This is a genomic window from Martinezella dioscoreae, assembly GCF_009176305.1.
GTDB classification, from domain to species: domain Bacteria; phylum Pseudomonadota; class Alphaproteobacteria; order Rhizobiales; family Rhizobiaceae; genus Rhizobium; species Rhizobium dioscoreae.
Genome location: NZ_BLAJ01000020.1, coordinates 1 through 41,960 on the forward strand (window position 1 = coordinate 1; position 41,960 = coordinate 41,960).

At 57.3% G+C, this 41,960-nt stretch carries 47 protein-coding genes and 2 pseudogenes; 25 read left to right on the forward strand and 24 right to left on the reverse strand.

From position 1 onward, the window contains the following. A partial coding sequence (locus GDN47_RS32250; RefSeq protein WP_210386781.1) for a hypothetical protein occupies window positions 1-228 on the reverse strand: 228 nt, incomplete at its 3' end. Window positions 229-502: 274 nt separating this feature from the next. On the opposite strand from GDN47_RS32250, the gene GDN47_RS30415 reads away from it, so the two are divergent. After that, window positions 503-823 carry an MFS transporter gene (locus GDN47_RS30415; RefSeq protein ID WP_152094895.1) on the forward strand — a complete coding sequence of 107 codons (321 nt, stop codon included), beginning with the start codon at window positions 503-505 and terminating at the stop codon, window positions 821-823. Window positions 824-980: 157 nt separating this feature from the next. Here the strand turns inward: GDN47_RS30415 and GDN47_RS30420 are convergent, their stop codons facing one another. After that, entirely contained in the window at window positions 981-1,724 is a 744-nt protein-coding gene (locus GDN47_RS30420; protein ID WP_113396011.1) for a FadR/GntR family transcriptional regulator, read from the reverse strand. Window positions 1,725-2,041: 317 nt separating this feature from the next. Between GDN47_RS30420 and GDN47_RS30425 the strand changes: the two genes are divergently transcribed. The 5 genes from GDN47_RS30425 to GDN47_RS30445 all read left to right on the forward strand — a co-directional run bounded on the left by GDN47_RS30425 (window position 2,042) and on the right by GDN47_RS30445 (window position 7,185). Next, window positions 2,042-3,145 (forward strand): sugar ABC transporter substrate-binding protein, encoded by a 1,104-nt coding sequence (locus GDN47_RS30425; protein ID WP_113396010.1) that lies wholly within the window; start codon window positions 2,042-2,044, stop codon window positions 3,143-3,145. A gap of 107 nt (window positions 3,146-3,252) precedes the next feature. Then, window positions 3,253-4,320, forward strand: coding sequence for an ABC transporter permease (locus GDN47_RS30430; RefSeq protein ID WP_113396060.1), 1,068 nt, complete (start codon window positions 3,253-3,255; stop codon window positions 4,318-4,320). A 10-nt stretch (window positions 4,321-4,330) separates the two neighbouring features. Beyond that, window positions 4,331-5,872, forward strand: coding sequence for a sugar ABC transporter ATP-binding protein (locus GDN47_RS30435; RefSeq protein ID WP_152094896.1), 1,542 nt, complete (start codon window positions 4,331-4,333; stop codon window positions 5,870-5,872). Then, on the forward strand, window positions 5,869-6,657 hold the full coding sequence (gene attM, locus GDN47_RS30440) for an AttM family quorum-quenching N-acyl homoserine lactonase (RefSeq protein ID WP_152094897.1): 789 nt from the start codon (window positions 5,869-5,871) through the stop codon (window positions 6,655-6,657). The genes GDN47_RS30435 and attM overlap by 4 nt, the downstream gene beginning before the upstream one ends. A gap of 150 nt (window positions 6,658-6,807) precedes the next feature. Then, window positions 6,808-7,185, forward strand: a complete 378-nt coding sequence (locus GDN47_RS30445) for a YybH family protein (protein WP_113395196.1) — start codon at window positions 6,808-6,810, stop codon at window positions 7,183-7,185. A gap of 295 nt (window positions 7,186-7,480) precedes the next feature. Here the strand turns inward: GDN47_RS30445 and GDN47_RS30450 are convergent, their stop codons facing one another. Further along, window positions 7,481-8,287, reverse strand: a complete 807-nt coding sequence (locus GDN47_RS30450) for an AraC family transcriptional regulator (RefSeq protein ID WP_145324646.1) — start codon at window positions 8,285-8,287, stop codon at window positions 7,481-7,483. A 98-nt stretch (window positions 8,288-8,385) separates the two neighbouring features. Here GDN47_RS30450 and GDN47_RS30455 point away from each other — a divergent pair, with 98 nt between their 5' ends. Continuing rightward, window positions 8,386-9,297, forward strand: a complete 912-nt coding sequence (locus GDN47_RS30455) for a DMT family transporter (protein ID WP_152094898.1) — start codon at window positions 8,386-8,388, stop codon at window positions 9,295-9,297. Between the two features lie 352 nt (window positions 9,298-9,649). On the opposite strand, the gene GDN47_RS30460 is transcribed toward GDN47_RS30455, so the two are convergent. After that, window positions 9,650-10,510: a LysR family transcriptional regulator gene (locus tag GDN47_RS30460; protein WP_152094899.1), complete on the reverse strand. Its 861-nt coding sequence runs from the start codon at window positions 10,508-10,510 to the stop codon at window positions 9,650-9,652. A gap of 138 nt (window positions 10,511-10,648) precedes the next feature. Here GDN47_RS30460 and GDN47_RS30465 point away from each other — a divergent pair, with 138 nt between their 5' ends. From GDN47_RS30465 to GDN47_RS30485, 5 genes are all read left to right on the forward strand, one after another. Beyond that, the gene (locus tag GDN47_RS30465) at window positions 10,649-11,401 is read left to right on the forward strand and encodes an alpha/beta fold hydrolase (protein WP_145324652.1); all 753 of its coding nucleotides are present in this window, start codon (window positions 10,649-10,651) and stop codon (window positions 11,399-11,401) included. 182 nt (window positions 11,402-11,583) lie between these two features. Further along, window positions 11,584-12,486 carry an NAD(P)-dependent oxidoreductase gene (locus GDN47_RS30470; RefSeq protein ID WP_145634926.1) on the forward strand — a complete coding sequence of 301 codons (903 nt, stop codon included), beginning with the start codon at window positions 11,584-11,586 and terminating at the stop codon, window positions 12,484-12,486. Beyond that, on the forward strand, window positions 12,483-13,307 hold the full coding sequence (locus GDN47_RS30475; protein ID WP_152094900.1) for an oxidoreductase: 825 nt from the start codon (window positions 12,483-12,485) through the stop codon (window positions 13,305-13,307). Before GDN47_RS30470 ends, GDN47_RS30475 begins: the two co-directional genes overlap by 4 nt. Before the next feature lie 50 nt (window positions 13,308-13,357). Then, window positions 13,358-14,206 (forward strand): alpha/beta fold hydrolase, encoded by an 849-nt coding sequence (locus GDN47_RS30480; RefSeq protein ID WP_145324658.1) that lies wholly within the window; start codon window positions 13,358-13,360, stop codon window positions 14,204-14,206. A gap of 98 nt (window positions 14,207-14,304) precedes the next feature. Beyond that, window positions 14,305-14,835: a VOC family protein gene (locus GDN47_RS30485; RefSeq protein WP_145324660.1), complete on the forward strand. Its 531-nt coding sequence runs from the start codon at window positions 14,305-14,307 to the stop codon at window positions 14,833-14,835. 322 nt (window positions 14,836-15,157) lie between these two features. Here GDN47_RS30485 and GDN47_RS30495 read toward each other — a convergent pair whose 3' ends face one another. Beyond that, a complete protein-coding gene (locus GDN47_RS30495) occupies window positions 15,158-16,189 on the reverse strand; it encodes a LacI family DNA-binding transcriptional regulator (RefSeq protein ID WP_145635258.1) in 1,032 nt (343 codons plus the stop codon). Window positions 16,190-16,353: 164 nt separating this feature from the next. On the opposite strand from GDN47_RS30495, the pseudogene GDN47_RS32510 reads away from it, so the two are divergent. The 4 genes and pseudogenes from GDN47_RS32510 to GDN47_RS30510 form a co-directional block, all read left to right on the forward strand. Continuing rightward, window positions 16,354-16,596, forward strand: a pseudogene (locus GDN47_RS32510) (dihydrodipicolinate synthase family protein); the annotation flags it as partial. Next, window positions 16,588-17,100, forward strand: a complete 513-nt coding sequence (locus GDN47_RS30500; RefSeq protein WP_368518894.1) for an urease accessory protein UreH domain-containing protein — start codon at window positions 16,588-16,590, stop codon at window positions 17,098-17,100. The pseudogene GDN47_RS32510 and the gene GDN47_RS30500, both read left to right, overlap by 9 nt. A gap of 542 nt (window positions 17,101-17,642) precedes the next feature. After that, a complete protein-coding gene (locus tag GDN47_RS30505) occupies window positions 17,643-17,897 on the forward strand; it encodes a type II toxin-antitoxin system Phd/YefM family antitoxin (protein WP_113352359.1) in 255 nt (84 codons plus the stop codon). Next, the gene (locus GDN47_RS30510; protein ID WP_113352360.1) at window positions 17,894-18,316 is read left to right on the forward strand and encodes a type II toxin-antitoxin system VapC family toxin; all 423 of its coding nucleotides are present in this window, start codon (window positions 17,894-17,896) and stop codon (window positions 18,314-18,316) included. The genes GDN47_RS30505 and GDN47_RS30510 overlap by 4 nt, the downstream gene beginning before the upstream one ends. Before the next feature lie 393 nt (window positions 18,317-18,709). On the opposite strand, the gene GDN47_RS30515 is transcribed toward GDN47_RS30510, so the two are convergent. Continuing rightward, window positions 18,710-19,093: a hypothetical protein gene (locus tag GDN47_RS30515; RefSeq protein ID WP_113401381.1), complete on the reverse strand. Its 384-nt coding sequence runs from the start codon at window positions 19,091-19,093 to the stop codon at window positions 18,710-18,712. After that, on the reverse strand, window positions 19,077-19,547 hold the full coding sequence (locus GDN47_RS32180) for a hypothetical protein (protein ID WP_162750767.1): 471 nt from the start codon (window positions 19,545-19,547) through the stop codon (window positions 19,077-19,079). Before GDN47_RS32180 ends, GDN47_RS30515 begins: the two co-directional genes overlap by 17 nt. 104 nt (window positions 19,548-19,651) lie before the next feature. On the opposite strand from GDN47_RS32180, the gene GDN47_RS30525 reads away from it, so the two are divergent. The 3 genes from GDN47_RS30525 to GDN47_RS30535 all read left to right on the forward strand — a co-directional run bounded on the left by GDN47_RS30525 (window position 19,652) and on the right by GDN47_RS30535 (window position 23,793). After that, window positions 19,652-21,484, forward strand: a complete 1,833-nt coding sequence (locus GDN47_RS30525; protein WP_152094901.1) for a bifunctional diguanylate cyclase/phosphodiesterase — start codon at window positions 19,652-19,654, stop codon at window positions 21,482-21,484. Window positions 21,485-21,552: 68 nt separating this feature from the next. Further along, a complete protein-coding gene (locus GDN47_RS30530; RefSeq protein WP_113355660.1) occupies window positions 21,553-22,509 on the forward strand; it encodes an HD-GYP domain-containing protein in 957 nt (318 codons plus the stop codon). A 507-nt stretch (window positions 22,510-23,016) separates the two neighbouring features. After that, a complete protein-coding gene (locus tag GDN47_RS30535) occupies window positions 23,017-23,793 on the forward strand; it encodes an SDR family oxidoreductase (RefSeq protein WP_113395190.1) in 777 nt (258 codons plus the stop codon). Between the two features lie 341 nt (window positions 23,794-24,134). On the opposite strand, the gene GDN47_RS32855 is transcribed toward GDN47_RS30535, so the two are convergent. Beyond that, a complete protein-coding gene (locus GDN47_RS32855) occupies window positions 24,135-24,449 on the reverse strand; it encodes a hypothetical protein (RefSeq protein WP_443096542.1) in 315 nt (104 codons plus the stop codon). A gap of 440 nt (window positions 24,450-24,889) precedes the next feature. Between GDN47_RS32855 and GDN47_RS30540 the strand changes: the two genes are divergently transcribed. Next, the gene (locus tag GDN47_RS30540) at window positions 24,890-25,156 is read left to right on the forward strand and encodes a type II toxin-antitoxin system ParD family antitoxin (RefSeq protein WP_113421323.1); all 267 of its coding nucleotides are present in this window, start codon (window positions 24,890-24,892) and stop codon (window positions 25,154-25,156) included. 12 nt (window positions 25,157-25,168) lie between these two features. After that, complete coding sequence (locus GDN47_RS30545; protein ID WP_152094902.1) at window positions 25,169-25,474, forward strand: type II toxin-antitoxin system RelE/ParE family toxin; 306 nt, start codon at window positions 25,169-25,171, stop codon at window positions 25,472-25,474. Between the two features lie 345 nt (window positions 25,475-25,819). Here GDN47_RS30545 and pqqE read toward each other — a convergent pair whose 3' ends face one another. The 13 genes and pseudogenes from pqqE to GDN47_RS30610 form a co-directional block, all read right to left on the reverse strand. Further along, entirely contained in the window at window positions 25,820-26,968 is a 1,149-nt protein-coding gene (gene pqqE / locus GDN47_RS30550; protein ID WP_152094903.1) for a pyrroloquinoline quinone biosynthesis protein PqqE, read from the reverse strand. Next, on the reverse strand, window positions 26,965-27,261 hold the full coding sequence (pqqD, locus tag GDN47_RS30555; RefSeq protein ID WP_113355819.1) for a pyrroloquinoline quinone biosynthesis peptide chaperone PqqD: 297 nt from the start codon (window positions 27,259-27,261) through the stop codon (window positions 26,965-26,967). Before pqqD ends, pqqE begins: the two co-directional genes overlap by 4 nt. Further along, window positions 27,258-28,043, reverse strand: coding sequence for a pyrroloquinoline-quinone synthase PqqC (pqqC, locus tag GDN47_RS30560; protein WP_152094904.1), 786 nt, complete (start codon window positions 28,041-28,043; stop codon window positions 27,258-27,260). Before pqqC ends, pqqD begins: the two co-directional genes overlap by 4 nt. Further along, a complete protein-coding gene (gene pqqB / locus GDN47_RS30565) occupies window positions 28,027-28,932 on the reverse strand; it encodes a pyrroloquinoline quinone biosynthesis protein PqqB (protein ID WP_173002606.1) in 906 nt (301 codons plus the stop codon). Before pqqB ends, pqqC begins: the two co-directional genes overlap by 17 nt. Before the next feature lie 32 nt (window positions 28,933-28,964). Beyond that, the gene (gene pqqA / locus GDN47_RS30570) at window positions 28,965-29,060 is read right to left on the reverse strand and encodes a pyrroloquinoline quinone precursor peptide PqqA (protein WP_069614208.1); all 96 of its coding nucleotides are present in this window, start codon (window positions 29,058-29,060) and stop codon (window positions 28,965-28,967) included. Window positions 29,061-29,771: 711 nt separating this feature from the next. After that, the gene (locus tag GDN47_RS30580; RefSeq protein WP_113355816.1) at window positions 29,772-30,068 is read right to left on the reverse strand and encodes a type II toxin-antitoxin system RelE/ParE family toxin; all 297 of its coding nucleotides are present in this window, start codon (window positions 30,066-30,068) and stop codon (window positions 29,772-29,774) included. A 5-nt stretch (window positions 30,069-30,073) separates the two neighbouring features. Beyond that, window positions 30,074-30,331, reverse strand: coding sequence for a type II toxin-antitoxin system ParD family antitoxin (locus GDN47_RS30585; RefSeq protein ID WP_113355815.1), 258 nt, complete (start codon window positions 30,329-30,331; stop codon window positions 30,074-30,076). Between the two features lie 779 nt (window positions 30,332-31,110). Next, window positions 31,111-31,470 (reverse strand): SPW repeat domain-containing protein, encoded by a 360-nt coding sequence (locus tag GDN47_RS30590; RefSeq protein ID WP_113355813.1) that lies wholly within the window; start codon window positions 31,468-31,470, stop codon window positions 31,111-31,113. A gap of 157 nt (window positions 31,471-31,627) precedes the next feature. Next, the gene (gene adhP / locus GDN47_RS30595) at window positions 31,628-32,701 is read right to left on the reverse strand and encodes an alcohol dehydrogenase AdhP (RefSeq protein ID WP_233788803.1); all 1,074 of its coding nucleotides are present in this window, start codon (window positions 32,699-32,701) and stop codon (window positions 31,628-31,630) included. A 96-nt stretch (window positions 32,702-32,797) separates the two neighbouring features. Then, window positions 32,798-33,313, reverse strand: a complete 516-nt coding sequence (locus GDN47_RS30600) for a GNAT family N-acetyltransferase (RefSeq protein WP_069614833.1) — start codon at window positions 33,311-33,313, stop codon at window positions 32,798-32,800. Between the two features lie 323 nt (window positions 33,314-33,636). Then, a pseudogene (locus tag GDN47_RS30605) lies at window positions 33,637-33,834 on the reverse strand (phosphoketolase family protein); the annotation flags it as partial. A 6-nt stretch (window positions 33,835-33,840) separates the two neighbouring features. After that, window positions 33,841-33,981: a hypothetical protein gene (locus GDN47_RS32185; RefSeq protein ID WP_156090759.1), complete on the reverse strand. Its 141-nt coding sequence runs from the start codon at window positions 33,979-33,981 to the stop codon at window positions 33,841-33,843. Between the two features lie 66 nt (window positions 33,982-34,047). Beyond that, window positions 34,048-35,232 carry an acetate/propionate family kinase gene (locus tag GDN47_RS30610; RefSeq protein ID WP_113355811.1) on the reverse strand — a complete coding sequence of 395 codons (1,185 nt, stop codon included), beginning with the start codon at window positions 35,230-35,232 and terminating at the stop codon, window positions 34,048-34,050. 274 nt (window positions 35,233-35,506) lie between these two features. Between GDN47_RS30610 and GDN47_RS30615 the strand changes: the two genes are divergently transcribed. Then, on the forward strand, window positions 35,507-36,340 hold the full coding sequence (locus GDN47_RS30615; protein ID WP_113391330.1) for a universal stress protein: 834 nt from the start codon (window positions 35,507-35,509) through the stop codon (window positions 36,338-36,340). 66 nt (window positions 36,341-36,406) lie between these two features. Continuing rightward, window positions 36,407-36,847 (forward strand): hypothetical protein, encoded by a 441-nt coding sequence (locus tag GDN47_RS30620; RefSeq protein WP_113355809.1) that lies wholly within the window; start codon window positions 36,407-36,409, stop codon window positions 36,845-36,847. A gap of 25 nt (window positions 36,848-36,872) precedes the next feature. On the opposite strand, the gene GDN47_RS30625 is transcribed toward GDN47_RS30620, so the two are convergent. Continuing rightward, complete coding sequence (locus GDN47_RS30625; RefSeq protein ID WP_152094906.1) at window positions 36,873-37,598, reverse strand: response regulator; 726 nt, start codon at window positions 37,596-37,598, stop codon at window positions 36,873-36,875. Between the two features lie 142 nt (window positions 37,599-37,740). Here GDN47_RS30625 and GDN47_RS30630 point away from each other — a divergent pair, with 142 nt between their 5' ends. Together GDN47_RS30630 and GDN47_RS30635 are read left to right on the forward strand one after the other, a co-directional pair. Continuing rightward, a complete protein-coding gene (locus GDN47_RS30630; RefSeq protein WP_113355807.1) occupies window positions 37,741-38,499 on the forward strand; it encodes a Crp/Fnr family transcriptional regulator in 759 nt (252 codons plus the stop codon). Between the two features lie 21 nt (window positions 38,500-38,520). Beyond that, window positions 38,521-40,440 (forward strand): hybrid sensor histidine kinase/response regulator, encoded by a 1,920-nt coding sequence (locus GDN47_RS30635; RefSeq protein ID WP_113391331.1) that lies wholly within the window; start codon window positions 38,521-38,523, stop codon window positions 40,438-40,440. A gap of 9 nt (window positions 40,441-40,449) precedes the next feature. On the opposite strand, the gene hemN is transcribed toward GDN47_RS30635, so the two are convergent. Then, entirely contained in the window at window positions 40,450-41,796 is a 1,347-nt protein-coding gene (hemN, locus tag GDN47_RS30640; protein ID WP_113355805.1) for an oxygen-independent coproporphyrinogen III oxidase, read from the reverse strand. 79 nt (window positions 41,797-41,875) lie between these two features. After that, window positions 41,876-41,960, reverse strand: an 85-nt coding sequence (gene cydX, locus GDN47_RS32660; RefSeq protein WP_152094907.1) for a cytochrome bd-I oxidase subunit CydX, incomplete at its 5' end; no start/stop codon positions are given.

Genomic DNA, 41,960 nt, shown 5'->3' on the forward strand with positions numbered 1-41,960 from the left:
ATAGGAACCTGGCTGGCCTCTCGCTTCGCTCCATCCTCGCCTAGGTACGAACGGCGCGACATCGACATCGCCGGACAGCTCGTCGCCGCCATCGCGCTCGCGTGCTTCACGGGCGCACTTACTCACGCCGGAGATCTTGGATGGAGCAATCTGTGGGTCGGCGGAGCTCTGCTTGCGGGTATCCTTCTCTTTATCGTCTTTCTGTGCATCGAAAGGGTGACGAAACATCCCATGACGCCGCTGACCTTATTTCGAAGCCGGGCCTTCTCCACGGCGATATGGGTCGGCGCTGTTGTCAACTTCGCCTTCTACGGATTGGTCTTCGTCTTCAGCCTGTTCTTTCAAATCGTGCAAGGCAGGTCTGCCTTCGAGACGGGACTTGCCTTCGCGCCGATGACGGCCATCATTATGGTGGTCAACATCGTGGCCGGTCGATTGATCGGAGCTAGAGGCTCCCGTCTGATCATGCTTGCAGGCCTTCGCAAGCAGGGGATACGCCGCAATGCTGTCGATCCACGCGGCTACACCGTTTTCGACAATCATCCCTGTCTTTCTCATCGCCGGAGGGGGCATTCCTCTGATCGTTCCCTCGGTCATGACGACGGCGATCTCGGAATCCGAGACCGGACGCGCCGGTATCGGAGCGGGCGTCCTCAATTCCGCCCGTCAGATCGGCGGTGCTATCGGTGTTGCGCTCTTCGGCTCAATTATCGGGGCGGTCGGCTCGACCGCCTTCGTCGAGGGCATGCATATTTCGATCGGGCTGGCCGTCGCAACCTTTCTCGCTTCGGCTGCGGCCGTATTTGTGTTCATACGATCATGAGCAGCGACATCTCGGAGGATTTCCGGGATGAAAAGCCTTTACTGCGCGAGTCTCAGCAATACTGCCAGAGAGCCGGCTGCTAGCAAAGGCGGTGATAGTCACCATACCATTGTAGCCGCCGCTTCGGGCAGCTGCAATGTCGGCCGATTCCTTGCCTTTAGCGGGTGCTTTCTCTTGATGGATGTTCCGTATCTACCCCTTTGAGGAGCAAGGTCAGCCGGGTGGCGGCGCCGCGCAGGTGGTTCTCTGCGGCAAGCCGCGCGCCCTGCGCATCGGCATTGGCAATTGCATTGTAGATGGCGATGTGTTCGCCTTGCACCTGCTCGAGCAAGGAGTTGCGCAGGGTGCTGGCACGGGCTTTGCGGATGAAATTTCGGACATGGGTTTCGAGGAAGTCCGACATCTCCCGAAAGTACGGATTGCCGCATGCATCGACGATCTCCCGGTGAAACGCCAGATCCTCCTCAATGCCGGCTGCACCGTTGTCGAATGCCATCTGGATGGCGTTCAGCCGACGCTCGATCTCTCGAAGCTGCTTTTCGGTACGCCGCTCTGCTGCCAGCGCCGTTGCAGCGGATTCAACCGCCATCAGCAACTCGATAACATTCTGGACATCCAGCGAATCCGTCAGATCGACGCCTGCCAACCGGAACGCAACCTCCTTCGTCTCGATGACAAAGGCTCCGAGCCCTTGACGCGTTGCGACCAGACCATCGCGCTTGAGCGTGCCGATCGCCTCACGCACAATGGGCCGGCTCACGCCGTATTTCTCCGAAAGAACACGCTCCGTCGGAAGCTTGTCGCCCTTTGCGTAAGTTCCGGACGTAATGTCGGCACGGATACGGCCGGCTACCGAATCCACAAGCGAAGGGCCGCGTGTTACCCTGTGATCTAGTACCATGCGCACCTCCGAGCGTTTTCCCCGACTCTGCCATCCGGAGTGGTTTTAACAGGCTTTGCCTCCTGCCACTGCCCTACTGCATCTTTTTCCGCAAGAATAGCAGAAAGTACTTGTCAGGCAACCAGGTTATATGGTTCTCTATCCACCAGAGGAGGGTGGCTGAGCAGCCGCCGCGACGGTTATCCGGTCGAGCGAAGCAGGAAAGGAGCGTCATTCAGGCAAGACGCTTCCGGCAACGCGCGCCCTGCCGGGATTCAGTTTGTCCAGGGAGAACGCGTTGGGCTTCTCGCGTGAACTAAGCAAAAAGGGAGGAATGCATGAGCTTTTTTGACGACATGACACGGCTGCGCGGGCTGGCGCAGGAAGCCACCGAATATGCGGAATTCAGCCGTCGTACCCTTCTGAAGGGAGCCGTCGGCGCAATTGGGAGCGCCGCGCTCGCCGGTACCGCTACGCTGGCAAGTGCCGACGAAATCACGCCGCCGGCACCTGGCAAGAAGGTGCGCATCGGCGTGCCTCTGACTTATGGACCGTTCAACCAGCCCTGGCGTCGCGGCTGCTGGCAAATCGTCAAGGCAGTGCTCGATGCCGGTGGCGAGGTCGTCACAGTTCGTGGCGAGCCGACCAAGGCAAGCGAGCAGGCCGCTTCCCGTGCATTGCTGGATCGCGGCATCGACGCTCTCGTCGTGGGTATTTACTCCCAAGAATCCGAGACGGCCTACATCGCCGACGAGGCACATAAGCGCGGCATCAAGACCGTCGGCTTTACGATCCCGGTGAAGGATTCCCCCGCCGTCATGGACGACGTGTGGGGCACCGCCACCACGCTCGGATATTTCGTGCAGAACTACTGCAAGCGTCAGGGCACCTTCGCCCAGACCGCCGAGCAGCGTGGCTACTTCACGCCGTTCGACATGGAAGTCGATATGTTCGAGCTGATGTGCCGCTACGAGCCGCGCATGAAGGTTCTTCCCTTCATCGACGGGGGACAGGGCACGACGGACGAAATTTCCGTTGGTCGCAAAAATATGCTTTCCCTGCTGCAGGCCAATCCCCAGCCGGGCTCCTTGGCGGGTTTCATATCGTGGTGGTGGCCATTCACTCTTGGTGCCGGCCAGGCGCTAAAGCAGATGAATCGCGATGACGTTCCTCTGTTCAACCACTACCTCTCGACTCAGTTCCTCGAAGCCTGGGCCGCCAAGCAGGTCCCAGTCGTCTTCAGTTGCGATTCTCCGTTCCCCGAAATCGGTCGCAAGACCGGTGAACTGGCCGTTAAGCTGGCGCGTGGCGAGGATGTGCCAAATATCGTCTACCGCATTCCGGTCATTTCCAAGACACCTGATCAGGCGACTGAGGCCCTTGCCGAACTCAAAAGCTGGGATGAACAAGCGATCGCGCTGCTCAAGCAGTTTGGTGGCTAATGGCTGATGTAGCACGTGGCAAGCAACATTTCGAGTTCGCCACATCGGCACCCGGATGCACCAAACACAAGGCGGCCAATTCGGCACTTGGCCAAATGAGCCTTCCAATGATCAAGAACGACTGGAATAGAACAGTGACGAAAGCTGAGCTGGATGATACCGCCAATAAGACGAAGCGCGAAAAAATCGTTCGGAAAACACAGGTTGCGGGGCGAATGGAATCGTTGGCAATGCGGTTCCTCCGACGGTGGGGCACGATCGTCGTGCTGCTTGCAGCCGGAGCAGGTTTTTCGCTGGCGTCGCCTTACTTCGCGACATTTTCAAACCTGAATAATATTCTTTTTTCAATGATTGTTAGCGCGCTCGTGTCACTGGGACTGACATGGGTCGTTGTGGCAGGAAGTTTTGACCTTTCGATTGGATTGACCGTCACAACGTCATCGATCGTTGTCGCTTTTCTAATCCCGGTCCTTGGGCCTTGGGTGGCGATTGGCGTTGCGCTTCTCGCGGCCTGCTTGATAGGGGCGGTCAATGGTCTTCTCGTGACCTATGGGAGACTGTCAGGTATCGTCGTGACGCTTGGTGTCATGTTTGTGCTGTCGGGCATCAACATATTCATCACCGGTGGCTATCAGGTGCCTGTCGGCTATGACGAATCAGCTTTCCTCTATCTTGGGCAGGGCAAGCTTGGAATGGTTGGCGTCCCTGTCCTCATTCTGCTTGCCGTCTTCCTTGTCGCTTTGATCGCCGGGTCACGTACACGTATCGGCCACTACATTGCAGCGGTCGGCGATAATCCCGTGGCAGCGTTCTATTCCGGCATCAATGTGTATCGGTGGGTCATCCTTGCTTTTATTCTCTCCGCTCTCATGGCCGGGATTGCCGGGGTCCTCGTGACGTCGATTTCTTCATCTGCGCAGCCCGTGGGTGGGGAGGGATACCTGCTGGAGGCGTTTGCTGCCGTCTTCCTCGGTGCAACGGTCTTGGGTAAAGGAAAGCCGCACTTGCTCGGGACGCTCATCGGGGTCTTCTTCCTCTACATGGTGGACTCCGGCATGAACATGGTCGGGTTCCCGTTTGCCGCCCGTCACATTTTCCAAGGTTCGGTTCTCATCATCGCGGTCGGTGCCAACGCGCTTCTCAATCGCGAAGAAGTCCATCTGAAGTTTATCTGAGGGCAAGATCATGACCAGGACGGCGCTCGTCGAACTGAAAAATATCGAGAAGGATTTCGCCGGTACCAAAGCCCTCAAAGGCGTGAGCCTCGACTTTCTCGCTGGGGAAGTGCACGGGTTGCTTGGCGAAAACGGCGCAGGTAAATCGACGCTGATTAAGATTCTCACCGGCGTCTATTCGCCAACCGCCGGTGAAATTCTCCTCGACGGCGTTCCTGTGCGGGTTTCCAGTCCACCGGAAGCACATCGCCTAGGTCTTGGCGCCGTCTATCAGGATGCCGAGCTTGTGCTCAGCTTCACCGTTGGGCAGAATATTCTTCTCGGTAACGAGCCGGGCCGGATTGGCATCAGCGGGCGAGAAATCCATGATGAGGCAGCGCGGATTCTCACTTTGATGGGCATCGATCTTGATGTGCGCCGTCTTGCCGGGACGCTGTCAGCAGCGGAGATGCAACTCGTCACGCTCGCGACCCTCTTTCATCGGCGCTACAAGCTCATCGTGCTGGACGAGCCGACGGCGCGCCTCTCTGCCGCAGAATCGGAAGTTCTCTTCCGCATCATCGAACGCTTCAAGATGGAGGGTGTTGCCATTGTCTATATTTCTCATCGCCTCAAGGAGGTGCAGGAAATTTGTGACCGCGCCACCATCTTGCGGGGCGGAGCCGTCTCCGGCACACTGAACCGAGGGGAGGTGACGGAAGACCGTGTCACCGAACTGATGGTGAATCGCAACCGCGCCGAACTTTCCATCTACAATTATGGCCGCCAAGTTCGCCCTGAGATCCTACTGAAGGTTAAAGATCTAGCGACCACCAAGCTGTCGCCGCTGTCCTTTACGGTCCAGGCGGGTGAGGTTCTTGGCATTACCGGGCCGGTGGGCGGCGGCATGGAAGATGTCGCACGCGCACTTGGGGGCGTTATCCGCCATACAGGCAAAGCCAGCCTGCGTGGACAGGCTATCAACGTCAAAACGCCGATGGCTGCACGTCGTTCAGGTGTGGCCCTCGTTCCAGAAGACCGGCGCAAGCAAGCTCTCTTTCCATCGCTTTCGGCGGCTGAAAACATCTGCCTTCCAGTCATGAGCAGACTAGAGCGGTTTTTGGCCATCAGTCCACGCGTGATGAAAACATATACCGATAGCGTCATGGAGCAGCTCGCTGTGCGCCCGCGTGATTCCGCCATCCAAGTTCGCTTCTTTTCCGGAGGAAACCAGCAGAAGCTGGTCATCGGCAAATGGATGAGTGCTGGCGCATCGCTTTACATTATCGTTGAACCGACGAACGGCGTCGACGTGGGGGCGATCAAGGAAATCTACGAAATCATTCTTCAACTTGCACAGGATGGAGCTGCGGTATTGCTGGTCTCATCTTCGTTGCGAGAGACGTTGACTCTGGCTGACCGCGTGATGGTGATCCACGACGGCAATTGCGTTGCGGAGGCACCGAAGACCAGCTGGACCTACGATGAGTTACTGGCGGTAACGTTGAGTGGCAAATTGAAAGCGCCCGCTAAGCGACTGCATTTTTCCATCAGAGGAGGAGAGACGACATGAGCACTGATGTAAGGCTCTATATGTTCCAGACAGGACAAATCCGGCAAAAGGAAGTCGATATCAAGCTCGGTTATAGTCAGCAGCCGTTCTTCACGCCGATACCGTGGTATCTGATCGTTCATCCCAAGGGCAATATCGTCATCGATGGCGGCACGGCCGTCGAGGCGGCAGTCGATCCGGAAGGTTGGTGGGGCGATACGACCAAGAAGTACTATCCGATCATGGATCAGTCGGAAGGCTGCGTGAACCAGCTTGCTATCATTGGCATGAAGCCTGATGACATCAAGTTCGTGCTTCACTCTCACCTTCATCTCGATCACTCGGGCGCCTGTGGCAACTTCCCCAAGGCTCGCCATCTGGTGCAGCGCCGCGAGATCGACTGGGCTTTCTCCGCCGACTGGTTCATGCAGGGCGGCTACATCAAGAAGGACCTGACCAAGGACGGCATCACTTGGGACGTTATGGAAGACGAGGACCAGTACGACGTCTTCGGCGACGGCAGCGTGCAAACATTCCTGTCGCCCGGTCATACGCCCGGCCACCAGTCCATCATGGTCCGCTTACCTAACAGTGGTCCAATCTTGTTGGCGATTGACGCGGCCTACACGATGGATCACTGGAACGAGAAATGCCTGCCCGGCGCTCTGACCTCGGCGCGTGAAGCCGCCGCGTCCGTGCGCAGGCTGCGCCGCATCGTTGAGAAGGAAAACGCGGTCGTCGTCCCCGGCCACGACATGGAAACATGGCAGACCTTCAAGAAGGCGCCCGTGGAATACTACGACTGATCTGCACAAGAAGATACCGTCGGCGGAGATCCCCCGACGGTAGGCGTGGCCGCCGTGCACTGGCGTATTGCCACGCCACCCTCATACTCGACCTGAAAATAACCCACGATGGCCGTCGCAAGGCTTCCGTCTCGGAGCTCCTGTTTTCAAATGCATGATATGATCCTCAATGAGATACAGCAGCGGTGGAACGACGCCGCGGCGATCTGGGATAGCAAGGCGCTTGCTCGGATCTACACGAGCGACGCCGTTTTTTTCGGCCTGCTCCCGAGGCTCTATGTCGGCCGCGCGGAGGTCGAGGAGTATTTCGGCAGCTACGAAGGTAGCCTCCGGGGTGTTACGCTGTCCCTAGTGGATCAGAATATCCGTTCTCTGGGTAAGGGCGTGTTCATAGCGCAGGGTTTCGGCAACATCGTGAATCACCATCTGGACGGTACAATCTTGCGCAACAGGGTGCGCTCATCTTTCGTCGTGGTGGAGACGGAAGACGAATGGCTAATAGCGCTTCATCATTTTTCAAATCTTTAGACTCAAGCGACATGTGGCCAAAGCGTTTTGATCCGTCAAGTCGTAGGCACTCCGAATCGGAAATGTCCAAGATGGCATTTGCGGGGGGCCGGCGTCATCATGTATGTCTGCGCCCCCCGCAACTTGATGGAAACGGCGGAAGCATTGCCACGAGCGCTTTAAGAGCGAGCGCCACAGTTGGTGTTTTTGAAAACTGCAGAAGATTCTGGCACGACGGTGTCAGATGATGCTGCCTGCCATACTAGCTCATTGAAATGGAACAAAGTAGTTGAAGGGACCGCAGGTTCAGACCCTTTCAAGAGCCAAGTGCATTGCGGCGATCAGCGCTGATCTTCCTGTATAGCGTAGGTCGCAAATTCATTGGGCTCGTTCCGGTCTGTCGCCGGAACATAGTGATGAACGCGGAAGAACTGTTATATCCTAGGATCTTTGCGACAGATTGCACTGATCTGCCGTCTTCGATCAGCGACAGCGAAGCAATCAGCTTCAGCCTTTGTCGCCATTCGTTGAACGATATGCCGAGATGTCCGCTGAATCGGCGTGATAGGGTTTTTTCCGTGGTTTGAAGAGATCGTGCCCATTCTGATAGGGAGCGGCGGTCGCTCGGATCCGCCTGCAGCGCGTCGATCAGCGGCTGCAGCAGATCGTCGCCCGAGACGGGCAGGAAGCTCTCGCGCCTTGGCGCGTTCAGCAACTGATCGATCAGGACGAATGCAAGCCGCCGATCCGCATCCGTCTCCGGCACCGTTATCCCACGTATGGCAAAATCAGCAAGGATCGCCTTGATGAGTGGGCTGAGCTCGAGCGTGCAGGCTGTTTCGGGCATGCCGACGCAGAGATCGCGGTCGATATAAATCGAGACGAATTTAACGTTTTCACGGTTATGGCAGGCGTGTAACGCGTTAGCGGGTATCCATGTTGCGTAATGAGGCGGACAGAGAAAACGCCTTCCCTCAACCCGCGCTTCCATTACGCCGCTGACAGCATAACCGACCTTGCACCAGGGTTGCCTTTTCTCCTCAAAGACGGCACCGGCCCCATAGCTTTCCGTGCGGAATGACAGAGGCGCCGGATCTTTGCCGACAGGAATGACAGTCTTCATCCTTCGTCCTATCGTCGTAACTCAATGTCCTTTTATCGCTATATATCGCAAGAAAGACTTTTGCTAGGCAGGAGCCGATACGAACAAGGAGGCTCGAAATGCCTATCAAATATCTGCTCTTCTCGTTGCTGGCAGTCCTCATCTGGGTGGGGAATACCATCGTCAGCAAGCTGGCCGCAGGCACCATTGCGCCCGGCACTATTGCGTTCGAGCGCTGGTTCATCGCATTCGTCATCTTGACGCCGCTGGTCGGACGGGATGCCTGGCGCCAGAGTCGGACAATCGCGTCCCACTTGCCCAAGCTCATCCTGCTCGGCCTGCTGGGCATGGCTGCATGCCAGGGCCTCGGATATTACGCCGCCGGATTCACCACGGCCACCAACATGGCGATCATGCTCTCGCTCGTGCCGCTGCTGACGTTGATCCTCGGCGCAGTTTTCTTCCATGAGAGGCCCTCCAGCCTTGCGGTGATCGGTGGCGTTGTTTCCTTGTCCGGCATCTTTGTCGTTCTCAGCCACGGCGATCCATCGAGGCTTCTGTCGGAGGGAGTGGGGCGCGGCGATGCGATGATGCTGGTCGCGGTTCTGGCTTATGCCGCTTACGGCATTCTTCTGAGACGCTGGGCCATTCCGCTTGCCACCTGGACGTCGATTTATGTGCAGATCGGTGCCGCGGTCGTGCTGCTCGTCCCAAGCTATCTGCTGTCGGCCCCATCCGGTTTGAACCTGTCAAATACGGCCATGGTGCTTTACGCGGCAATCCCCGGTTCAATCCTTGCGCCATTCGTTTGGATGTCGGCGGTAAAGCATCTCGGCGCGGCCCGCACGGCGATCTTCATGAACCTGATCCCGATACTTACCGCCATCGTTGCGGCCATCTTTCTCGGCGAGACCTTGTATGTCTACCATCTTATTGGTGGCGGCATGACGGTGGCGGGTATCATCCTCGTGCAGCGGAAATCTGTCCGCGAACGGTCAGACCAGAGGACAGTGGCGACGAGAGCTCAATAAGTAGCAGGCCGAAGACCGTGGCTATAAGACGCCGGGCTGCCCGCTCCACCTCCACTATGGTGGTCCCTTGCCTCGTGGTTTCATTTGGCGGGCTCCTGCCGCCGTAGACGATACCTCCAGCCAGCAAAGATATTCCGCGGCTTGCTTGTACACGGACAGAACGACACGACGATACCGCAATGGCTTCGACACCCACTGCAGCCTAGCTCGGCGGCACGCGTTTCAAAGTCGAACTCGAGGTCGAACCGGGCGTCGGTCGCACCATTTCGTAGACAGGCGCGGCTAACTCAATCGCAAGCGGCGACCGATCGGCCTATTTTCGAGCAGTCTTGAATCATCTCCGGGCTGCTCATCATGCGGTCGCGCTCACGAGATGGTTCGATACCGTCGAGATGAACGCACGAAGACGCTGAAGACGTCGTAGGTCCCGGTGATATCCCATCCAGATGTCTCGCGCCGGCGGCGGCATCGGCAGTTCCAGTCTGCGGATACCCGCGATTTGATCGCCGACCACGCGGGGCAGGACGGCGATCCCGACGCCTTGCCGACACATGCGGCCCTGGACGTTACGGTTGTTCGATCGCAGGACCGGTCTCGCGTTGGGGAAGCTCTCGGTGAGCCAAGCGATATCGGGAAACTGCCCTGTCGACGTATCGTGGGTGATCAGCCGGAAGCCAGCCCCATCGCCATATTTAGGATCAGGTGATTCCTCGGCGATGTAGACGCCGTATTCAAGCCTGAAGAGGCGCCGCTGAACGACATCGGCGGTGTTGAACGGGACGATACGAAAAGCGACGTCGGCCTCGCGCTGGGCGAGGTTGAACAGGCGCGTGCCGGTCAGGATCTCGACATCGACATTGGGATAGGCGTTCGAGAAATCCGCCAGTATGGGAGGCAGCACGTAGGCCCCGAACCAGTCGGCTGATGAAACGCGCAGACTGCCTTTGAGATTCTGCTCCTGCCCCGCAAGCCGGCGTTCCATGGCCAGCGCGCCTTCTTCCATCTGCTCCGCCAGCGCGATGATCCCGTGGCCCTCTTCGGTCAGGACAAGACCGTCCGCGGTCCGCTGGAAGAGCGTGTGGCCGATCGCCTGCTCAAGTGCGCGCAGGCGCCTGCCGACGGTCGGATGGCTTGTCTGAAGAGAACGCGCCGCGCCGCCGAGCGTGCCGGATCGCACAACCGCAAGAAAGATTTTGACGTCACTCCATTCCATCGCGGCACCCTTACAAAACTGAACGCCGAGAATACATTTTTGTCACTTAAAGAACAAATCTAAGCACCTAGATTCCCACCATCGGCCCATCGGCCCATCTCTCGTGTATCACCTCATGTCCTTCGGAAGGAACGGCAAATGTCCCTCAAGTCTCTCTATCTCGGTGCTGCGGCTCTTGCAGTGGTGTTCGGCGCGCCGTCCGCTTTCGCGCAACCGGCCCAAAATGTGATTTTGGTCCATGGCGCGTTGGTCGATGGCAGCGGCTGGAGGGGCGTTTATGAGCGCCTGGTGGCCAAAGGCTTGAAAGTCACGGTCGTCCAGGAACCGAATACTTCGCTGGCGGACGATGTTCAGGCGGTTCACCGCGCTATCGAGCAGCAAAATGGGCCGATCGTCCTCGTTGGCCACAGCTATGGTGGTCAAATCATCACCGAAGCCGGCGTCGACCCAAAGGTTTCGGCACTTGTCTATGTCGCGGCCATCGTCCCGGATGTTGGCGAGAGCGTAGGCGATCTGTTTGAGAAGTGGCCGAGTCCGACCGCGGACGCGTTCAAGTCGACGTCAGACGGTTTCCTGCTGTTCGATCCAGCGAAGTTCCGGCTGGGATTCGCCGCTGACCTCTCCAAGGCCGAGACGGATTTCATGGCTAACTCGCAGGTGCCGGTATCAGCGAAGATCCTCGGAACCAAGACGCAACACGCGGCCTGGAAGACCAAGCCGAGCTACGGCATCGTGGCCGGGCTGGACATGGCTGTCGCCGTCGAGGCGGAGCGATCCCTGTACAAGCGGGCAAGTGCGAAGGTCACCGAGGTGCCCGGTGCCAGCCATGCGGTTTATATCTCGTACCCGCGCGAAGTCGCCGACGTCATCGCCGAAGCGGCGAGCAAATGATGCCGATGCCTTGATGTTCAGGCTCAGGGCTGCGGATGTTTCGTGACCCATGCGCCGAAGCCACTCCTGTGGTTTCGGCATCGCGATCGGCCAACTCATTGGCGCAGGTCTCGGTCTGACGATCGCCCGGCGGCTGGGTCCGACCCCGCGCCAGCTCTCATCCGAACAACAGGAGATAGAACATGCAGATCGGATTTATCGGTCTCGGCAGTATGGGCTCGGCAATGGCCCTGAACCTAGTGAAGGCAGGCCATGACGTTTGGGCCTGGAACCGTAGCAAGGTCGCCCGGGATAGTGTCCCAGGGGTGACGCTTGTCGAATTCGCGGCGGATGCATTCCAGGCTGATGCAGTCTTTACGATGCTATCCGACGACGCTGCCATTCGAGAGGTGATCCTCGATGCCGGCCTGCTCGCAAGCGCGCAACCAGGGCTGACCACCCATGTTGTCACATCAACGATCTCGGTCGCTTTCGCGCGAGAACTGGAGCTGCTGCACGAAGAGGCGGGCCTTGGCTATGTGTCCGCACCGGTTCTCGGACGACCGAACGTAGCGGCGAGTGGCCAGCTTAACATCCTGGCGGCCGGGAAGGCCGATGCAATTGCCGCGATCGAGCCGCTGCTCGCTCCCCTCGGCAAAAAGGTCTGGAAGTTGGGGGAGAACCCCGCTCGCGCGAATGCGGCGAAGCTCGCCTGCAACATGATGATCGCCATGGCTATCGAGGCGATGGCGGAGGGTGTCGTGCTGACCGAGAGCGTCGGCCTCGACAGCGCGGATTTCTTTGAACTCATCCTGGGCACCCTGTTCTCGGGCCGCGCCTATGAGAGCTACAGCACGCAGATCACGGAACGGTCCTTCGAGCCCGGCTTTAAGGCCAAGCTCGCACTCAAGGACATCCGCCTGGCAACTGAGGCCAGCAACGAGATCGGACGCACGCTCCCGATGCTCGAAGCTATCCGCGAGGGGCTCGACAAAGCCGTTTTGGCGGGCCTCGGCGAAAAGGATTGGTCGATCATGGCCGATATGACGGTTCGTGGCGTCGATAGCTTGGCGTTACCTGAAACCAACGCGGAGACAAACCAATGAAGACTTGGCTCATCACAGGCTGTTCAAGCGGCTTTGGCCAGCGGCTCGCGCTTGCTGCGGCACAGCGCGGCGATCGGGTCATCGCGACGGCCCGCAATGTCAAAACGATTGGAGAAATGGCTGAGCCTTTCGCCGGCCGCATGATCACCTTGCCGCTTGACGTGACGGATGCGGCGGCAGCCAAGGCAGCGGTCGCGAACGCGGTCGAGACATTCGGCGGTTTTGACGTGCTCGTGAACAATGCCGGCTACGGTCTGTTCGGCGCGATCGAGGAAGGTACGCCCGAAGAATATCGGCCGATGTTCGAGGTGAACATGTTCGGGCTGATCGAAACCACCAGAGCCGCTCTGCCTGTCCTGCGACGTTCGGGCGGAACGATCGTCAACATGTCGTCCGGCGCAGGCATCGCCGGCAGCGGCGGTGGCGGATATTACAATGCCGCCAAGTTCGCCGTGGAAGGGATTTCCGAAGCGCTCGCTGACGAGCTGACGCCGTTCGGCATCCGCGTGCTGATCGTCGAGCCTGGTCCGTTTCGCACCGATTTCCTTGGTCGTTCGATCACCATAGCGGCCAAGGAGATGCTGGAATACGCCGCGAGCTCGCGCAAGCACTATCGCGAAACCAACAACGGCAATCAGGCGGGCGATCCCGACAAGGCGATCGCGGTGATCCTGCAGGCAGTCGATGCTGACAACGCTCCGCTTCATCTGCCGCTCGGCCCGATCGCGCATTCGATCGCTGAGCGCAAGCTGGCTTCCTTCCGCCGCGATATCGACGCCTGGCGCGACATCACGATCGCGACCGATTTCGACCAGCCCTGAGCGCTGGCCGCAAGCTCTGTTTGAATGTCAACCTCGATTGGAAAGGGATCATGATCGCAACTTTGAAGGGGTTTACCCAGCAGCTGGTGCCAGTGAATAGCATCAAGATCAACGCCGTCACGGGAGGCTCCGGTTCACCGATCCTTCTGCTTCACGGCTGGCCGGAAACGTGGTGGGAATGGCATCACGTGATGCCGCTGCTGGCCGAGCATTTCAGCGTCGTGGCCATGGATCTGCGCGGCGCGGGTTTTTCCGACTGCCCGCTTGACGGCTATGACAAGGCGACGATGGCGCGGGACGCGCACGAGGTCATGGTTGCACTTGGGCATGAACGCTACGCCGTGTGCGGCCATGACATTGGCGGAATGGTGGCGTTGCGGCTGGCCGCAATCTATCGAGAGGCTGTTACCCACCTGGCCGTCCTCGACGTTCCCCTTCCCGGCTGGACACAATGGGAGGCGATGACAGCGAGGATCTGGCACTTCAGCTTCCATATGAACCGGGATCTACCCGAGCGCCTGATTCATGGCCGTGAATATGACTATGTTTCGGCCTTCATGGCGGAGCGGTTCTACGATCACAGTGCCTTCAATCCGGAGGACGTCGAGATCTACGCCAAGGCGATGGCTCTCCCGGGCCGCACGCGAGCTAGCATGGAGTGGTATCGCACCCTCACCGCTGACCATGCGGCCGCGCTGGAGTACAAAAAGCAGCCGCTCGAGATACCGGTACTGGGTCTCGGGGGCGAGCAGCGCTTCGGTGCGCATATGGTCTCGATGCTCAAGGAGTTCGCCAGTAATGTGACGGGCGGCTCGATTGAGCGGTGCAGCCACTATGTCGCGGACGAGCGGCCGCATGAAGTGGCGGCCGCTCTGATCGATTTTCTCAAGGCCAATTGAAAACTGCGGTCGCCCCGCCGTGAGGCGGGGGATGGCGCCATTGCGGGCGAGTTGCGCCCGATCGCGTTCGATCGAATAAATGAGAAAGGAAGACTATCATGACTGCACCTAAAGTTCGCGGCGTCAATCACATCGGCATCACGGTGCCTGACATCGAAGCAGCAAAATCGTTCCTGGTGGAAGCATTTGGCGGTCAAGTAATCTATCAGTCCTTTGGACCGCAGGACCCACCGCGGCAAGGACCCGAATTCGAGCGGGCCACTGGCGCTCTCCCTGGAACGGTTGTGCGTGCGCAGGCGATGGTCAAGATCGGAACCGGACCGGACATTGAACTCTTCGAAATGCATGGCCCCGAACAAGCCCAGCCGGTTCGGGCGAGCGACTTCGGCATTACGCACTTTGGTGTCTACACCGACGATATCGACGCATCGGTCGAGCGCTTCGAAAAGGCCGGTGGCACGTCTCTTACCGCGCCACGCGCTATTCCCTACGCAACCGAAAAAGGTCCTGGAAACAAGGTCTGCTATTGCCGCATGCCATGGGGCACGACCGTGGAATTCATCACCACGCCCGACCGCATGGGCTATCACGACCAAACGAATCTGCGCAGGTGGCAGGACGAGGAATGAGCGTAAGCTTTGAAATGCATGGGCGCGCCGAAAGCTTTTAAGAAAAAGGATGCAGGAGATCTATCACGGCGAAATGTCCAAGCACATGGACGTGTTCCGGACTGTTAAAAACGAGCTGTTTCCGAAGGGAACCTATGCGTGGACTCGGACGGGTGTCTCCGAGCTCGCCCACCCGGGACTTCTGGCTGAGGTGAAATGTGTTGCCGTCGAGCGATAACGGAACCTATATGTCGCGAACCATCCCTTTACATTGAAGCAGAGAAGTTACAACCGCTTAGAGAATCCGAGGCAGCGGACTCTGGTTTCAACTCTCTTCAAGAGCTTACAGTGTAACAGATCGCGTCGACTTCCTGGGTATGAGCGTCGGAGCCGATACCCGAATACGGTCATCTGGCGATATTGCGTCGCTTCCCAATAAATCGAGCGCATTCGCAGCAATCTGCTCGAAGGGCACCCGCAGGGTGGTCAGTGGCGTAGAGAGATGGCTGACAATCGGAATGTCGTTGTAGCCGACCAGTGAGACGTCGCCTGGCACTGACAGACCCATGCGCATGAGCCCTGATAGTGCGCCGATGGCTGTATTGTCGTTAACCGCAAACATCGCCGTCGGGGCTTGCGGCAGGTGCATGATTTTCTCGGCCGCTTCCGCGCCGGATTCGATTCCGAAAGTGGATGGAACAATGAGGGATGGATCGATCTCCAGCTCCATTTCCATCATGGCCTGGCAATAGCCTTCCACGCGGGTCCGCGCGCTGGAGGCATAGGAGGGACCCGCAATGACTCCGATCCTGCGATGACCAAGATCAAGCAGGTGTCGCGTGGCGAGATATCCACCAAGCCGGTCATCGCCGATCGATGAAAGACTGTGACCATCGGTTCTAAGCGCCAGAACCGTCGGCACACCTCTTGCCGCCAATATGTCGGGAAAGTCATCGTCGTCGCGCGCTGTCGACAAGATGAGCCCATCGACGCCGCGCTTCAGAAGCGACTCCGCAGCAAGGCGATCGGCTTTCGGCTTCTCGTCCGTAGTCGCGACGATGGCAAACCGCCCGGTCCTGCTGCAGGCTTTTGCAAGGGATTCGTAGAGCATCGCCATCACTGTGTCCGTCAGCCTGGGTACGATAATCCCCACCGTCATGGTATTGCCGCGACGAAGACTGGCCGCAGAAACATCTCTGACGTAACCGAGTTCCTCGGCGATCTTTCTGACGCGTCTGGCTGTTTCGCTGTCCGAGCGCGGCAGGCGTTCATCTAAAATTCTCGACACCGTCGACTTCGAAACACCGGCTGCGGCCGCGACGTCGAGAATCGTTATGCGCGTCTGACGAGCGCTATCTTCCACCGTTGAATTCATTTGGAATTTCCGTGCCGGCGAGTCCTGATCTGCTTCTGGATCCCCATGATGCCTGAAAAATCCTGTTGACTCCAGCGAAATCAGAAACGATAGTGGGAACGTTCCCATTAACGATCCTGTCGCTGATTGTGAATCGGATAGCGACGGCAAGGAGGAGACTACCCATGCACCCAATGGACCTCAGAGGCTTGAGCCCAGCACCGGTGACCGCATTCACCCGCGACGGCGAAGTCGACTATGCCGCGAACACGCGGATCGCAAAGTGGCTTGCGTCGATGGACGGTGTGAAGAGCCTCGTCATCCTTGGCCACGCCGGCGAAGGCACGTTCCTGACCGAAGAGGAGCGCCTCAAGCTGATCCGCATCTATGTCGAAGCCGTGAATGGCGAGATTCCGATCATAGCCGGCAGCTCGACGATGGAGATATTCGGTCAGCTGTTGCGATTTTCGGGCGGGCAGGAGGTACTGCGGCTGATCGCCGCCGCCGCACTTGTCTGGTCGGGGCTTTCGATCGTCGGCATCCTGCCAAAGATCCGCCGACTAGACGGTGGGATCATGGGTATGATCGGCCAAATGCCAGCGGCCATCTCGGGGTCCTTCAACGCATCGGCACCACTCGTTGCCGGAATCTGCTGGGGGTTGGCGCCCTGTGCGATGGTCTATAATGCGCTGATGACGGCGATGCTGACCGGCTCGATGGCCGGCGGCGCCTTGTTCATGACCGGCTTCGGGCTTGCAACTATTCCCGCCGTTGCGGCTGTCGCCGCCGGCGCGGTGATGCTGACTGGGTCACGAACTGCGCGCTGGCTAGGTCCGGCCCTGCGGCGCGGGGCAGGGCTGACACTCGCAGCCATTGGTGTTCTGAGCGCGACATTCCCGGCCGCCTCGCTTGCGAGCCTTTGTCTCGGCTGAGGTATGTGCTGGTGGCACCGTAAATTCAACCGGTAGACGAGCTATCACCCGCCTATGAGCGAAGCGTGCAACAAAAATTCACCGGCGTTTGGCATCTTCTTTGAAATTGCCGGTCTGTATAAGCGATATTTCCTAAGGCAGCGGCCGCTTTACAAGCAAGACAATAAATTAGAATGCAGGTGACGCCTCTTTCCGGCAGCGCAGATGGAGAAAGAGCCTAGGGCAGATAGCGGTCGCCCGCGCAGTTGTCCGGACGAACGCTCTCAAGCCAAACAATATCATGTTCGCCTATCCTCTACTTAGAGGCGTTGCCGTTGTTCGTCCCCCCAGGTCGCTTCTTATTTCATGTCCACTCCTGCAAACTCTCATCCCTGAAACTGATAGAAAGGCTAAAGCGTTACACACGTGGCGTAGCCGATCCGTGCCACATCAGGAACTTACCCTTCTGGGCCAAATCTCTTCAAGACTTCAGCCGACGGTACTATTGCTTAAAAATCAGTGACGCTCTATATGTAGGTACTTACCTACGTGGAGGTTCGCCTATGAGCATGACGAGTTTGTCCAGCAGAGAAGTCAATCATGACGTCAGCAAAGCTAAAAAAGCTGCTCAGAACGGTCCTGTGATAATCACAGATCGCGGCAAGCCATCGCACGTCCTAATGACCTACAGTGAATTCGAACGTTTGTCAGGGAAACGCAGGAACCTCGTTGACGCGCTCGCTATGCCCGGCCTTTCGACTATTGAGGTGGATACGCCTAGAGCCAAAATCGCGGCACGCGAGGTCGATCTGTCTTGAAGTACTTGCTCGATACGAACGTCGTTTCCGAACTGCGCAAGGTTGGGGATGGCAAAGGAGATGCAAATGTCACGCAATGGGTTGCCTCGCAGGATGCCAGTGAACTCTTTATCTCCGCTATCACGGTGCTGGAGATCGAACGCGGTATCTTGAGCGTTCAGCGCCGCGATGCGTCACAAGGCGCCCGATTGCGAGAATGGATGGATAGCCGCGTTCGCCCGGAATTTGTGGATCGCATTCTGCCCATAGATGATGCCGTCGCCACGCGCTGTGCTCATCTTCATATTCCCGACCGCCGCAACGAGGCTGATGCCTTGATCGCTTCAACGGCGCTAGTCCATGGCTTGACTGTCGTCACGCGGAATATCAAAGATTTCGATGGAACTGGTGTGATCATCGTTGATCCGTGGCAGGGCTGAACTTCCAGGTACAACCGAGGAAGATATAGCTCAGGTGCAGCAACGGGTGCACCGAGAACCTTATCACGTGCTTGGCTTTTGGTTGAAGCAGATCGACGGTTCGATTCTATTCAAGAGCGTCGTTCTTGATGGTTCGAGTGTCTGGCCATTGCCGACCAAAACGACAGCCTTGATCAGGGCGACGGTCCGATTTCGGAGCAGCAGTGCCCTTTAATTTCCAGTAAAGCATCCAGAATTTGATTGAAGATGTAAGAGACTGTCTGCCGTATTTGCTCCGCGTAATAATCATGAAGTTGGCGAAAGACCTTCCGCGAATGGATCGGGCCACGTGGGCTCATCGAGAACATCAATCAGCTATTTGCGTACTTAGCTTGTTGAATTCTTCACGCGCCCTCAAAATTCACCATTCAGTATCACGTACCCGTCGCCGATTCTGTCAACGTGGGCGCGCCCACGAAATTCGGCAAAATTATCCAATAGGATGATTTCTCGTCCAGCTGGAACTACGATCAGGTCTCCTTTCTCCATCAGCTGCGTTTGGGAGGATCCATCACCATAGTCGTCGAGCGCTTCCTGCGTTTTGAAGAAAAGAGCGCCTCCCTTTTTCAAAGTTCCTTTTGAGAACGGTGGGGCGATCCCGTCACGAAAGCCCTGTATCACCTTATAATCTCCGGAAGTTGGGGCGGGCGATCGGACGTCGCCCGCATAGGCTTTCATATTCCCGGCCAGGGCTCCCAAAAGAGACCCGGCAACAAATACCCTACGGTTCGTTTTCACTTTCAACTCCCGTTGCAGTCGCCGCGTCAAGCGTGATGTTGATGAAACCCACCTGACGACGAATTTGTGACAAGCATTTGTTGGGACGCAAGAGCTGACGCAGAAAGGGACGGCGATGTTTCCATGCTCGAACCGGTATTGAACGTTGACTTTGCCTGCGCGAGGCGACTTGCGGAGGCCGTGGTTGTTCCGCCGGAAGGTGCTTGGATCGCGTTGAGAACCGGCTGGTCTCTTGATTGCCGATATCGCCGTTGGGCGTTTCGATGCTCTGGCCGGCCGTCTCTTGCGTGGTGTCGATGATCGGGATGGGCTCGCAGAGGAGATGGACGCCATAGTCGCGGCAGACGGCAGAGCCTTGCGTTTTAGCTCCGTCGAACAAGCAAAGCTGTAAAGCGGTTGAGCGGGGACATCGACTAACCCACCAATCCCATCGGACATCACGCAAGTTGTTCATCTCGCGTCCTGCACGCCGCCAGATTGATCAATATTTAACCGATACGGTAACTTGATCTGAAATCGCGACTGTTAAAGAGGGCTTCCCTTTCGAGACGCCCTCTCATGATCCTAGAATTGCAGAATGCCATTCTTGAAATGATTGCCAAAGGCGAACCGCTGGCGACCACGCTTTCAGCACTATGCTCAAAGGTTGAAGCAGCGGTTCCCGGTATTGCGGCCACCGTCTTAAAGTCTGATGGCGTCCGTCTATCGACGCTGGCGGCGCCGTCACTTCCAGCGTCGTATTCAGCCGCTGTGGACGATCTTAAAGTGGGGCCTCACTCGGGTTCTTGCGGGTCCGCCGCCTTCCATGGATGGCCCGTTGTTGTCACCGACATAGAAACCGACTTTAGGTGGACCGATTACGCGGCAGTCGCTCTCCCGCTTGGCCTGAAGGCTTGCTGGTCAAGTCCCATCAAGAGCGGGGACCGGGTGGTCGGCACGTTCGCATTCTACTACCGCGAGAGCTGCGGACCAAGTGAGCTTGAGCAGACGATCGTGGATGCGTGTGTGCATCTCTGCTCGATCGCAATCGAGCGTGAAGAACGGGTGGCGGAGCGTCAGCGTCTGACATACACGGACGGCCTCACTGGGCTTCGGAATCGGGCTGCTTTCGATCTCGCTCTTCGAACCCTGGCGCCGCCTGTAAATCACGGCTGCGGCATTATCATCGCCGATGTCGACAACCTGAAGATGGTAAACGATACGTTTGGTCACGCGGCTGGCGATGCTCTGATCCGCGTTGTTGCGGAGCGCATCGCGGCAGCCGCGGGCAGGGAAAGGAGCTATCGGCTCGGTGGTGATGAATTTGCAGTCATCGTTGTCGGCGAAGGCGAGCTCGATCTGCAGAGCGAGGCGGCTCAGATCCTGAGGGAAATCGAGCTTCCAACAGATTGCGGGGGTCACGTCATCTTTCCTGCGGCGACACTCGGGGGCGCCTTGGCTACCAACGATATCAATCCCGAGCAAGTCCGGCAAAATGCGGATATTGCGCTCTACCATGCCAAGGAGCATGCCCGTGGACAATTCGTCGAGTACCATTCGGGTCTCGGGACAGCGTTGACGCGCCGCTTCAGGGCGATAAGAGACGTCAGCCTTGCACTATCCGACAACCGCATCGAGGCCTACTACCAGCCGATCGTGCGACTTGATACACGCGAGGCTGTGGGCCTTGAGGCGTTATGCCGGATGAAGACCCATTCCGGCGACATCGTCGCAGCAGCTCATTTTCATGAGGCGACCAAAGACGCTCACGTTGCTTCAACACTGACGGAACGAATGTTGAGCAAAGTTGCTAAGGACATGCGGACATGGCTCGACGGTGGGCTTCCTCTGCGGCATGTCGGCGTCAACCTGTCGGCTGCAGACTTCCGCAAGGGTGGACTGCGTGACAAAATCTGCCGAGTGTTCGAAGATGCTAACGTTCCCCTTGAGCACCTAATCCTCGAGGTGACGGAGTCCGTTTACCTAGGACAGCGAGACCACGTTGTGGCGGATGAGATCAAAGCGCTGCGCTTAGAGGGCCTGAAAGTCGCGCTCGACGACTTCGGGACCGGCTATGCGTCCTTGACCCATCTTCTGACGGTGCCGGTCGACATCATCAAAATAGACAAATCCTTCATCGACCAAACGAGGCTTGGTGACGCCGGGATGGTGATCGTCGAGGGCGTGCTTTCGATCGCAGATAAGCTTGGTATCCGCGTGGTGGCGGAAGGTATCGAGGACGAAGAACAAGCCTGCCGTCTCGAAGCCTTCGGGTGCAAGCTTGGTCAAGGCTACCTTTTCGCCAGAGCGATGGACGCCATGAAAGCAGGACAGTTCTTGAGCGCGCATGGCCAACGGCTCGTGCCCAGCGGCTCCTTCTCGGAGCCACTCAAGGTGCTCCAGCTAAGATAGCTCCTTCATCACTTTCATACGCGTGGTTTTCATCAGTCGATAATGCAAGACTTTCAGGAAGATCATAAATGCTCAAACGCATCCCATTGAACCAGCTCCGGGTCGGCATGTTCATCAACGACATGGAATTCGCGACCGAGGTCGGTGCTGCGCGCTTCAAGCCTTTTCTGGTCTCAAGAGGCGATGAGGTGAGAAGGCTTGCTAATGAACATGTCAGAAGCGTCGTCATCGATATCACGAAGGGCGCAGATGTCGCTGGCATGCCGCAACGCAACGGACCGGAGAGCTTCGAGGCGCAGCTGCTGAACGCATTCTCAAAGAGCGAGATCAGCCGCGCAAGACAGTCGATCCATGATGTCGCACCGCATCTTCGCCACGTGCTGGAGGATGCTCGCGTGAACGGTTGTTTCGCCGACGAGGCTGCCAGCACTGCCGTGGAGCGCATCATGTTGGAGACGCTCGACAACACCGGCGCGCTCATTGCTGTCGCCAAGCTCAAGCAAAAGGACGAGATCACGTTTCTTCACTCGCTCGCCGTCAGCGCTTTAATGATCGCATTCGGGCGGGGTCTCGGCCACAGGCAAGAAGATGTCCGTGTTCTCGGTCTAGGCGGCCTCGTCCACGATCTTGGAAAGATGGCCATTCCCGATCACATTCTGAACAAGCCAGGCAAACTGACCGGCGAGGAGATGGATCTTGTGCGCGCCCATCCGCAAAAGGGCTACGAGATGGTGGCGAAAGCAGGGTCGGCGCCGGCCGAGGTCCTTGATATCTGCCGTTTCCATCATGAGCGGTATGATGGCGGAGGTTATCCCGATCGCTTATCGGGCAGGAAGATCCCGTACGTCGCACGCGTTGCTGCCATTTGCGACGTATACGAGGCGCTGACAACCATCCGCCCTTACAAGCCGGCATTCTCACAGGCTGAAGCCATCAATACGATGATGAACTCTTCCGGGCATTTCGATCAGAATCTCCTGTCAGCGTTCGTCTCGAAGATGGTCATAAGCGGCACGCTACACTAGCTTTGTTATCTGGCACGGAAAGACGGGCCGGCCCACTCCCCGTTTCACGCCTCCAGTTGAGCCTTAAGCGTGCTGATCAGGCACTCCTCGATAGCACCGCGTGTTACCGGCAGTGTGGTAACATCATTACCCTTCCATGATCGTACAACTTTGCCCTTGGCAAGGAACACGGCTCGACTGCATAAGCGAGGTATGATTTCCACGTCGTGAGTGGAGATGAGACTGCACGTCTTCCGCTTGCGGCCAGCTCCATCAACAGGGACTTCATCTCCCAAGCGGCCGGTAGATCCAGGCCTTTCGGGGGCTCATCAAGGTCAGCAACGGCGGCGAGCCGAGCAGGGTTGCGGCGATTGAGATCTTCCCGCGCGTGCCCAGTGAACATTCTACGTCGACGGCGCTCAGTCAACATGGTTTTAAACAACGTCCCGCACCGTACAGAACCTCCGTTTGATGGAACTTCAAGCCGATCCACAAGTTCCACTGCTACTCAACAGCTCGGAGTTCGCCATGAAGCCAGCCGTCGCCCTTGTCACTGGAGCGGGATCCGGAATCGGAAAAGCGGCGGCGTTAGGTCTGGCCAGAGAGGGATACAAAATCGGTGCGCTCGGGCGTACGCCCGGAGAGATCTCCACCACGGTGGAGGAAATCTTGGCGAACGGAGGACAAGCTATCTCCCTGCTGGCGGACATATCGGATGAGGGGCAGGTGGATGCAGCTGTGGATCAGCTCGTTAAGCAGTATGGCCGCCTCGATGTTGTAGTCGCCAATGCCGGCATCAATGGCGTATGGGCGCCCATCGACGATCTGAAGCTTTCGGAATGGAACGACACGATTTCGGTCAACCTGACTGGCACCTTCCTAACGATCCGCGCGACCGTGCCCGAGCTGAAGCGATCGGGCGGAGGATCCATCATCGTTGTATCGTCCATCAACGGAACGAGAACGTTCACGACACCGGGCGCGACAGCCTATACGGCCACGAAAGCAGGGCAGGTCGCGATGGTGCAGCAGCTCGCTCTCGAACTTGCCCGTCTCCACATTCGTGTCAACGCCGTGTGTCCAGGTGAAATCGAGACGAACATCGAAGCTAACACCAAGGCCCGAAGGGAAGACGAAACGTCGATACCTGTCGTCTGGCCCGAGGGGCAGGTACCCATTACCGGAGGGCGTCCGGGTCGCAGTGAAGACGTCGCCGACCTCATCATCTTTCTCGCATCCGATAAGTCTCGGCATATCACTGGCTCGCCTATCTGGGTCGATGGCGGCCAAGGTCTGCTCCGATAGTATCAGATATCCGCCGCGTCGGTTCAGGCCCTGCGAACCGTGACGAGATCTCCGCTCTGGGTGTTGCGAAGCCGGCGCACACCGCTCAACCGTTTTCCAGGACGACAACCGTGGCCGAGTTTCCAGCGGTACCTCAATGAGGCTCAGAACTATGCTTTGAGGGCGCTCCTTATCAAGGTGATTACGTTTCGCACATCGTTTGGTTGATCGCGGGTCGGTGAACACGTCGATCTCATCCCTGGCCGGCGCGAAATCAGTCCTCATACTCGCAGAGGGCAAATGCTCCCTGTTGAGCGCGCAACCCGAAACGACGTCGGGAGTGGCCTAGAGACAACGTTTCGTCAGGTTGGCAATGAATCCAGGATCGGATCAGGCTTGAAAATCTCCGGTCCAAAACGGAGGCGGCCGTCAAACGGCCGGATGTCTCGTAAATCCAGGCTGTCGAGCGCGAACGATACGTGGGGTGTGTAGTCTCGGTAAAACCACGTCATCCCCGCCCGGCGAAACTCAGGGTGACGGCGTGAAAGCTTGACGGAACCAAAGGCCAGCACGACGATGCCTCCAAAGTTCAGTATAGCTCTTCGTTGGCTCGCGCGGACCGTCAAATCGCTCGCGGCGGGAACCAACTGCCGCCAGAAGCAAGTCCACCATCCCACCGCTCTGGAAATTTAAGTTGACGATGCCTTTCGAACACGCCAGAAGCGAAGCCGTTTACACAACTCAGTTCGACAGAAATCGAGTTTCGGAATTTGGCGGGATTTCGGAGGCTGCGGATGGCGAACTTGTATTGGGCGAAGGCTCAATCGATATCGCCTTCAGGCACTTCGGGTCGGGTTGCCTCTGTTCAACAACGGCCTCAGCGAATGCCAGGCTTCTCGGCAATACTGGAGCGACGCCATATGATGCCGTCTGCGCGTTGTATCGCATCAAGTAGCAAGTGAAGACTACCTTCCTGAACCCATTGATCCGTTTGAACTATGCGGGGTAGTTCCGCATCAATTTCATTTCTGAGCCCAAGGGCGGGGCGACTATCAATAGATAACAATAGTTGATAATTCGCGCTCGTAGCTCATATTCAGAACAGGAGGTAATCGTCATGGCAAGTTTCGCACTCAATGAACACCACGAGCGCTTCATCAAAAGGCAGCTTGAATCCGGTCGCTATAACAACGCAAGTGAAGTTGTTCGCGCGGCCCTGAGATTGCTTGAAGATCAGGAAGACGCCCGCGAACGCTGGCTGACTCAGGAAATCCCGAGCCGTTATGCAGATCTGAAGCGCGACCCGTCCGCTGGCGTGACTCTGGATGAGGCTTTTGACCAGTTGGAAGCTGAGCATCGGGCTCAACTGGCGAAAACCAAGTAGGTATGAAATAAAATTGTCCTGCATAAGCAGGCGCAGGCTGAGTTGCGTGACTTGTACCGGGATCTCGCCAGCGTCGAAAGGGCTGGACCCACGGTGGCGTGGAGCTATGTCAACGGCATCCGGCAGTTTATCGAGGAGCTTGCGACGTTTCCCAAACGCGGCACGGTGAGAGACAACCTCATCCCCGGTCTTCGGATCATTGGTTATCGTAGGAGCGTGAGTATCGCCTGTGTTGTAGAGGAGGCCGAGGTGCTGGTGTTAGGGATCTTCTATGCCGGACGGGACATCACGGCTGAGATCCTCCAGGAACGCCTATAGGTGATTTGTCCCACTCCTCGGGCGAAAGGAGAGTGGAGGTGAGGGGCAAAGGACTTCCCTCACTCTGGTACTGGGTGGTCGAGTTGGCAGAGCCGCAAGAAATCTTAGCAGCACCAGCCGTGAGCACGTAACGGCAAATTCTGCCGGCAGAGCCTTGTTTACGATCTCGCGATTGGAAGAGCAGCAATGATGCAGGTCGGCGAAATATCGCACGCTTCGACCGCCGATTTGAGGACGTTAAACAGGGGTGGCGACAGCAGGTTCGGCGGTCCCTCTTTCCAAAGCGCCGAGAGAATTGATTTTAGGTTGCTTTGACAAGCCTAAGATTCTCAGAGGTGTGCGAGTTTATGAGTTTGAACGCCGGCAGGAAGTCTTCCGTCCGCGGTAGAGGTACGGTTGCAAGTCCATTTCCCCCGACGCGGCTACCCTTTCGTCGACGATCCAGCGTAGCGTTGAAAGGACACAGACGGGATCGGTAGCGTTGGCATCGCCTGCCAATGCCATAGCTTGACAGCGGCAGCCCCCGAAATCGATATGCTTGCGGTCACAACTCCGGCACGGCTCTTCCATCCATTCATCGCCGCGATAGGTGTTAAAGGCGCTGCCATCATACCAGATCTCAGCAAGAGGTTTTTCGCGAACATTCTCAAAGCTCAGGCCAGGAATCGTCTCTGCAGCGTGGCAGGGCAGGACAAGACCTGCGGGCGTAACATTGAGGCCAATTCTGCCCCATCCGCCCATGCAAGCTTTTGGATATCGCGCATGATAATCGGCAGGCACGTAATCGATCACCAAAATGCCTTCGAGTTTTTCGCGCGCCCTTTCGACAACCGCTTTTGCCTTGGAGGCCTGGTTTGCACTTGGCATTAGCGCCTGCCGGTTAAGCTCGGCCCATCCATGGAACTGAACAGTCGCGACCTCAAGTCGTCGTGCCCCGAGTTCGACAGCCAGCGAAATCATGCTTTCAAGTTCGTCCATATTCTGTCGGTGGCAAACTGCATTGACGGTCAAGGGCAGGCCCGTAGAGCGCACCCATTCCGCGACCTCGATCTTCCGCGCATAACCACCTTTATAACCGCCGACTAGATCGGCTTTCTCGGGTGTCGCGCCCTGGATCGACAGTTGGATATGATCAAGGCCTGCAGCGCTGAGCGCCTCCACTCTTTCGCGCGTCAAGCCGACGCCTGACGTGATAAGGTTGGTGTAAAGCCCGAACGAGGTCGCGGCAGCCGCAAGTTCAACGAGATCGCGACGTGATGCTGGCTCTCCACCGGACAAATGCAGATGAAGAACGCCAATATTAGCTGCTTGACGGAATGTCTCAATCCACTCGTCGGTCGATAGCTCATCGTTCGGTTTCGTCAGCTCCAGCGGATTGGAACAATAAGGGCAGGCGAGCGGACAGCGATGCGTCAACTCCGCCAACATCGCCATCGGAGGCGGTGCTCGCCTCGCCTCCGGCAAAGGAAATCGCTGACGCGTATTCGCATTCATTCGACTGCCTCCAGCATCCGCCGGTTGGCAAATTCCCGGACGAACGAGAGGATGTCGCCAAGCACCTGCTCCTTCGGAGCCTCGAACTGTTGTGCAAAATCGGAGGCGATGTCGTCGAGTGTTTTATGCCCGTCAAGAGCCTGGACGATCGCTAACGCGATCTCATCCAACGCAATTGCGCGTTCCGGAGCCAGAAGAACCATCTGATTTCGGACGTTATCTTCCCGTAGTCGCACGCCACGGGAGAGCTTGACGATGGAGAAGGGACCGATAAGCGGCGCGTCGCCTGTCATGATGCAGCTCCCAAGGCTGCCGTCCGGTCGGAGACAGTTCCCGGCGCCACGGCTTCAAATCCATCCCAGGCGCCCGGGGGGATCCGCGCCGGCGCTACATAAGCGGAATAAAGGGCGTCCAACTGTGACCATAGGACATCTGTCTTGAAGGTGAGCGCCGCCGCCGCTGCATTCTGCTTCTCTGTCGTGTCCGCATTGTCCAGCACATAGGAAAGGCCGAAAGCAACCTCCTGCGGCGCCTCGTTCAGTCGCTGGCGGAAATAGGAGAGTGCGGCATCGTTCGCGAAGCCATAATGTTTAAGCAGGCCGGCAATACGATCCGCATGGATCGCCGGCGCAAACATCTCCGTTAGCGATGAGGCGACGGCCTCAAGCATCGGCTTTTCACGAACGAAGGAAACATAGGCATCGACCGCAAACCGCGTTGCGGCGAGAACGCCCTTGGTGGAGGCCACGTAGTCGGGATCAAGGCCAACCGCCTCCGCGAGTTTGAGCCAGCGGCGGATCCCGCCGCCTTCTTCGATGCCGCCATCATGATCCTCAATGCGTCGTCGCCAGATGCGACGCAGCTCCGGATCTTCGACACGAGACATGAACGCTGCGTCCTTCATCGGTATCCGGCTTTGGTAATAATAGCGATTGATCACCCAGGCCCGCACCTGGGTCATGGTACATTCACCGCCGTGCAGCATTCGGTGAAACGGATGCTTGTCGTGGTAGCGCTCCGCGCCGATTGCCTTCAGGCGGCGTTCGAATTCGGCTTTGTCAGGGGTCGAGGGCAAGCGTCACCTCCATGCCATCCCGGGCTATCTCAAAGCCATGTTCCAGAACGAAGTCTCGTTCCGGGCTATGTCGCCAGATCGGATTGGTGTTATTGATATGAACGTAAATCTTGCGGGGGATGTTCAGTCGGGAAAGAACTTCCAGACTGCCTTCCGCGCCGCTGATCGGGATGTGACCCATGCGCCGTCCGGTCTTATGACCGGTTCCCGTTACGATCATCTCATCGTCGCTGAAAACCGTGCCGTCGAAGAATACCAGCGACGCACCATCAAGGCGCTCAGCAAGCGCATTGGTGATCTGGGCACAGCCGGGAATGTAGTAGGCTCTCGCATCTCCTACGACGATTTCAACACCGATGGTCAGGTCGTTTTCGATCCCGATCTGCAAATCGCCTGTCTCCATGAAAAGCGGAACCTTGCCCGGTACGGCAAACAGCGTCGCCGACATGCCGGCAAGCGGCTGGAAGGGGTGGTCCAGATTTGCTGCGCTTATGGCAACAAAAGCCGGATTCAGCGCACGGAAGATAGGATTGTCGCCTAAGATGTTTGCCACGGAGGGACTGGTGAACAGCTTGAAACTCTGGCTTTCCCTCAGCACCAGAAGACCGGCGATATGGTCGATGTCCCCGTTAGTGATGATGACGCTTTCGATCGGCGTATCTCGCAAACTCTTCGGGGAGAGTGGACGGTTATCGATAAGTTGCTGGCGGATGTCGGGAGAGGCATTCATGATCGTCCAGTTCTCTCCATCCAGCGTGGCAGCGAGGGACGATTGGGTCTGCGGACTCAGCGCCGCGCTGGGGTCTCGCGCCATATTGCAGTTAAGGCAGCCGCAATTCCATTGCGGCAACCCACCACCGGCTGCCGCGCCAAGCACGAGAAAACGCAACTTGTCAGCCTCGTGCCGCACGTGTTGCGGGCTCAGAACAGAATGGGTTCGCCGCCGTCCGCCGGAGCGTAACGATTGATTTCCATGCCACAGCTGACTTCAATAAACTTCGGTGCATGCCATTTCATGATCATCTCCTTGTTTGCGTTGCTTTGTTTCTGCGAGCCACCGCTCGCCGGAGCTCGGGGACCCTTTGAGGATATTCGCCACACGCATATATGACGCTCTAACCCTACCCTTGAGGTGGTCCCTTAATGAAGAACGTCAAGGGGACGTCCTTGCGCAAGAAATCGTTACTGCCGATCGTCTGATACCGCGAAGGGCTGGCCATCGGCGTGCCTGGTGACGCGGCTTTGCATGTTCGATTTGACCTTGCCCCCATATGTGGAGCGGCCCGCGTGGCAAGAGCTTTTTCAGTCGATTTACATTGGAACGGTGCGGTCATATGTCCGGCCTTTACGCGCAGCACATGGCCGCTGGCCTTGATGAGATCCGCGAAACGAGGAGCTAAATCAAGTTTACGCGCTTGTGCGCATTGGGGGCAGTAGCTTCACTCGCGTCGGGATTAGCCGCAGCAGTTCCAGCATGGATGGACGGGTTCGAGGTGGAGCGGGAACGCTATCGCCAGGAGTTGGACGATTGCCGGCGCCGTCTCGTATCCTATCAGTCCCGGCGGGGCGGTGTATTCGGCTTCATTGATGAACACGCGAAGAAGCGCAAAGCATTGCGTGAGGTCGAGGGGGGGGCGCTCGCCACCTTAGCGCGGGAGGATGCCGGGACGTATAAAATCGCCGCATAGTCCAGCGGTTTGGAGAGAGATTGTCCAAGGCCGACCGGACTTAATCACCCAACAGGATGGCGCCATAGTCGGTAGCGCCATGCAACACATGGATGATGACCACCTTCGCGTTTTCGACGCGGTAAAAGATCAGATAATTGCCATGAACGCGGCGGCGGATACCATGGTGTTCGTAGCGGGGCACAAGCGCGAAGCCGTTCGGATTATCGGCGAGATCTTCACACTTGCTCCGCAGCTCTCGAACGAATGAAAGGGCGCGCCAGGGATTGTCCCGTGCGATATAGTCGGCGATCTGCTCAAGATCGCTTTCCGCCTCGTTGGAAAACTCAAGGATCATACCGATTATTCGGCCTGGTCAGCCATCGCGCGGTATTTTGCCTCAAGTCGCTCGAACACATCGTTCGCTGGCCTCGTTCGCTCCGCGTCGGCATCGGCAATGCCGCGCATGACGGAAGCATCCAACGCGGCAAGTCGGGTCTCGCGGTCTTGGACCAGTCGCACACCTTCCCGCAGGACTTCGCTTTTCGAGCCATAGCGACCTGTGTCAACGAGCTGCTGGATATAGCTTTCGAGCTGCTTTCCCAGATCGGCACTAATCATGCTGTACTCCATCGAATGTGATGAAAGAAGATATAGGCCGTTTATCAACTATTATCAATCCTCTTCCCTCTCACCCTCCTTCCGAATGTGTGAGGTGAGATTGGAAAGTGGCAAGGAAGAGAAAAAGATGACGCTGCACGGCAACATTGTCCTCCTTCCGGAGCATCTTCATTCGAGATCGATACGCGCGCCATTGTGTTCTCCCATTTCCATGATAAAGGACATTATCAGGGATTTCGAGGACTTGGCGAGTGGCCAAAGTGATTGCGCGTTCGAATCTCATCACATCAACGGCTCCGATTTTGCTGACCGTGGGTCGTGATCTGTAAAAGTGGTGTTGCAGCAAGGGGTGGAACGATTGCTTTCGCCCTCATCGGCCGTTGAGACGCCGCTTCGTACTTTCCCGACCGCGGAAGCATCGTTATCCGCCTTTCACGTTGTCGCACGACGTGGCGGTGTCTTTATAACGTCAGGCGCAATCCCACAGAACGCAATATTGTTGTTCGCGTTTGTAATAGTCTTCGTCAGCTCTTCCACCGTCATGACGCCCGCCCTCCCTGAGATCTAGTGCGTCATGGAGCTCCCCGGTAGAACCTCGAATTGCCAGAATTTGTCCGGGGTAAAGTAAACTTTCATTGGCGCGCACGGTTTGCATCGTCACATTCTCATAGTCATTTCGATTGCTGCGTAGAAAGTCGATGTAGCGGGCAACTTGCCCTTCGCTAGGGCCAATCGCTCCGCGGTCATCCTGTCACGCGCTGCAGGATCGCGAATGCTCACTACTTGCGTCCTATCCTTGGAGTTCTTGACGCGAAGGCCAGTCCACTCACGATGATCAGCAGCATCGCCGCACAAACGAAACTTGAGGTGAAGAAGATCAGCCCACTGAAGCCAAGAAACCACGGTGCCGCGAGCAGGGCTAGGCCTAGCCAAAATTTCAACCAGTCGATCCAGGCTTCAGGATTGAAAATCCCGAGGATGGAGACGTTCACAATCGTCAGACCGACGGTTGTTCCGGTTGCATATACCATCGTCGATGCGGTAGCCACCGAAAGAAGATCAGGCGCCAACCACGGCGTCAGGAAGATAAACGTTCCAAGAAGAAGGCCGAACCAGTTTTGCCAGCGTGGTTCCTGCATGGAAAATCCTCCATGGTGACGGATTATTCTTGTATTTTTCAACCATAACATCAGTGACATGCATCAATGCCTCCGCGGTTTTTTGCCGCTTCGATTCGATGTCGGAGGCCGATGAAACTGGACGATGCGAGATGCTGAGGTGTCTCATGCGCCAAGCTCAGACTTGAAGTGCTTTCCTTGCGGATAGCTCTTCAGCGGTGTCCATAGCCATGTCGAGGACGACCCGCCCGCCTATGCGGCCCTGCTTCAAATCGGACAGCACCTTATTTATGTCCTTCAGCGGCGCGCGTTGAATAGCTGCCTTGACCTTGTGATCCGCGGCGAAAGCGATCGCCTCATCGAGATCGCGACGCGTTCCCACGATCGATCCACGGATGGTGATGCGTTTCAGGACGACGTCGAAGATCGGTGTCGCAAACTGGCCCGGCGGAAGACCAACCAGGCTCATCGTTCCCCTCTTGCGGACCAGCGATAAGGCCTGTGAGAAGGCCGATGGTGATACCGCCGTTACAAGAACGCCGTGAGCGCCGCCTTGAGTTACTTTCATTACCTCTGATACCGTATCCGGGACTGCGGCGTTGATGGCGAAGTCAGCTCCGGCCATGCGCGCGAGGTTCAGTTTCGATGGCGCGATATCGAGGGCGATCACCTTTAATCCCATTGCCTTGGCGTATTGGATGGCGATATGCCCGAGCCCTCCGACACCTGAGATCACAACCCACTCGCCGGGACGGGCCTCGGTCTCCTTGAGGCCCTTATACGTCGTCACGCCGGCGCAAAGAATGGGCGCGATATCGGCGAAATCAACATGCTCAGGCAGGCGGGCCGCGAAGCCGGCATCGGCGATGACATAGTCGGCAAAGCCGCCGTCGCAGCTATAGCCGGTATTGTGCTGATGGTCGCACAGGGTTTCCCATCCCGTCTCGCAATATTCGCATTTCAGACAGGCGTCATGCAGCCAGGCAATCCCAACGCGATCCCCCTCCTTGAGATTGGTAACGCCGGCGCCGACAGCCGCGACTATGCCTGCTACCTCGTGTCCCGGCGTAAATGGAAGCGAGGGGCGGACGGGCCAATCGCCCTCGGCTGCATGCAGATCGGTATGGCAGACACCGCAGGCCTTGACCCTCACCAGGATCTTTCCTGGTTCGGGCCGTGGGACCGGCCTATATTCGATCGACAAGGGCTTACCAAATTCCGTGACAATGGCAGCCCGCATCATCTTGTCCATTTGGACCTCCTGTTGATATCGGCACTCGTGTGGTGATTAAGGCGGCCTGTGCCCGGGGGGCAGACGGTGATCCGAGGCATCATCGCCACGGCCTCCCTAGGCGACCAATGACTTCGATAGCAGCACAAGCCTTGGATCATCGGGATAGGGTTTGACCCTGAAACCCATGTTCTGTTCGATCTCAACAGCGTCATAATTGTTTCTGTCTTCGATGGATTCGATCGTTTGCAGACCCCGGTTCTTGGCTTCCCGTACCATCAGGCTCAGAAGCTCCCAGCCGAGACCATGACCCTTGAGATCGCTCCGTACGGAAATGGCGACTTCGGCTCGCTTCTTGTCCCGGTCGCAGGCGAGCACCGCCGTTGCGATCGGTGTTGCGGTATCCCTGGCGAAAGCAATATAGCTTTCCACGGCGCTATGATCGACGCCGATCAATTCCGCGATCTGCTTGCGGGAAACATGCTTGATCGCCGAGAAAAAACGGAAACGAAGATCTTGCGGACTGACGTGATCGAAAAGTTCGGTGAGGAGTCCTTCGTCGCCATTTGTGGCCGGTCTGACCGAGACCCGCAAACCATCACGCGTCACTATATTCCACTGCTGTTCCGGCATGACCGCTTCTCCATTCGTGCGATATTTCACTTGCTTAGACTGGTTGGTAATTGACCTTGATCTTAGATCTGCGAAGGAAGTCCGCATTGACGGGGATCAAATCCGCAAAGGTTCTGACAAGAATAATGAGGGAACACCTTCAGGCGCCTCGCAGCATTTATCCACACGATAGCTGGAAAACAGGACCAATCGCCGCGTTGAACCGTGAGAGATCTGATAGGCCAATCGTCAGCCGGTCGGCCCGTTGCGCTTTGGGATGCCAGTTCGCCCACCGACTCCCTGGCGACGCGGCAACGCTTCACAATCCTGGATGCCTATTCCTACCGTAGGGCCAGGTAGGGATAGCCATGATAGGCGAAGATCACGGGCCGATCCCGCGTAAACAGCCTGTCGAAGACGTCATCGGCCAATCCATGCGGATGCTGTTCCTTCGACTGCAACGCTAATAGATCGACGACGTTGACCACGCGAGTTGAGAGTTCCAGAATATTCTCGTGGAAAAGATCGACGGCGGCGGGCGTCCGCCTTCAACGGTTCGCGTAGCGGATTGTCGAGGAGATAGATTGCCCGACCGAAAGATCATTGGCAGCGCGCCGATAGCGGTCGATGAGACGGAGCTCATTGGTGTCGAGCGAATGCGCAAGAATGGCACTTGGCTGGTTTTCCATATCACTACTCCAATTCGAAATGGTCAAATGCGGACTTCGATTGAAGCGGTGAGCCATTGATCTCGATCATTTGCTTGTCAGGAGCGACAAGGCCTCGTCGCCGATGATCTGTTCCTCGTCGGTCGGAATGACGAAGGTTCTAATCTTGCTCGAAAAGGTGCTGATGATTGGGCCGTTGGCGATGTTTTTATCAAGGTCGCGATCCACTCCCAGCCATCGTAGGCGGTCACAGACTGCGGCTCGGATCTCTGGCTGATGTTCCCCGATCCCGGCGGTGAAAATGAGACCATCGAGGCCGCCGAGAGTTGCCGTCATGCGACCGATTTCCCCGGCTATCCGCAAGGTAAAAAGGTCTATCGCCTCGCGTGCCTCCCCACGCGTGTCTTTCAGGAGATCGCGGGTATCGCCGCTGATCCCCGATATGCCGAGCAAGCCAGACCGATAATAGAGCATCTCTTCAAGGTTTCGAAGCGTCCTGCCACTCGTTCCGAGAAGGTACAGCAGCGCACCTGGGTCGAGGGTACCGCAGCGTGTCGCCATCGGAACACCGTCGAGCGTTGAAAATCCCATGCTGCAATCACGACTTTCCCCATTGTCGAGAGCACATAGGCTGGCACCGTTACCGAGATGGGCAACGATGACCTTGCCAGCAGCAATCTCGGGAGCGCGACTGCGCAATTCGCCGATGATGAATTTGTAGGAGAGCCCATGAAAGCCGTAGCGCTTAATGCCACGATCGTGCAAAGCCCTTGGTAGGGCAAATCGGCGAACCAGGTCGCTTTGGGTTGCGTGAAAAGCCGTGTCGAAGGAAGCGGTTTGCTTGAGCGCCGGTCGCAAATGTTTTACCGCGCGGATCACGCGAAGCGCCTGCGGCTGATGTAACGGCGCGAGCGCCACCAACTTGTCCAATTCGCCGATGGTGGTCTCGTCGAGGATGACGGGGCCCGCGAATCGATCGCCCCCATGAACCACGCGATGGCCCGCAAAGTGAACAGCCGACATGTCAAAATGGGCAGCCAGCGCCTCGAATACTTCCGCGACGACATCCCGCAGATCCTCTCCTCCCTCCGCGTATAGCTGAATATCAAAGGAAGCGGGTCCTTCGCTCAGATGAAAGGTGAGGGGTCTTCTGCCGAAATCCACCAGTCCTTTGCCAATGCGACACGCGCCGTGGACGTCGCACTGAAACAGACCGATCTTCAATGTCGAAGAGCCCATGTTGAATGTGAGAAGCAGGGTCGTGTCCGCCATGACTTTTCAATCTGTTCAAAGTCCGCTCTTTTCAAGAGCTTGCTGAAAGTAGTTGGGCACGGTGGACTCTCTATCAGAGATGTCCGCTGCGCATATCGCCCAGCGATTATCGTTTCTTTTGACACAAGTTGGCGGAGGTGGCTTTGACCCATGTCAAGCCGACGAATGCCCGCGATTTCTGATGGTTCCCTCATCTTGACGAAGATCAAGGCGGACTTCCTTTTGTTGCTTAAGCTCGCCTCCATCGACCAACGTCCAAACAGGAGGTGCGACCATGCAAGCCAAGACTATCCTGAGCGTCATCGGTGTTGATCAAAACGACGATGACCTGCATTCCGCAATCGAATTGTGCCGGGCATCCAAGGCCCACCTGTCGGTGCTGGTGACGGCACTTGCTGCTCCGCCGATTGGCGGACATGGCGAAGTGACGTCCACGGTATGGCTCGAGGAGCGTGAGCGCCAGACGGAAAACCTTCGTCGGAAGGTCGCTGCCGCCAATGCCATTCTCAAGGCCGATGATGTTTCGTTCGACGTGACCAGCCTCTTTACGGAATACGGATGGGCGGAGAATGAAATCGGACAACGGGCGCGCTATGTCGACCTGACGCTGATCGGCGGCGGCTTTCTGGCCCAGGACGATATGCGGCAGGAAATTCTGAACGGAGCCCTGTTTCGGTCGCCGGCGCCGATCCTTCTTGTGCCCAAAGGGCATGCCGCTTCTCTTCGGCCGAAAACGGTCTTGGTTGCCTGGGACTCCCGCAACGAAGCAAGCACGGCCGTGCGGGCCACGATGGAGCAGCTGATCGCGGCCGATAGCGTGTGTGTCGCCATGGTCGATCCATCCGCGACGATCGGCAGCAACGGCGAAGAGCCTGGAGCCGATGTTGCGACCTTTCTCGCAAGACATGGCATCCGAGTCTCGGTGGATGTCTTGCCCAGCGCTGGTCGCGCTGTTGCGGACGTTCTACGTCAGCATGCGATCGACATCGGCGCCGAGCTGATTGTCATGGGTGCTTACGGGCATTCGCGGGTGCGTGAGTGGATCTTCGGAGGGACGACGCGCTCCATGCTGGAGCACACGCCTGTTCCATTGATGATGACACGCTGATGCCAATTGGCTCATGACCCAGCCGACAAGCGGGGTCGATTGCTTTATTCTTGGAAAGGAAGAAGAATGGCTGGCACTTATGTTATCGCGGCGCTGCGGCCGGATCAGATCGTGCAAGCCTATCCACTTGTCCAGGCAGCAGTTCCAAACCTTGGTATGGTTGCATGGCGCCGGATGGCATCCGACGCCAATCGTCACGACGAAATCCTCGCCGCGGTCAACCCTCGAGGTTACATACAGGGTCTAAGCATCTATAGGCTCTGCCATCATCCCGCCGTCGGGCGGCTGCTCGACGTCACTTTTCTGATTGTCGCGAGCGCAGCTGATGAACGTGGCATTGCGCAAACCCTGTTTGCCAGCATTCGATCGCGGGCCAGGGAACTCAAGTGCAACCAAATTAGATTCTGGAATCAAAATCCGGGCAATTGGGAGCAGATGCACAACGAGGAGCGAGTCTATCGATTGGATCACGGGCTTATGATGGTCTGCAACGAAAACGACCGATGAGGATTCGTTCGCAGCAAAGCCGCCTTTATCTCTTCGTGGTGAAGACGTAGCCCACCCCGCGTACCGATTTGATCAACTGTGGATGCGTGGGGTCGGCCTCGATCTTCTTGCGCAGTCGCGCGATTTGGGCATCGATCGTTCGATCATAGACTTCCAGATTACGGCCGCGCGTCAATTCCATCAGGAACTCGCGACTGAGGACACGTCCGGCGTGGCGTGCGAATACAACCAGCATGTCGAATTCGCCGGTGGTCAATTCGATTTCCTTTTTGTCCGGTGATAGAAGCTGCCGTTTGCCGATATCGAGCTGCCAGCCTTCAAAACCAATTATGTCCGTTCGCTCGTTTTCTCGAGCTTTCGTCATAGGCTGGCGGCGGCGAAGAATAGACTTCAGTCGAGCATGCACTTCCCGGAGATGAAAGGGCTTGGCGATATAGTCGTCGGCGCCGACTTCAATCCCGACGATTCTGTCGACCACATCGTCGCGACCGGTCAGCATGATGATCGGAATGTCCGACTGTGCGCGGATTTCGCGGGCAAGGTCCAATCCGTCCTCACCGCCGGGCAGGACCCAATCCAATAAAATGATATCAAAATTCGCTTGCTGCAGAGACGCCCGCATCTCAAGGCCGTTCGATGCTGCGCTAACAACATACCCTTCGTCCTCGAAGTAGCGTGTCAGCATCTGACGGATTCTGGGGTCGTCATCCACGACCAGAAGATGTTCACGCCGTTGCTGATCGATGGCCATTGCAAGGTTTCCAGTAAAGACGGGCTGCGACCTGTGACAATCCGTTACAAAATTGCACGATCTCTAACACGCGTGGCATTCGGCTGTCACTCGGAAGGCATCAATCTACCCGGCATCGGAACAACATTTGAGAGGGATTGTCATGTTGTCGGCAAATAGCGCTGAGCGGGCCCAGAGTTACAATGAGGTTGTTGTTGCCTTCGATGCCGAACCGGTCTGTCTTCAATCATTATTCTCGAAGCAACCACTGGAGCAATTGGATGCCGGCGCAACGTTGTTCTTCGAAGGCGACCAGGCAAAACATCTCTTTGAGCTGGTGGAGGGGGTTTTACGCATTTTCAAGATCATGGCAGATGGCAGGCGCGTCATAACAGGCTTCCTCTATCCTGGCGATCTTGTCGGCGTTTCGCTCAGAAATCACTATCTCTATAGCGCCGAAGCCGTGACCCCTGTCAGATTGCGCCGTTTCTCCCGGAGAGCCTTCGAGGATACGGTCGGCAGTTCGCCGGAACTGAGGCCGCAGCTTCTTGCCCGTCTTTGCGACGAAATGGCGGCGGCCCAGGATCAGATGGTGTTGCTCTCCTGCAAGAATGCCGAAGAGCGGCTTTGCAGCTTCTTGCTGCGGCAGCTACAGCGGAAACGAGAACAGGATCGCTCGTGCGGTGTCGTTGATCTTCCGATGACTCGTCTCGATATCGCCGACTATCTGGGCCTCACGATCGAAACGGTTTCCCGAACCATGACGAGGTTGACAAACAAGGGTATCGTCAGCCCTGTGGGTCGCCATTCCATCCGCGTTTTAAAAGCCAGGATGCTTGCACATCTGGCGGGAGAGGGTGATGAATGCGACGATCGCTATTCGCCCGTCATTTCCTTGGATAATGCCCGGCGGCGCCATTAACCGAATGCAGATGGAAATTCGATGAACGATCGGTCGTCAGGACAGCAAGCCCCAGAAACCAGGTTGGACGAAATCGCCCAGATCCTCGATAGCGCGAATATTGTCGTGCACACCTTCGACGGAATCATCCGGAGGTGGACGTCGGGATGCGAGCGGCTCTACGGCTGGACCCAACAGGAGGCCATTGGCCAGGTGGTTCATGAGTTGCTGTCGACTATTTTCCCGGAGCCTCTCGAGGAAATCCGCGGCAAGGTCGCCCGGCAGATTGCCTGGCAGGGGGAGCTTGTGCATCTGCACAAGGATGGCAGGCCCATCGTCGTGACGAGCCGTTGGGTCGCGGCATCCTCTGACGATCCAGACGAACACGTCATTGTCCAAACCAATAATGACATCAGTCACTTAAAACAGATTCAGGCGGATTTGGCCGAGCGTGAGGCTCATTTGCGGTCAATTCTCGCGACCGTCCCCGAATCGATGATTGTGATCGACGAGTTGGGAGCGATCGCGTCCTTCAGCACCGCTGCGGAAAAGCTGTTTGGATATTCGGCAGAGGACGTCCATGGAAAAAACGTTTCGATGCTGATGCCTTCGCCGGACCGCGAGGCCCATGATGGATATCTCTCGCACTATCTGACAACCGGCGAGCGCCGCATCATTGGTTATGGTCGCGTCGTCAGTGGGCAGCGCAAAGACGGCACGGTCTTTCCGATGGAGTTGTCGGTTGGCGAGGCGGTCACCAACGGCAAGCGGATATTTACCGGCTTCATCCGAGATCTTACGAGCCGCCACAAGATCGAAGAGGAACTTCGACAATCACAGAAGATGGAAGCCATAGGCCAACTGACTGGCGGCCTGGCCCATGACTTCAACAATCTGCTGACCGTCATCAGCGGCAACCTGGAAATGATCGAGGCGCGACTGCAGGATACGAAGTTGCTGTCGCTGGTTGCCGAGGCACAGGCAGCGGCCGAGGACGGAGCCAAGCTGACCGCTCAACTCCTTGCCTTTGGCCGTCGCCAGCCCCTCAATCCCAAGCTTATGGACGTCGGTAGGTTCGTATCCGGCTTTTCCGATCTCTTGCGCCGCACGTTGGGCGAGGCGATCGAATTGCGAACCGTCATTACCGGTGCCGCGAACGAAGCGCTCGTTGATGGCTCGCAATTGCAAAATGCTCTCCTCAACCTTGCAATCAATGCACGGGACGCGATGCCCCGCGGCGGGCTTTTGTCGATCGAGATTTCCCGCCTGCGGCTGGATGCCGACTACGCCCGCATGTATCCGGAGGTCCGGACCGGTGAATACGTGTTGATCGCGGTGACCGACACCGGTGTTGGCATGTCGAGCGAGACAAAGGAGCGTGCCTTCGAGCCGTTCTTTACGACGAAAGGGATGGGAGCTGGCACCGGGCTTGGCCTCAGCATGGTCTATGGCTTTGCCAAGCAGTCAGGTGGCCTTGTCCAGCTCTATAGCGAGATCGGCCAAGGCACGAGCGTCCGTATCTTCCTGCCTGCCGAAAAGGCACGAACGGAAATGGAGCCAGTTCATGCAGACGACAGGAAGCCTGACATTATTCCAAAAGGCTTCGAGCGTATCCTCGTCGTCGAGGACGATGCTCGTGTTCGTCGCGTCACAGTCTCCCGTCTTCTCGACGCTGGATACAGTGTCATCGAGGCAAGCAATGGAACCGAGGCTCTCGCTCTTTTCCAGGAAAATCATGACATTGCACTGCTGTTTACCGATGTCGTGATGCCCGGCGGCATGGCTGGGGATGAGCTCGCACATAAAATCCGGGCCATGCGCCCTGAAATCAAGGTGCTGTTCACATCAGGATATGCGGAGCCCACGATCGCCGGGCGCGAATTGGCGGAGGCTGGCAGTTGGTTGAAAAAACCCTACACCGCCCGCCAGCTCGCCGTCCGTCTGCGCGAGCTCCTTGATTGACTGTCTGCCTCAAACGGCGGCGCTGTGGCGCGCCATGTCACGTGTCAGGTAGCGATCGAAGCGGGAGGCGATCGTGCGAACGAAAGGTTTTCCTTCCGGCTTCACCGAGAATGTATCTCCGTCGAAGGAAACAATAGCGCCTTCCAAAGCGGCAATTGCCGCCGCCTCGACGAGCAGGGAGCCGATCTCGGCTCCGAAAGCTCGCTTCAGATCGGAAATGGAGAAGGAGAAATTGCACATGAGGCTCTCGATCAACCTGCCGATGATGCGATCGGTAGGCGAAAGTGCGAAGCCGCGCATGGTAGGAAGCTCGCCGGCTTTGACCTTGCGGATATAGTCCGCTGCAGAAACTGAGTTCTGGACATAGCCTTGTGGCAGCCTACCGATCGAAGATGCTCCGAATCCGATCAGCGTCTCGGCATCGTCCGTCGTATATCCCTGGAAATTGCGTCTCATCCTTCCATCGCTGGCCGCGGCGGCAAGATTGTCGTCCTGGTCGGCGAAATGATCGAGACCGAGTGCGATATAGCCGGCTTCCGCCAATTGAGCAGCACCACCGCTTGCCATGTCGAACCGTTCGGCCGGACCGGGAAGGGTATCTTGATCGATAAGGCTTTGGTGTTTTTTCACCCAGGGAACATGCGCATAGCCGAAAAGCGCAATACGATTTGGCCGCATCGACACCGCAAGATCGATCGTCCGTCGCAGCGTCTCCGTCGTCTGCAGCGGCAGACCGTAGAGAATGTCGAGATTGATCGAGCCGATGCCGGCGTTGCGCAAGGCTCCCACGACGGCTTGTGTCTGCTCGAAACTTTGTGGCCGATTGATTGCCCTTTGAACGTCGGGATCGAAATCCTGGACGCCGAGGCTTGCACGCGTGATTCCAAAGCGGTGCCAAGCTTCGAGATTATCATGGTCCGCGTTGCGTGGATCGATCTCGACGCTGATCTCACAACCCGCATCAAGGTCGAAAGCACCGTCGAGTCTTGCACGAAGATTGTCGATGCCGTCAGGCTCGATCACGGTCGGTGAGCCGCCACCGAAATGAATGGCACTAACCCGTCGCCGACCGGAAAGTGCCGACGCGGTAAGCGCGATCTCAGCCCCAAGCGCGTCGAGATAATCGGCAACAGGATCGTAGCGTCGTACCTGCTTGGTATGACAGCCGCAAAACCAGCAGAGCTGATCGCAAAAGGGCACATGCAAGTAAAGCGAAACGGGTTTATGTGGATCCGTCTCGCCAAGCCATCTGGCATAGCACGCGCCGTCAATACCATTATGAAAATGCGGCGCCGTGGGATAGCTGGTGTAACGCGGCACGGGTTGGGCGTAGCGGGCAAGCGAGCTGGTGAACACGGGAGGGGTCTTTCAATAGATGAGGCAGAGGGATCGGTCGGCGGGCATGGGCCGGGCGACATACCCGGCCGCCCGGGCGCTATCCACGATTGTTCGTCTCGGTATTGTCGTCAGCGAGTTCGTACCACATGGCGTTGAGGACAGCGAATGCTGCGGCGAGAGGG

Bases quoted from the DNA above. Each gene is read 5' to 3' on its own strand.
- GDN47_RS30615 (WP_113391330.1), top strand. From the start codon at position 35,507: ATGCAAGCCAAGACTATCCTGAGCGTCATCGGTGTTGATCAAAACGAC.
- GDN47_RS30470 (WP_145634926.1), top strand. From the start codon at position 11,584: ATGCAGATCGGATTTATCGGTCTCGGCAGTATGGGCTCGGCAATGGCC.
- GDN47_RS30530 (WP_113355660.1), top strand. From the start codon at position 21,553: ATGCTCAAACGCATCCCATTGAACCAGCTCCGGGTCGGCATGTTCATC.
- GDN47_RS30635 (WP_113391331.1), top strand. From the start codon at position 38,521: ATGAACGATCGGTCGTCAGGACAGCAAGCCCCAGAAACCAGGTTGGAC.
- GDN47_RS30495 (WP_145635258.1), bottom strand. From the start codon at position 16,189: ATGAATTCAACGGTGGAAGATAGCGCTCGTCAGACGCGCATAACGATT.
- GDN47_RS30580 (WP_113355816.1), bottom strand. From the start codon at position 30,068: ATGATCCTTGAGTTTTCCAACGAGGCGGAAAGCGATCTTGAGCAGATC.
- GDN47_RS32180 (WP_162750767.1), bottom strand. From the start codon at position 19,547: ATGAACAACTTGCGTGATGTCCGATGGGATTGGTGGGTTAGTCGATGT.
- GDN47_RS30465 (WP_145324652.1), top strand. From the start codon at position 10,649: ATGTCCCTCAAGTCTCTCTATCTCGGTGCTGCGGCTCTTGCAGTGGTG.
- GDN47_RS30525 (WP_152094901.1), top strand. From the start codon at position 19,652: ATGATCCTAGAATTGCAGAATGCCATTCTTGAAATGATTGCCAAAGGC.
- GDN47_RS30610 (WP_113355811.1), bottom strand. From the start codon at position 35,232: ATGGCGGACACGACCCTGCTTCTCACATTCAACATGGGCTCTTCGACA.
- pqqD (WP_113355819.1), bottom strand. From the start codon at position 27,261: ATGACAGGCGACGCGCCGCTTATCGGTCCCTTCTCCATCGTCAAGCTC.
- GDN47_RS30450 (WP_145324646.1), bottom strand. From the start codon at position 8,287: ATGAAGACTGTCATTCCTGTCGGCAAAGATCCGGCGCCTCTGTCATTC.
- GDN47_RS30540 (WP_113421323.1), top strand. From the start codon at position 24,890: ATGGCAAGTTTCGCACTCAATGAACACCACGAGCGCTTCATCAAAAGG.
- adhP (WP_233788803.1), bottom strand. From the start codon at position 32,701: ATGGACAAGATGATGCGGGCTGCCATTGTCACGGAATTTGGTAAGCCC.
- GDN47_RS30460 (WP_152094899.1), bottom strand. From the start codon at position 10,510: ATGGAATGGAGTGACGTCAAAATCTTTCTTGCGGTTGTGCGATCCGGC.
- GDN47_RS32185 (WP_156090759.1), bottom strand. From the start codon at position 33,981: ATGGAAAACCAGCCAAGTGCCATTCTTGCGCATTCGCTCGACACCAAT.
- GDN47_RS30480 (WP_145324658.1), top strand. From the start codon at position 13,358: ATGATCGCAACTTTGAAGGGGTTTACCCAGCAGCTGGTGCCAGTGAAT.
- GDN47_RS30415 (WP_152094895.1), top strand. From the start codon at position 503: ATGCTGTCGATCCACGCGGCTACACCGTTTTCGACAATCATCCCTGTC.
- GDN47_RS30630 (WP_113355807.1), top strand. From the start codon at position 37,741: ATGTTGTCGGCAAATAGCGCTGAGCGGGCCCAGAGTTACAATGAGGTT.
- GDN47_RS30535 (WP_113395190.1), top strand. From the start codon at position 23,017: ATGAAGCCAGCCGTCGCCCTTGTCACTGGAGCGGGATCCGGAATCGGA.
- attM (WP_152094897.1), top strand. From the start codon at position 5,869: ATGAGCACTGATGTAAGGCTCTATATGTTCCAGACAGGACAAATCCGG.
- GDN47_RS30485 (WP_145324660.1), top strand. From the start codon at position 14,305: ATGACTGCACCTAAAGTTCGCGGCGTCAATCACATCGGCATCACGGTG.
- GDN47_RS30620 (WP_113355809.1), top strand. From the start codon at position 36,407: ATGGCTGGCACTTATGTTATCGCGGCGCTGCGGCCGGATCAGATCGTG.
- GDN47_RS30505 (WP_113352359.1), top strand. From the start codon at position 17,643: ATGAGCATGACGAGTTTGTCCAGCAGAGAAGTCAATCATGACGTCAGC.
- GDN47_RS30435 (WP_152094896.1), top strand. From the start codon at position 4,331: ATGACCAGGACGGCGCTCGTCGAACTGAAAAATATCGAGAAGGATTTC.
- GDN47_RS30425 (WP_113396010.1), top strand. From the start codon at position 2,042: ATGAGCTTTTTTGACGACATGACACGGCTGCGCGGGCTGGCGCAGGAA.
- GDN47_RS30445 (WP_113395196.1), top strand. From the start codon at position 6,808: ATGCATGATATGATCCTCAATGAGATACAGCAGCGGTGGAACGACGCC.
- GDN47_RS30430 (WP_113396060.1), top strand. From the start codon at position 3,253: ATGATCAAGAACGACTGGAATAGAACAGTGACGAAAGCTGAGCTGGAT.
- GDN47_RS30475 (WP_152094900.1), top strand. From the start codon at position 12,483: ATGAAGACTTGGCTCATCACAGGCTGTTCAAGCGGCTTTGGCCAGCGG.
- pqqE (WP_152094903.1), bottom strand. From the start codon at position 26,968: ATGAATGCGAATACGCGTCAGCGATTTCCTTTGCCGGAGGCGAGGCGA.
- GDN47_RS30590 (WP_113355813.1), bottom strand. From the start codon at position 31,470: ATGCAGGAACCACGCTGGCAAAACTGGTTCGGCCTTCTTCTTGGAACG.
- GDN47_RS30455 (WP_152094898.1), top strand. From the start codon at position 8,386: ATGCCTATCAAATATCTGCTCTTCTCGTTGCTGGCAGTCCTCATCTGG.
- GDN47_RS30420 (WP_113396011.1), bottom strand. From the start codon at position 1,724: ATGGTACTAGATCACAGGGTAACACGCGGCCCTTCGCTTGTGGATTCG.
- pqqA (WP_069614208.1), bottom strand. From the start codon at position 29,060: ATGAAATGGCATGCACCGAAGTTTATTGAAGTCAGCTGTGGCATGGAA.
- GDN47_RS30585 (WP_113355815.1), bottom strand. From the start codon at position 30,331: ATGATTAGTGCCGATCTGGGAAAGCAGCTCGAAAGCTATATCCAGCAG.
- GDN47_RS30625 (WP_152094906.1), bottom strand. From the start codon at position 37,598: ATGGCCATCGATCAGCAACGGCGTGAACATCTTCTGGTCGTGGATGAC.
- GDN47_RS30600 (WP_069614833.1), bottom strand. From the start codon at position 33,313: ATGCCGGAACAGCAGTGGAATATAGTGACGCGTGATGGTTTGCGGGTC.